Annotated in this window: 37 protein-coding genes and 2 pseudogenes (1 of these 39 running past the window's edge); 19 read left to right on the top strand and 20 right to left on the bottom strand. The window is 66.7% G+C overall.

Translation table 11 applies throughout. The features are described from left to right. Window positions 1-95 precede the first annotated feature (95 nt). The gene (locus HWX55_RS07305) at window positions 96-1,046 is read left to right on the top strand and encodes an IS481 family transposase (RefSeq protein WP_062911004.1); all 951 of its coding nucleotides are present in this window, start codon (window positions 96-98) and stop codon (window positions 1,044-1,046) included. Window positions 1,047-1,435: 389 nt separating this feature from the next. Further along, window positions 1,436-2,383 (top strand): annotated as a pseudogene (locus HWX55_RS07300) (branched-chain amino acid ABC transporter substrate-binding protein); the annotation flags it as partial. Window positions 2,384-2,479: 96 nt separating this feature from the next. On the opposite strand, the gene HWX55_RS07295 reads toward HWX55_RS07300, so the two are convergent. The 4 genes and pseudogenes from HWX55_RS07295 to HWX55_RS07280 all read right to left on the bottom strand — a co-directional run. Then, complete coding sequence (locus HWX55_RS07295; RefSeq protein WP_175975076.1) at window positions 2,480-3,409, bottom strand: asparaginase domain-containing protein; 930 nt, start codon at window positions 3,407-3,409, stop codon at window positions 2,480-2,482. Between the two features lie 12 nt (window positions 3,410-3,421). Continuing rightward, entirely contained in the window at window positions 3,422-4,567 is a 1,146-nt protein-coding gene (locus HWX55_RS07290; RefSeq protein ID WP_175975074.1) for a threonine synthase, read from the bottom strand. Continuing rightward, complete coding sequence (locus HWX55_RS36050; RefSeq protein ID WP_244140515.1) at window positions 4,548-4,763, bottom strand: hypothetical protein; 216 nt, start codon at window positions 4,761-4,763, stop codon at window positions 4,548-4,550. Before HWX55_RS36050 ends, HWX55_RS07290 begins: the two co-directional genes overlap by 20 nt. A 41-nt stretch (window positions 4,764-4,804) precedes the next feature. Then, window positions 4,805-4,999, bottom strand: a pseudogene (locus HWX55_RS07280) (PAS domain-containing protein); the annotation flags it as partial. Between the two features lie 456 nt (window positions 5,000-5,455). Here HWX55_RS07280 and HWX55_RS07275 point away from each other — a divergent pair. Continuing rightward, complete coding sequence (locus HWX55_RS07275; RefSeq protein ID WP_175975073.1) at window positions 5,456-6,280, top strand: multidrug ABC transporter ATPase; 825 nt, start codon at window positions 5,456-5,458, stop codon at window positions 6,278-6,280. Between the two features lie 29 nt (window positions 6,281-6,309). Here the strand turns inward: HWX55_RS07275 and HWX55_RS07270 are convergent, their stop codons facing one another. Beyond that, window positions 6,310-7,461: an acyltransferase gene (locus HWX55_RS07270; protein WP_175975071.1), complete on the bottom strand. Its 1,152-nt coding sequence runs from the start codon at window positions 7,459-7,461 to the stop codon at window positions 6,310-6,312. A 326-nt stretch (window positions 7,462-7,787) separates the two neighbouring features. Here HWX55_RS07270 and pip point away from each other — a divergent pair, with 326 nt between their 5' ends. Further along, the gene (gene pip, locus HWX55_RS07265) at window positions 7,788-8,720 is read left to right on the top strand and encodes a prolyl aminopeptidase (protein ID WP_175975069.1); all 933 of its coding nucleotides are present in this window, start codon (window positions 7,788-7,790) and stop codon (window positions 8,718-8,720) included. A gap of 61 nt (window positions 8,721-8,781) precedes the next feature. Here the strand turns inward: pip and HWX55_RS07260 are convergent, their stop codons facing one another. The 7 genes from HWX55_RS07260 to HWX55_RS07230 form a co-directional block, all read right to left on the bottom strand. Next, window positions 8,782-9,054, bottom strand: a complete 273-nt coding sequence (locus HWX55_RS07260; protein ID WP_050010750.1) for a hypothetical protein — start codon at window positions 9,052-9,054, stop codon at window positions 8,782-8,784. 175 nt (window positions 9,055-9,229) lie between these two features. Continuing rightward, window positions 9,230-10,279 (bottom strand): transglutaminase family protein, encoded by a 1,050-nt coding sequence (locus HWX55_RS07255; RefSeq protein WP_175975067.1) that lies wholly within the window; start codon window positions 10,277-10,279, stop codon window positions 9,230-9,232. Continuing rightward, complete coding sequence (locus tag HWX55_RS07250) at window positions 10,273-12,879, bottom strand: circularly permuted type 2 ATP-grasp protein (protein WP_175975104.1); 2,607 nt, start codon at window positions 12,877-12,879, stop codon at window positions 10,273-10,275. Before HWX55_RS07250 ends, HWX55_RS07255 begins: the two co-directional genes overlap by 7 nt. Before the next feature lie 214 nt (window positions 12,880-13,093). Then, on the bottom strand, window positions 13,094-16,507 hold the full coding sequence (locus tag HWX55_RS07245; RefSeq protein ID WP_175975065.1) for a transglutaminase family protein: 3,414 nt from the start codon (window positions 16,505-16,507) through the stop codon (window positions 13,094-13,096). A gap of 93 nt (window positions 16,508-16,600) precedes the next feature. Further along, a complete protein-coding gene (locus HWX55_RS07240; protein WP_175975063.1) occupies window positions 16,601-17,608 on the bottom strand; it encodes a transglutaminase family protein in 1,008 nt (335 codons plus the stop codon). 8 nt (window positions 17,609-17,616) lie between these two features. Further along, complete coding sequence (locus HWX55_RS07235; RefSeq protein ID WP_175975061.1) at window positions 17,617-18,558, bottom strand: alpha-E domain-containing protein; 942 nt, start codon at window positions 18,556-18,558, stop codon at window positions 17,617-17,619. A 64-nt stretch (window positions 18,559-18,622) separates the two neighbouring features. After that, on the bottom strand, window positions 18,623-20,038 hold the full coding sequence (locus tag HWX55_RS07230) for a circularly permuted type 2 ATP-grasp protein (protein WP_175975059.1): 1,416 nt from the start codon (window positions 20,036-20,038) through the stop codon (window positions 18,623-18,625). A gap of 582 nt (window positions 20,039-20,620) precedes the next feature. On the opposite strand from HWX55_RS07230, the gene HWX55_RS07225 reads away from it, so the two are divergent. The 10 genes from HWX55_RS07225 (at window position 20,621) to HWX55_RS07180 (ending at window position 34,308) form a co-directional block, all read left to right on the top strand. Further along, window positions 20,621-21,616 carry a LysR substrate-binding domain-containing protein gene (locus tag HWX55_RS07225; RefSeq protein WP_175975058.1) on the top strand — a complete coding sequence of 332 codons (996 nt, stop codon included), beginning with the start codon at window positions 20,621-20,623 and terminating at the stop codon, window positions 21,614-21,616. Between the two features lie 634 nt (window positions 21,617-22,250). Then, window positions 22,251-22,676 carry a hypothetical protein gene (locus HWX55_RS07220; RefSeq protein WP_175975056.1) on the top strand — a complete coding sequence of 142 codons (426 nt, stop codon included), beginning with the start codon at window positions 22,251-22,253 and terminating at the stop codon, window positions 22,674-22,676. A gap of 52 nt (window positions 22,677-22,728) precedes the next feature. Continuing rightward, on the top strand, window positions 22,729-23,508 hold the full coding sequence (locus HWX55_RS07215; protein WP_175975044.1) for a hypothetical protein: 780 nt from the start codon (window positions 22,729-22,731) through the stop codon (window positions 23,506-23,508). A 105-nt stretch (window positions 23,509-23,613) separates the two neighbouring features. Continuing rightward, the gene (gene pgaA / locus HWX55_RS07210; RefSeq protein ID WP_175975041.1) at window positions 23,614-26,142 is read left to right on the top strand and encodes a poly-beta-1,6 N-acetyl-D-glucosamine export porin PgaA; all 2,529 of its coding nucleotides are present in this window, start codon (window positions 23,614-23,616) and stop codon (window positions 26,140-26,142) included. Between the two features lie 18 nt (window positions 26,143-26,160). Continuing rightward, window positions 26,161-28,254, top strand: a complete 2,094-nt coding sequence (gene pgaB / locus HWX55_RS07205) for a poly-beta-1,6-N-acetyl-D-glucosamine N-deacetylase PgaB (protein ID WP_175975102.1) — start codon at window positions 26,161-26,163, stop codon at window positions 28,252-28,254. Beyond that, entirely contained in the window at window positions 28,251-29,522 is a 1,272-nt protein-coding gene (gene pgaC / locus HWX55_RS07200) for a poly-beta-1,6-N-acetyl-D-glucosamine synthase (protein ID WP_175975038.1), read from the top strand. The genes pgaB and pgaC overlap by 4 nt, the downstream gene beginning before the upstream one ends. Next, window positions 29,500-29,988 carry a Biofilm PGA synthesis auxiliary protein PgaD gene (locus HWX55_RS07195; protein WP_175975036.1) on the top strand — a complete coding sequence of 163 codons (489 nt, stop codon included), beginning with the start codon at window positions 29,500-29,502 and terminating at the stop codon, window positions 29,986-29,988. Before pgaC ends, HWX55_RS07195 begins: the two co-directional genes overlap by 23 nt. A 119-nt stretch (window positions 29,989-30,107) precedes the next feature. After that, window positions 30,108-31,931 (top strand): glutamine--fructose-6-phosphate transaminase (isomerizing), encoded by a 1,824-nt coding sequence (gene glmS, locus HWX55_RS07190; protein WP_175975034.1) that lies wholly within the window; start codon window positions 30,108-30,110, stop codon window positions 31,929-31,931. Further along, window positions 31,928-33,193: a hypothetical protein gene (locus tag HWX55_RS07185; protein WP_175975032.1), complete on the top strand. Its 1,266-nt coding sequence runs from the start codon at window positions 31,928-31,930 to the stop codon at window positions 33,191-33,193. Before glmS ends, HWX55_RS07185 begins: the two co-directional genes overlap by 4 nt. Window positions 33,194-33,471: 278 nt before the next feature. After that, complete coding sequence (locus HWX55_RS07180; RefSeq protein WP_175975030.1) at window positions 33,472-34,308, top strand: cytochrome c; 837 nt, start codon at window positions 33,472-33,474, stop codon at window positions 34,306-34,308. A gap of 36 nt (window positions 34,309-34,344) precedes the next feature. Here the strand turns inward: HWX55_RS07180 and HWX55_RS07175 are convergent, their stop codons facing one another. The 3 genes from HWX55_RS07175 to HWX55_RS07165 are packed head-to-tail and all read right to left on the bottom strand — an operon-like array spanning window position 34,345 to window position 37,315. Then, window positions 34,345-35,601, bottom strand: a complete 1,257-nt coding sequence (locus tag HWX55_RS07175; protein WP_175975028.1) for a Zn-dependent hydrolase — start codon at window positions 35,599-35,601, stop codon at window positions 34,345-34,347. Further along, the gene (locus HWX55_RS07170; protein ID WP_175975026.1) at window positions 35,594-36,118 is read right to left on the bottom strand and encodes an L-2-amino-thiazoline-4-carboxylic acid hydrolase; all 525 of its coding nucleotides are present in this window, start codon (window positions 36,116-36,118) and stop codon (window positions 35,594-35,596) included. The genes HWX55_RS07175 and HWX55_RS07170 overlap by 8 nt, the downstream gene beginning before the upstream one ends. 30 nt (window positions 36,119-36,148) lie before the next feature. Further along, a complete protein-coding gene (locus HWX55_RS07165) occupies window positions 36,149-37,315 on the bottom strand; it encodes a branched-chain amino acid ABC transporter substrate-binding protein (RefSeq protein WP_175975024.1) in 1,167 nt (388 codons plus the stop codon). 178 nt (window positions 37,316-37,493) lie between these two features. Here HWX55_RS07165 and HWX55_RS07160 point away from each other — a divergent pair, with 178 nt between their 5' ends. The 5 genes from HWX55_RS07160 (at window position 37,494) to ahpF (ending at window position 41,539) form a co-directional block, all read left to right on the top strand. Continuing rightward, window positions 37,494-38,390 (top strand): LysR substrate-binding domain-containing protein, encoded by an 897-nt coding sequence (locus HWX55_RS07160; RefSeq protein WP_050018014.1) that lies wholly within the window; start codon window positions 37,494-37,496, stop codon window positions 38,388-38,390. 90 nt (window positions 38,391-38,480) lie between these two features. Continuing rightward, window positions 38,481-38,699 (top strand): CopG family transcriptional regulator, encoded by a 219-nt coding sequence (locus HWX55_RS07155; RefSeq protein ID WP_069618321.1) that lies wholly within the window; start codon window positions 38,481-38,483, stop codon window positions 38,697-38,699. Then, a complete protein-coding gene (locus HWX55_RS07150) occupies window positions 38,693-39,058 on the top strand; it encodes a type II toxin-antitoxin system VapC family toxin (protein WP_059500773.1) in 366 nt (121 codons plus the stop codon). The genes HWX55_RS07155 and HWX55_RS07150 overlap by 7 nt, the downstream gene beginning before the upstream one ends. A gap of 204 nt (window positions 39,059-39,262) precedes the next feature. After that, window positions 39,263-39,826, top strand: coding sequence for an alkyl hydroperoxide reductase subunit C (gene ahpC / locus HWX55_RS07145; protein ID WP_034179823.1), 564 nt, complete (start codon window positions 39,263-39,265; stop codon window positions 39,824-39,826). Window positions 39,827-39,949: 123 nt separating this feature from the next. After that, a complete protein-coding gene (gene ahpF / locus HWX55_RS07140; protein ID WP_175975022.1) occupies window positions 39,950-41,539 on the top strand; it encodes an alkyl hydroperoxide reductase subunit F in 1,590 nt (529 codons plus the stop codon). A gap of 96 nt (window positions 41,540-41,635) precedes the next feature. On the opposite strand, the gene HWX55_RS07135 is transcribed toward ahpF, so the two are convergent. The 5 genes from HWX55_RS07135 to HWX55_RS07115 all read right to left on the bottom strand — a co-directional run. Continuing rightward, on the bottom strand, window positions 41,636-42,424 hold the full coding sequence (locus HWX55_RS07135; RefSeq protein WP_175975020.1) for an extensin: 789 nt from the start codon (window positions 42,422-42,424) through the stop codon (window positions 41,636-41,638). Window positions 42,425-42,592: 168 nt separating this feature from the next. Next, on the bottom strand, window positions 42,593-43,492 hold the full coding sequence (lpxO, locus tag HWX55_RS07130) for a lipid A hydroxylase LpxO (RefSeq protein WP_175975018.1): 900 nt from the start codon (window positions 43,490-43,492) through the stop codon (window positions 42,593-42,595). Between the two features lie 207 nt (window positions 43,493-43,699). Further along, the gene (locus tag HWX55_RS07125; protein WP_175975016.1) at window positions 43,700-44,254 is read right to left on the bottom strand and encodes a carboxymuconolactone decarboxylase family protein; all 555 of its coding nucleotides are present in this window, start codon (window positions 44,252-44,254) and stop codon (window positions 43,700-43,702) included. Between the two features lie 23 nt (window positions 44,255-44,277). Further along, window positions 44,278-45,612 (bottom strand): aspartate aminotransferase family protein, encoded by a 1,335-nt coding sequence (locus HWX55_RS07120; RefSeq protein WP_175975014.1) that lies wholly within the window; start codon window positions 45,610-45,612, stop codon window positions 44,278-44,280. A 15-nt stretch (window positions 45,613-45,627) separates the two neighbouring features. Continuing rightward, window positions 45,628-45,951 carry the 3' portion of a C45 family peptidase gene (locus tag HWX55_RS07115; RefSeq protein WP_175975012.1) on the bottom strand. The gene runs 726 nt beyond the window's last position, so the window shows 324 of its 1,050 coding nt (coding positions 727-1,050); the start codon falls outside the window, past its right edge; it ends in the stop codon at window positions 45,628-45,630.

Raw genomic sequence — 45,951 nt, 5'->3', positions numbered from 1 at the left:
TGTGAAGCTTCAATAGGTTGTATCGATGGTTCATCCGGACTGAGTCTGGGAGACTGGAAGTCGCCAAACACCCAACCTTCCAGGAACCCAGCCGGATGAACACCCATAAGAATGCCCGACTCACTTTCGCGCGTCGACTTGAGATGGTTCAGGAGATCACCGAATTCGGTTCGAGTGTGCAGCAGGCCGCAGCCGATCATGGCGTGACAGCGCCGACCGTGCGTAAATGGCTGGGCCGCTATTTGGTCGGTGGTGCACCAGCGCTGGCTGATGCCTCGTCGCGCCCGGCCCGCTCCCCGCGTTCAATCGCCCCGGCGACGGCCTTGCTGATCGTGGAATTGCGCCAGCAGCGCTTGCTGCAGCGTCAGATCGCCCGACAGGCAGGCGTGTCTGCTTCGACCGTCAGCCGCGTACTGGCGCGTGCTGGGCTATCCCGGTTGAGCGACCTGCAACCGCGCGAACCCGTTCAGCGCTACGAACACGAGGCGCCAGGCGATTTGCTGCACATCGACATCAAGAAGCTCGGTCGAATCGCGCGTCCTGGCCATCGTGTCACCGGTAATCGGCGCGATACGGTGGACGGTGTGGGTTGGGAGTACCTCTTTGTCGCCGTGGATGACCACGCCCGGGTTGCCTTCACGGCGATGCATCCCGACGAGACGAAACGTAGTGCTGTGCAGTTCCTGCGTGACGCCGTTGCGTGGTACGCCGGGTTCGGCGTGCGTGTGCGCCGGTTACTGACGGACAACGGTTCGGCGTTCCGTTCGCACGAATTTGCTCGGGCCTGCCAGGAACTGGGTATCCGACACAAATTTACGCGGGCGTATCGTCCGCAGACCAACGGTAAAGCTGAACGCTTCATCCAGTCGGCTTTACGTGAGTGGGCCTATGCATGGACGTACCAAAGCTCGGCTCATCGCATCGAAGCCTTGGCGAGTTGGCAGCATCACTACAACTGGCATCGAGCTCATAGCGCCATCGGCGGCATTGCGCCGATGGCGAGACTTCCTGCGTCGAGAAACAACCTCTTGACGCTTCACAGCTAGACGGTGCCACGCTGCCGCAGCTCGCGCGTAGACCGGAACGTCACGACGCCCTATGGAGCTTCCCAACCATTCTTTGCAAACGTGGCAAAGCGACTACCAACCCGATTAACCCGTCGCACACAAACAGTCAGATGCCATCGGCCGTCTCCTTCCGTGACATTTTATTTAAGTTGCAGGAATGGTCAGAAAACAATTACCCCGATCAGAAAAACATCAGATATATATCACGCATTCAATATTCGTTATTTTGATGGAGCGGACAAACTGTTTTGCGAGGCGGAAATTTTTCACACTCCGTCGGCTCGGCCAGGAAACATTGACTGATCGGAGGTTTTCAGCGGTTCAAATCACGAGTCGTCCGGCAAGACGCCGCTTGCGAACATGGCAATCTGGTCATCGCTGGCCAGAAGGTCATCCTGGAGATCGACTCGCTGGACGACCAGGCCGACTCCAGAATCGGTACGAATGTCGCGCAGAAGCTGGTCGACGACGGCGTCGTGGCCGTGATCGGCCACCTGAACTCCGGCGTGTCCATCCCCGCGTCCAAGATCTACCGCGACAACGGCGTCACCCAGATCACGCCGGGCTCCACCAATCCTCAGTACACGCTGCAAGGCTACAAGACCGCCTTCCGCGTGATCGGCACCGACGCCCAGCAGGGCCCCGCCCTCGCGAAGTACGCCAAGAGCCAGAAGGTCAAGACGGTCGCCATCGTCGACGACGCGACGGCCTACGGCCAGGGTCTTGCGGACCAGTTCGAGAAGACCGCCAAGGCCGAAGGCATCCAGGTGCTATCGCGCGATGCGACCAACGACAAGGCCACCGACTTCAAGGCCATCCTGACCAAGATCAAGGCCGAACGCCCCGACGCCATCATGTACGGCGGCGAGGACGCCACCGGCGGCCCCTTCGCCAAGCAGGCCATGCAGTTGGCGCTCCGCGCCAGGATCCTGGCGGGCGACGGCGTCTGCACGACCGACCTGGCCCGGCTGGCCGGCGACGCCGCCGACAATCTGGTCTGCTCGGTCGCCGGCGGCGATCTGTCCGCGATGACGGGCAGCGCCGCGTTCGCCAAGGAACTGAAGGCCGTGTACGGTCACGATCCGGTGGTCTACTCGCCGGTTGCGTACAGCGCCGTCTACGTGATCGTCGATGCGATGAAACGCGCCAACTCGGTCACGCGCGCCGGCATCCTGTCCGCCATGCCCACGACCAATCTGAACACGCTGATTGGCAATATCCGGTTCGACGAGCACGGCGACCTGAAGGACAGCACCATCTCTCTCTACAAATACGTGAAAGGCAAGCGGACGCTGCTGGAGGTCGAGAAGATGTGAACGAAGCGGGGCCGACGCGGGAGCCGCCAGGCCCCCGCGTCAGCCCCGCACCAGATGGACTTTTGCTGAACGCGCCGAATAGCTGCGGGGCGCCGATCAGCGCCCGGTCTTTCCGCTGCGATTGGCACGACCCAGCTCGGCTATGAGCCGAATGCGTGCCTTCGACGCGTTCAGACCGTCATAACCTGCCGTGGTCAGGCCGAGGCCGTGGGCGCGATCGTACGCATACTTGGTGACGGCTGGATTGACCCGGAAGCCATGCGCGCAGCGCGTCGACAGCACGACAGGGATATGCGTCGCGGCTTCGCTCAGTAGCCTCTCCGACTGCGCCGAGAAGCCCCCTGCACCCTTGCCTGCCACAACAATACCGTCGAGTTCGGAGATATCCGGGAAGCCCACGAGCGACCCGAAGGTCTCCATGACGATCGCAACGCGGGCGCCGAGGTCGGATACATCGAGTTCCGCGTAACTGTCGTCACCGGCGCCCGAACCTGTGAGCGTAACGATGTCGGCCTCGATGGAGCCGCGGATCGCCGTTTCAGGTCCGAAGGGCTGAATGGCCTGCGGCCATACCTTGACGATCGAGGCAGGATCGAAAATCCGTCCCGCGAAGGCCACGACGGCGCTCGCCCCCCTCGGCATCGCGCGCGCCAGATTGGCGGCATCCGTCAGATTGCGCGGACCATCGGCATTGGCATTGCCGCCGGGGATCGCCGCACCGGTCAGAACGACAGGCCGGTCGCGATCAAAAAGCAGCGCGGCGGCATAGGCGACATCTTCCATTGCGTCGGTGCCGCAACACATGACGAACGCTTCGCTGTCGCGATCCTGCCGCATCACATCACGCGCCCGGCAAATTGACGCGAAAGTCAGGTCGCAGCTATCGACAGGATCGACGTCATGTCCGATCCAGTCTGCCTGACCGCTCAAGACGATCAGATCGCGTGCCAGTAAACGCTCGATCGTCCCATCACTCCGGTAGCTTTCCGTGATGGTGCCGCCGCAATTCAGGAGTCCGATTTTCATGGAGGCTGGCCTTTAGACAGGAGTGCCGCTCATTTCCGAGTACATCTCCGCGATGGCTTCGGCGTTCTTGATACCCGTGCCCGTCAGCAGGACAACCGTTTCCTCTCGCGCCCGAATCGCCCCCAGCTGGATGAGCCGGTCAAATCCTGCCACCGCGGTTGCCGAAGTCAGTTCCGGCAGAAGGCCCAGTCGCGCAATCCGCCTGAGCGCATCGACGATCGCTTCTTCTTCCACGGCCACGGTCGTGCCACCCGTCTCCCTGACGGCATTGACCACTTGCGTCAGCCTCAAAGGATGGGCGATGGCCGTCCCCTCGGAGACCGTCTTTCGAACCTCGCGCGCAACGGGTGTCGTGACGCCCGCGTGGAAGCTGGCATCGATCGGAGAGCAGTTCAATGGCTGGCAAACGAAGAGCCGCGGCATTTTGTCAATCTGGCCCGCGCGCATCAGTTCCGAGAACGCCAGATAACAGCCGAGTACATTGCTGCCTGCGCCCGCGGGCATGACGATGTTGTCCGGCGCCTGGAAGTCGAGGTCTTCCCAGATCTCGTAACCGATCGACTTGGTCCCTTCGAGGAAAAACGGCTGCCAATTGTGGCTGGCGTAGAAGATGCTCGCGGACTGCCGGACGGCTTCGTCCTCACACGCCTGTCGAGGCCCGTCGACCAGTTGTACCTCTGCCCCATAGGCGCGCATCTGCGCGATCTTCGCGGGCGACGCGTAGGCGGGCGCCAGAATTTTCACGCGCATCGCGCCTGCAGCGCCATACGCCGCCACCGACGCGCCGCCGTTGCCCGAACTGTCCTCCAGAACGGCCGTGATCCCTTGCTGCCGCAACATCGAGAGCATCACCGTCGTGCCGCGATCCTTGAAGCTGCTTGTGGGGCTGAACCACTCCAGCTTGAAATGCGGCCGGTGGTCGCCCCACGTCTTCTGAACCAGCGGTGTGCACCCTTCCCCCATGGAGATGGGGGACACGATCTCGACCGGAAGCGACGCGCGATAGCGCCATTGGGAGCGAAGGTGCCGGTCGATGTCGTCCCGGGAAATGCCAGCGAGCGGCGAGATCAGGAGCGGCCTGCGGTCGTCCGAACACCACCGAGGCGTGTCCAACGGATAGGTAGTGCCGCTGAGCGGCTCAATATAGTGCGATTTCACGTTTTCCGACTCCGCTTTGGCACATACCCGATCGCCGCAGAAGCAACACGATCATGGCTATGACGTTGGGGTAAAACACGCGGCCCGCGCGCTGTCCGTGCAGTGCGAACGCCTCGCGCATCACCGCGATCACGTCGTCCGGTACCGAGCAATGGATCGACGACAGGCTCGTCGACGAGCAGTAGCGTGACTTCATTTGACATTGCCATACGCCGTTGCGCACGAGACGCCGAGGTAGACGCCCAGTTCGGTCGCAGGCTGCCCGACTTCCCGATCCGACAGATTGTTGTGGATCGCGAGCACCGCGTGCTCCGGGTCGAGGAGGTCATGGACCACGACCTCGGTAAATGGGGCGAAGGTCCGGGCCAGCCCTTCGGCGACCTGTTTGATCTGCCCTAGCAGGCGCTGCTGTTCGGGAGTCTTCTTCGGCATGCTGGGTCCAGTGGTGTTCCTTGGCATGCCGGGTAGTTTGGCTATTTCTAGACGTTTTGTCAAACTAACAACAATTCGTCTAGATTAAAATCCCGAGCATGGTTCGGCAAGAAGCCCAACGCCTGATGGCCTCAAAGTGCGCCGGCATTCAAGGTCTTTGGGGGCATCCCGTCTGCTGACCACACGGGCAGTTCATAGCCATCGGGATCAGTAAAGTGGAAGCGCAGGCCGCCAGGCCATAGAAGACCTTGCTTCGCGTAACGTTGCTAACATTCGATTCCATGTTGCCAATCTGGCGGCCTTTCCCTCGAATGCTCGTCCGTGCCACTTTCCTTGGTGTTTGTCGAGAAGCAACGATATGGGCCGTAACACCCATGACGACGTGGCGGTTCTTAAGATGTTCGTTTCCGGACCGTTAAGCGGCATCCACAGCAATCCGTAAAAAGCGCTCTCCTCATGCCCCCGAGAATCGTTCGTTTTGCCCCGCTGCTGGCGCTCGCCGCCGCCCCCATCGCTCACGCCGCCGACAGCCAGGCTTGCGGCGACGACACCGTAACGGCCATCGCCCGCTGGGCCAGCATCGCGAGCGCACGCATCGCCACGCGCGACGCGGACCGGCTCGTCGTCGCGTCGTCGTGCAAAGCCATGCCGAACGCGCCCGAAACGACGATCGCGGCCGTCGCGTTCGATTCGCTGCCGAAGAGCAAGAACCCGGACGAAAGCAAAAAGCTGCAGGTTGTCGCACTCGTCGAGGGCGGCAAGGTCGTGGCGGCCGATCGGTCGGTGATTGAAGAGGATGCAGCGACGGAGATCGGCGAGAACAGCTATCGGATCGACACGGCGCCGTACCGGTTGACGCCCGACGTGCGTGCGTTCGGCGTCGTGTTTACCAGCAGCGCACGCGGGCCGAGTTGCCCGGATGCCAACGCCACTGAAGAGTTGACGCTGTGGGTGCGCGAAGGCAGCCGTATCCGCCCGGTGTTCGGCACGAATCTGTACGGCTGGGTCAGCGTCGAAGGCGACGCCTGCGGCCCCGGTGCAGGCGATGCGCGCAGCGAGGAGGCACGCATGACGATCGCCGTCGAGAAAACGTCGAGCCACGGCTTCGCCGACCTCTCGATCACGGCGCACATCACGCAGACGCAGCGCAAGAACGGTGATTACTCGGATACGGGCAAGCGCACGGCGCGCACGATCGTCCACTACGACGGCAAGTCCTATGGAATCGACATGTTCCGGAACTTCTGGTATTCGCCGGCCGCGATGAAACGCTTCAAGTAATGGCGCGGGCGTGATGCCGCCCCGCCCGCCTACTCCACCACCTTCGCCCCGATCGCATCGGTCGGCGCCGGCATCCGCAACGCGTCGTCCCGCACGTGTCGCGCCTCACGCGCCGTATACCGATCCTTCAGCCGCAGGAACGGTTTTTCGACGAAGAAATAGCTGGCGGTCGCGGCCATCAACGCCCAAACGATGCCGAGCGGAAACTCGTGCGGCACAGGCAATCGCGGGTTCGCAAAAGGCTGCTGCCACAGATACAGGCTGAACGAAATCGTGCCGACGAACACGACCGGCCTGGCGCGCAACCAGCGCGCGCACCAGAACTCGCCGCGGAAATTCAGCACGACGATCACGATCGCGATCAGCGCGGCTTCGAGCGTCACGCCATACGTCGCATTCCAGAAGCCGCCGAGCCTGTGTTCGGCGAGCGGCATCCCGAGCAGCACGATGAAGACAAGCGCCGTCACGATGCGCGCCTCGCCGCGCCACGAGCCGATCCACGCTTCGAGCCGTTCGCGGTTGAGCGACGCATAGCAGCCGATCAGGATCGGATCGATACCCGTATGCAGCATCATCCCGAGTTGTCCGCGCAGCGCGGGCGCGAGGAAATACGTGGTCGCACGCACCAGCGGCACGACCAGGATCAGCGCGGCCAGCCAGCGCGTGCCGGCGCGGCGGATGCCGAACACGAACAGCAGCGGCCAGAACCAGTAGAACTGCTCCTCGAGCGCGAGCGACCAGAAATGGCCGAGGTACCACGCGCCGTCCGGATGCAGCGCGTTGTCGCCGGTCAGCCCGAACCACGCCGAGTAATTCCACAGGTGCAGCGCCGCATAGAGCCACTGCCGGCGGTCGACGTCGAACCCGCCGGCGAACGCGACGATCGCCACCACCGCGAGATACACGTAGCAGGCCGGCCAGATCCGCAGCGCACGGCGCACGTAGAACGACGTCAGCGCGATGCCGCCCGTGCGCGCGAATTCGGCGCGCAGCACGTTGGTGATCAGGAAACCGCTCAGCACGAAGAAGATCAGCACGCCGAGCCGGCCGTCGGCGATCAGCCGCAACGGCGCGTACCAGCCGGTATAGCCGCCGGGCAGCACATGCTCGGCATGACCGACGACGACCATCGCGACCGCGACGGCGCGCAACCCGGTCAACTGCGTGACGCGATGGTTCATCGGCTGGTTTCCGTTGGCACGGTGAAGGAGCGGGAATGGGCCGGCGTCCGATCAGCCCGCCGACCTGTCGCCGGATTTTGTATGAAAAATATCGGAATGAAATTGCTTCAAAAATCCGCGTGACTCACACCGCCGGCGACGCCGCTTCCCGGCGGGTCAACGTCCGGCGCGACGAATGGGCATAATGACAAACCTTGTCCGGCGGCGGCCGGTCCGATGCCCACGCAACGACTTTTGCGGCGCAACAATCTCCGCAGCACCGTACCCGCCCGCACACCGGTCCGCGCCTCGTCCGCCTCCTGTCGACCCTCACCCGGAGTCTGCCTGTGTATCCACCGATCGAACCTTACGCCCACGGCCACCTCGACACCGGCGACGGCCATCGCATCTATTGGGAGCGCTGCGGCAACCCGGCCGGCAAGCCCGCCGTGTTCCTGCACGGCGGCCCCGGCGCCGGCTGCGGTCCCGACCATCGCCGCCTGTTCGATCCCGAGCGCTACGACATCCTGCTGTTCGACCAGCGCGGCTGCGGGCGCTCGACGCCGCACGCGAGCCTCGAGAACAACACGACGTGGGATCTGGTCGCCGATATCGAACGCCTGCGCGAGATGGTCGGCGCCGAGCAATGGCTGGTGTTCGGCGGCTCGTGGGGCAGCGCGCTGGCGATCGCGTACGCGGAGACGCACCCGGAACGCGTGAGCGCGCTGATCGTGCGCGGCATCTTCACGATGCGTCGCGCGGAACTGCTGTGGTACTACCAGGATGGCGCGTCGTGGCTGTTCCCCGATCACTGGGAAGACTTCCTCGCGCCGATTCCGGAAGCCGAGCGCGGCGACCTGATGGCCGCCTACCATCGTCGGCTGACCGGCGACGACGAAGCCGCGAAGCTCGAAGCCGCGCGCGCGTGGAGCATCTGGGAGGGCCGCACGATCACGCTGCTGCCCGATCCCGCGCTCGCCGCACACTTCGCGGACGGCCACTATGCGCTCGCGTTCGCGCGGATCGAAAACCACTACTTCGTGAACAAGGGCTTCGTCGAGGAAGGCCAGTTGCTGCGCGACGCGCATCGTCTCGCCGGCATCCCTGGCGTGATCGTGCAGGGCCGCTACGACATCGCGACGCCGGCGCGCACCGCGTGGGAGTTGTCGAAGGCGTGGCCGGACGCCACGTTCGAAATCGTGTCCGGGGCCGGACACGCGTACAACGAGCCGGGGATTCTGGAAGCGCTGGTCGCGGCGACGGACCGGTTCGCCGCCTGAGCGACGTCACGCGACGCGACGCGTGTTGCCGTGCCTGCCGGCACGCGCACGCGCCGCCCCATCACAACGCGGCTTCGACGATCGTCCGGCCGCTGATCGCCCGCTCGACGAGCTGTTCGTCGCCGACCTTGCGGATCGCATCGTCGAGCAGCCCTTCCGGTTCTTCGGTCGCCACCTTCAGCAGGCCCGACAGTCCGCGCGCGTCGAGCACCACCAGCGTTTCCATCGAATCCGCCCGGCTCACGAGCACGCGGCGGAATGCCGGGCCCGCGCCGAAGCTCGCACAAAGCTCGATCTTCTCGTTGCCGAGCGTGTAGTCGAAGTTCTTGATCATGTCCGCCGCCGTTGCATGGAAATGGCGCCGCGCGACGGCGCGGCGCCGTGACGTCGACGCACCCGCGCGTGCCGCCGGCGCGCCGGATGGGTCCGGATCGTTCGCCGACATCACCATGCTAGGCGTGCAGTATTAACGAAGACTTAAAGCGCGTGAGCCCCGCCCGGCGGTACCCTCAAGCCGCATCGAGCGGCTCGACCGTCACGCCGACCTTCAGCTCCTGATCCGCGCCGCCGCCGCGGATCACGCCACGCAGCGGCGTCACGTCGGCATAATCGCGGCCGACCGACAGCATCACGTAGTCGTCGCCGGGCGCACGGTCGTTGGTGGGATCGAGTTGCAGCCATCCGTTGTCCTCGGGCCACGCGGGGTCGTAAACCTCGACCCACGCATGCGACGCGTCGGCGCCGATCAGCCGCGGCTGCCCGGGCGGCGGCTGCGTGAGCAGGTAGCCGCTGACGTAACGCGCGGCCAGCCCGAGCGAGCGCAGCGCGCCGATCATCACATGCGCGAAATCCTGGCACACGCCCTTGCGCAACCGCAGCGCGTCGAGCGCCGACGTCGTGATGTCGGTGCTGTTCGGCGTGTACGCGAAATCGGCATGCACGCGCCGCATCAGGTCCCACGCCGCCTGCACGAGCGGCCGTTGCGGCGTGAAGCTCGCGGCCGCATACGCAGCGAGTTCGGGATCGCACGCGACGTGCGGCGACGCGAACACGAACTCGCTCGCCGGGTCGTAAGGCTGCCCCGCGCGGAACCGCAGGCGGTCGCGCACGGCCTCCCATGCGGTGGCATGCGCGGCGTCCGGGTTCGCGATCGCAGGCGGCGGCGCGCCGCGCGCGCCGAGCGACCACACGGGCGGCGTCACGCGCACGGTGCTACGGCTGCGTACCAGCAGCGCGTCGTGCGGCAGGTTCAGCGCGAACGACGCCCGCGCATTGCCGAACGCATCGACTTCGGTGCACACCGATTCCGGCGCGGGCTCGATGTCGAGCGAGAACGACAGCACCTGCTGGCGCGGCGTCGCGAGCGGTTGCAAGCGTGCCTGGTGCTGCGCGGATTCGACGCGCGCCGCGTAACGGTATTCGGTGTCGTGGGTGACACGCAGCAACCGGCCCGGCGCGACGGCGGCCGGCGCACCCGTTGCGGCCGGAGCCGACGGCGGCGCCTGCCGTGCGTTGCCGGCGCCGGCCGGTGTTTTCGGTGCGCCTTTCGTCGTCACCATAGCGTCCTGCCCGCCTCGCGCACGTGGCTGAAATAGCGCTCGCCGATCCGGTTCGACAGCTCCCAGACGGCCTTCACCGTCGTGTCGAGCGCGGCGAGCAGCTTGTCGTGCCGGCCGTCTTCGGCGGTCTCGCACAGCTCGTGCAGCGACCACGCGGGGATGTCCGGAACCGTCTCGGCCAGCTCGGACAGCGCATAGCCTTCGCCGTGCTCGACCTTCGTCAGCCGGCCGCGCAGCGCCTGCACGACCCAGCCGAGCGAGCGCGGGTTGTCGGTATCGAGCACGACGAGCGACAGCAGCGGCGCGACGTCGAAGCCGCGCTGGAACCGCGAGCGGAACGTGATCGTGCTGTCGAACAGTTCGAGCACGAGTTCGAAGCCGTCCTGCCGATGCACGGCGCCTTCGTCGAACGCGAACTTCAGTACGCTGCACAGGAAGTCGAGCCGGTCGATCTGCCGGCCGATCGACAGCAGTCGCCAGCCGTCGTCGCGCGTCATGTTGTCGGTCTGCGCACCGGTGATCGCGCCGAGCAGCAGGCCGACGCGTTCCAGCAGTTGCAGCGCCTCGTTGCCGATCTGCTCCTCCGCTTCCGGCTGCCCCGCGCTGTCCGCGAACAGTTGGGTCGCGTCGTCGATCAGCCGCCACTGATCGCTCGACAGCCGCTCGCGGATCGCCGCGGCGGCACCGCGCATGCCGAACAGGCACGATGCGATCCCGGACGTGCGATCGGCGCCGCGCGTCAGCGACGTCGCCAGCTCATGCTGGAACGCGCGCGGCGCATCGACGGCGTGCGGCGCGTCGGCCGCGATCAGCCCGGTGTCCCGGCACAACGTGTCGATCAGTTCCAGATGCGCGGGACTGTCGACGTCGTCTTCGCCGCGCAGCCGTTCGAGCGCGGCGCGCGCGAGGCGCATCAGGTTGGTCGCGCGCTCGGTGTAGCGGCCGAGCCAGAACAGGTTCTCGGCCGCCCGGCTCGCGATCGCACGCGGCCGCTCGACGAGGTCGTCGGGGCCGAGATGCGTCTGCAGCAGCGTCGTCGAATCGACGATGCCCTCGGTCATCACCCACGTGTCGACGGTGCTGCCGCCGCGCGGCATCGGCGCGTTGAACAGCGTATCGCGCGTGCCGACCCGCGACAGTCCGCCCGGCAGAAGCCGCCAGCGCTGCGCGCCGTCGGCGAGCGCGAACACGCGCAGCAGCAGCGGCTTCGGCACGATGCGCGCGCTGTCGTTGCCGTCGGACGCGTCGGACCGCGGCCAGGTCGGCGCCTGCGACAGCGGCAGGTCGGCCTGCACCGTGTAGTGTTCGGGCTGCGCGACAATCCGCGCGCGCCATTCCGCCAGTTGCGCCTGCGTGAGCCGCGCGCCGATCACCGGTTCGAATGCACCGCCTTCCTGCACGTCGGGTGGATAGGATGCCTTCACGATGCCGCGCGCGAGCTGCGGCAGCGCGTCGTCGCACGCGGCCGCCTCGCCGCACCACCACGAATGCACGGCCGGCAGCGTCAGCGTTTCGCCGAGCAGCGCTTCCGCGAGACGCGGCATGAAGCCGAGCATCGCCGGCGACTCGAGGAAGCCCGAGCCCGGCGCGTTCGCGAGCAGCACGTTGCCCGCGCGCACGGCCTGCAACAGCCCCGGCACGCCGAGCATCGAATCGGGCCGCAGTTCGAGCGGATCCAGCCACGCATCGTCGACGCGCCGCAGGATGCCGTGCACCGGTTCGAGTCCGCTCAGCGTCTTCAGGAACACGCGGTTGTCGCGCGCGGTCAGGTCGCCGCCTTCAACGAGCGTAAGGCCGAGATAGCGCGCGAGATACGCATGCTCGAAATAGGTCGCGCTGTGCGGCCCCGGCGTCAGCAGCACGATCCGCGAATTCTTCGCAGCGGGGCTGAGCGACTGCATGCTCTGCAGCAGCGCGCGGTACGCGGACGCAAGCCGTTGCACGCGCAACCCGCGAAACCCGCGCGGAAAGAGCCGCGACACGATCAGCCGGTTCTCGAGCAGGTAGCCGAGGCCGGACGGGCCCTGCGTGTGCTGCGCGACGATCCGCCATTGGCCGTCCGGGCCGCGCGCGAGATCGAATGCAACGACGTGCAGCCACGTATCGCCCGGCACGTGCGCGCCGCGCATCGCACGCAGATAGCCGGGGTGGCCGGTGACGAGCGCGGGCGGCAGCAGCCCGCGCTCCAGGATCGTCTGCGGCCCGTACAGGTCGGCCAGCGTCGCGTTGAGCAGCCGCACGCGCTGCAGCACGCCGCGCTCGATCCCGACCCAGTCCTCGGGCGTGACGATCAGCGGCAGCAGGTCGAGCGACCACGGGCCGACCGCGCCGTCGCCGGCGCGCTGCTCGTGCAATTGGTAGAACAGGCCGTTCTCGCGCATGCGGCGGTGCAGCGCGTCGGCGCGGCGGTCGAGGTCGGCCACGCCGTCGCTGCCGATCGACGTGAAGAAGCTGCGCCACGCGGGCGCGAGCGCAGGCGCGTGCAGGCCGGCCGCGCTGCCGCGCAGTTCGTCGTAGCGGCCGGCGGCGGCCGGCGCCGCGAGCGCGGCGGCCAGTTCGGCGGCGTCCGGCTGCGCGCCGGTATCGAAAAGCGTGGGCATCGCGTCGAGGGCGGCGAGATGGTCGAGGTCAATGGGCGGCACGATGTCGTTCCGTCGTCAGGGTGCGGCCGCGCATACGCGCCGCCATTCAGGCGGCAAGCCGCAGTGCGGAACCGCATTCTGCCCGCATCCTAGCATTCCGGCGGGGCCGCGACCGGCCGATGCGCCGGGAGGTCGCGAATCGCGCATCGTCGTCCGCCCCGTCATCGATCGATCACGGCCGCCGCAAGTCGAGCGTGAACGGGAATTCGCGGCTCGGCGCGGCAGCCGCGACGTCCATCCGCCCCGGCGTATGCCCGATCTCGACGAAGCGTGCGAGCCGGCGGCTCTCCGCTTCGTACGCATTGATCGGGAACGTCGCGTAGTTGCGCCCGCCCGGATGCGCGACGTGATACCGGCAGCCGCCGAGCGAGCGTTGCAGCCACGTATCGACGATGTCGAACGTGAGCGGCGCGTGCACGCCGATGGTCGGATGCAGCGCCGACGGCGGCGACCACGCCTTGTAGCGCACGCCCGCGACGTATTCGCCGACGGTGCCGGTCGGCTGCAGCGGCAACGCGCGGCCGTTGACGGTCACGACGTGCCGGTTGTCGTTCAGCCCCGTGACGCGCACTTCGAGCCGTTCGACCGACGAATCGACGTAGCGCACCGTGCCGCCGGGCGCGCCCTCCTCGCCCATCACGTGCCACGGTTCCAGCGCGCCGCGCAGCGACAGTTCCATCCCGTTCACCGCGATCTGCCCGAACAGCGGGAAGCGGAATTCGAAGTGCGGGGCGAACCACGCCGGATCGAACGCGAAACCGGCGTCGCGCAGCTCGGCCAGCACGTCGTCGAAATCCATCTGAAGAAATTCCGGCAGCATGAAGCGATCGTGCAGTGCGGTGCCCCAGCGCGTGAGCGGCGTCGTGTACGGCGCGGCCCAGAAGCGCGCGACCAGCGCGCGCAGCAACAGTTGCTGCACGATGCTCATCCGCGCATGCGGCGGCATCTCGAACGCGCGCAGTTCGAGCAGGCCGAGCCGGCCGGTGGACGAATCGGGCGAATACAGCTTGTCGATGCAGAACTCGCTGCGGTGCGTGTTGCCCGTCACGTCGATCAGCAGGTTGCGCAGCACGCGGTCGACGAGCCACGGCGGCATGTCCTGCCCGAACAGCAGCTTGTTGCGCTGGATCTCCGCGAACGCGATGTCGAGCTCGTAGAGCTGGTCGTTGCGCGCCTCGTCGACACGCGGCGCCTGGCTCGTCGGCCCGATGAACAGCCCCGAGAACAGGTACGACAGCGACGGATGGTTGTGCCAGTACGCGATCAGGCTCGCGAGCAGATCGGGGCGGCGCAGGAACGGGCTGTCGGCCGGCGTCGCGCCGCCGAGCACGAAGTGGTTGCCGCCGCCCGTGCCGACGTGCCGCCCGTCGACCATGAACTTCTCGCTGCACAACCGCGATTGCCACGCGGCGTCGTACAGGAATTCGGTGTGGTCGACGAGCTCGTCGAAGCTCGCGGCCGGATGGATGTTCACCTCGATCACGCCGGGATCGGGCGTCACCTGCAGCAGCTTCAGCCGTGCGTCGCGCGGCGGCGGATAGCCTTCGAGCACGAGCTTCACGCCGAGTGCGTGCGCCGTGAGCTCGATCGCGCCGAGCAGGTCGAGATAATCCTCGAGCGCGGCGAGGGGCGGCATGAACAGGTACAGGATGCCGTTGCGCACTTCGACGCACAGCGCGGTGCGCGTGATCCATGCGGCCGATTCGAAGCGCTCGGGCCGGCGATGCGGGTCCGCGGCGCCCGGTCGGCCGTGCGCGGCCGTACCGTCGTCGCGCCACTGCATCACGGTCTGCGCGGACGCTTCGCGATGCACGCCGGCCAGATAGCGCGGCGCGTCGGCCGGGCCCGCGTAACGGGCGCGAATGGCGGCGGCGTCCGGCAATACGTCGCGCGGCGCGAACGGATCGCGCTCGACCAGGTACGGATGGTCGGCGCGGGCCGCCCACGGCAGCGAATCGAGCGGCAGCCGATAGCCCATCGGCGAATCGCCGGGCACGAGATACATCCGCTCGTCGCGGAAGAACCACGGGCCCGTCTGCCAGCGCGGGCCGTCGAGGCTCGGCTCGCCGTCCGTACGCTTGACCGGCAGCACGTAGCCGACCACGCTGTCGAGCTGCTGCTCGAACACCTTGCGCAGCCGCGCGCGCTCGAGCTCGTCGTCGAGGCGCGCATCGAACGGATCGACGTTGACGGGCAGCCGGCGCTCGCGCCACAGGTAATACCAGACGTCCTCGTAGCCGGGCTGGATGAATTCGCCGCTCAGGTTCAGCCGCGCGGCGAGCGCATCGATGAAGCGCTTCGCGTCGTCGGTGGTGTACGACGACGGCTCGCGCTCGTCGGCGAACAACGACGGATCGTGCCACACGGGCTGGCCGTCCGCGCGCCAGAAGATCGACAACGCCCAGCGCGGCAACTGCTCGCCCGGGTACCACTTGCCCTGCCCGAAATGCAGGAAGCCGCCGTCGCCGTATTCGGCGCGCAGCCGCTGCACGAGTTCGGTCGCGTAGCCGCGCTTGGTCGGGCCGAGCGCATCGGTGTTCCACTCGGCGCCGTCTCGATCGTCGATCGACACGAAGGTCGGCTCGCCGCCCTGCGTGAGCCGCACGTCGCCGGCAGCCAGCGCGCCGTCGACCTGCGTGCCGAGCGCGAGCACGGCCTCCCACTGCGATTCGGAATACGGCTTCGTCACGCGCGGCGATTCGTACACGCGCGTCACGCTCATCTCGTGCTCGAACGACACCTCGCACTCGTCGATCAGCCCTTCGACCGGCGCGGCGCTCGTCGGCTGCGGCGTGCACGCGAGCGGAATGTGCCCTTCCCCGGCGAGCAGCCCCGACGTCGGATCGAAGCCGATCCAGCCGGCGCCCGGCAGGTAGACCTCGCACCATGCATGCAGGTCGGTGAAATCGACCGACGTGCCGCTCGGGCCGTCGAGCGATTTCACGTCGGGGGTCAGCTGGATCAGGTAGCCCGACACGAAGCGCGCGGCGATGCCGAGATGGCGGCACAGCTGCACGAGCAGCCACGCGCTGTCGCGGCACGAGCCGGACGCGAGTTCGAGCGTCTGCGCGGGCGTCTGCACGCCCGGCTCCATCCGCACCAGATAACCGATGTCGCGCTGAAGCTGCTGGTTCAGCGCGACGAGGAAGTTCGTGGTGCCGGCCGGCGTGCGGTCGACGCCGTCGAGATACGCGCGAAACAGCGGCGCGGCGCTCGTCTGCGGGTCGCATGCGAGATACGGCGCGAGTTCGGTCTTCAGCGCGTCGTCATAGCTGAACGGGTATTGCTCCGCGCTGGCTTCGAGAAAGAAGTCGAACGGGTTGTACACCGACATCTCGGCGACGAGATCGATCGTGATCTCGAAGTGCTCGGTGCGCTCCGGAAACACGAGCCGCGCGAGATAGTTCGAGAACGGATCCTGCTGCCAGTTGATGAAGTGCTGCGCGGGCTCGACCGTCATCGAATACGCGAGGATCGGCGTCCGGCAATGCGGCGCGGGCCGCAGTCGCACGACCTGCGGGCCGAGGTTGACGAGCCGGTCATAGCGATAGCGGGTGGTGTGATGCAGCGCGACGTGGATGGACATGGGAGCTCGAGTCGGGTTGGGCCGGCCGCGCACGCCGCGTCGTTTGCGACGCGGCGGCCCGGCATGGCGGATGCGGCGAAGGCGCGCCGCGGGTCAGACGAGTTCCGGCGTCTGCACGACGCTGATCTCGACGCCGACGGCCGTCGCGCCGAGCCCCGTCACCGGCTGCGCGTCGCGATGGTCGAGGCCGACCGCGATGCGCACGTAGCGTTCGTCCGGGCAACGGTTCATGAACGGGTCGAAACCGACCCAGCCGAGCCCTTCGACATAGGCCTCGGCCCATGCATGGCCGGCCGGCTGCTGCATCAGCGCCGTGGCTTGCGGCTGCGCGCCGAGCGCCGCGTGCGGCTGCCCCTGGGATTGCGACTGCGATTGCCCTTGCGACTGCGATTGCGCGGCATGCGATGCACCGAGCACCTGCTGCATCCCGTCGCCGCTCTGCAGCGCGAGCACTTCCTCGTCCTCGACGTCGACCCCATTCTGCTTCGCATCGGCGATACGCTGCATCGCGCTGTCGGCCAGCACGTAGCCCGAGATGTAGCGCGCGGGGATCTTCAGCACGCGGGCGGCCGCGATGAACGCGTGCGCATGGTCACGGCTCGTGCCCTCGCCGCTTTGCAGCGCGGTTTCCGCATCGACGGGCGCGTCGGCGGCCAGGTTCGGCGCGTACGCGATGCGGCCGTGCACTTCCGTCATCAGCCAGTGCAAAGCGTCGAGGCCGTGCGGCTCGATCGGCAGCGCGTCGGTCAGCGCGCGCACGGTGTCGCCGGCCTTCGTGAGCGCTGTTTCGCGCTCGAAGATCCACGGCGGCGCATAGCCTTCAGGATTCCCGATAATGCCCGAGCGGTCCTGCGTCTCGACGACGCCGGCCGCCACGACGACGATCTCGGCCTTCGCGCCGCGATCGTGGCGCACGAGGTCGATCCGGTTGCCGAGCCCGTCGGCGTAAGACAGCGTCGGCTCGACGCCGTCGATCGTGACCTGCCACGCGCGCACCGTCTGCCCGGGGCCCGACTGCGGGCGCAGCCGCAACCGTTGCAGCGCGTGGGTGGCCTGATCGTCGAACTGATAACGCGAAATGTGTCGGATGGCGAGTCGCATGGCAAGTCTCAGTCGAAGTTGTAAGCCTGGGCGATTTCGAGCCCGAGGCTGTTGTTGCGGCCGATGAAGTCGGTCAGGAACTCGTGCAGGCCGCTCTTGAAGATCCGCTCGACCGACGTATCGGACAGCATTTGCAGGATCTTCGTGGCCGTGTCGTGACATGGGTGTGTCACGCCGTAATCCTTCGCGAGCAGATTCAGGCTCGACACGACGCGTCCGTAGCAATAACGCAGCGAACGCGGCATGCGGCCGTTCAGGATCAGATAGTCGGCAATGTTCAGCGGCTTGTACTGCACGTCGTACACCCAGCGGTACGAGCGATGCGCGGCCACGCAGCGCAGGATCGTCTCCCATTGGTAGTTGTCGAGGATCGTGCCGACGTGCGATACCGACGGCAGCAGCAGGTGGTATTTCACGTCGATGATCCGCGCGGTGTTGTCCGCGCGTTCGATGAATGCGCCGATCTGCGCGAAATCGAAGATCTCGTTGCGCAGCATCGTGCTGTAGAAGCTGCCGAGGATCAGCGCGGTTTCGCGCTTGACTTCGTCGAGCACGGCCGGCAGTTCGCTTTCCGGCACCGGCTGCGCCAACGCGCGGCGCAGCGCGAGCCACGCACCGTTCACGCTTTCCCATGCCTCTCGCGTCAATGCCGTGCGCACCATCCGCGCGTTCGAGCGCGCGGCCTCGATGCACGACAGCACGCTCGACGGGTTGTCGCGGTCGCGCAGCAGGTAATCGGTCACCGTATCGGCCGCATACGCGTCGTATTTCTCCCGATAGCCGTCGTCCGCGCCCGAGCTGACGAGCACCGACGACCATTCGGCCGGCGCGTCGGCCGTGCGCGTGAGCGCCATCCGCAGCCCGGCATCGACGATGCGCGCGATATTCTCCGCGCGCTCGATATAGCGGTACATCCAGTAGAGACCGCTTGCAGTACGTCCCAGAAGCATCTCGTGTCCACTCCGTCTTCGTTCGGTTCGCGCGCCGGCTCCGGCGCGCGCGGTCGTGCGCGGCTCAGTCGGCCAGCACCCAGGTGTCCTTGGTGCCGCCGCCCTGGCTCGAGTTGACGACGAGCGATCCTTCCTTCAGCGCGACGCGCGTGAGCCCGCCCGGCGTGATGCGGATCCGGTCCGACACCAGCACGAACGGCCGCAGGTCGACGTGGCGCGGCGCGAGGCCGGCGTCGGTCAGGATCGGCGTCGTGGACAGCGCGAGCGTCGGTTGCGCGATGTAGTTCGCGGGACGGGCGCGCAGCTTCGCGGAAAACGCGTCGAGTTCGGCCTTCGACGCGCACGGCCCGACCAGCATTCCGTAGCCGCCCGAGCCGTGCACTTCCTTCACGACCAGTTCGTCGAGATGCGCGAGCACGTACTTCAGGCTGTCGGCCTCGCCGCAGCGCCAGGTCGGCACGTTCTCCAGCAGCGCCTTGCGGCCCGTGTAGAACTCGACGATCTCCGGCATGTACGAGTAGATCGCCTTGTCGTCGGCGATGCCGGTGCCGGGCGCGTTCGCGATCGTGATGTTGCCCGCGCGGTACACGTCCATGATGCCGGCCACGCCGAGCACCGAATCCGGGCGGAACGTGAGCGGATCGAGGAATGCGTCGTCGACGCGGCGGTACAGCACGTCGATCGGCTGGAAGCCTTCGGTCGTGCGCATCGCGACGCGCCCGTCGATCACCTGCAGGTCGCTGCCCTCGACGAGGTGCACGCCCATTTGATCGGCGAGGAACGAATGCTCGTAGTACGCGGAATTGTGGATGCCGGGCGTGAGCACCGCGATGGTCGGGTTGTCGGCGTTGCCGCCCGGCGGGCACACGGCCGCGAGCGACTGGCGCAGCATCTGCGGATAGGTTTCGACCGGACGCACCTTCACCTGCTGGAACAGCTCGGGGAAGAGCTGCATCATCGTCTCGCGGTTTTCCAGCATGTACGACACGCCGGACGGCGTGCGCGCGTTGTCCTCCAGCACGTAGAACGCGTTCTCGCCGGTGCGCACGATGTCGACGCCGATGATGTGCGTGTAAACGTTGCCGGGCGGCCGGAAATCGATCATCTCCGGGATGAACGCCTCGTTGTGCGCGATCAGGTGCTTCGGCACGATGCCCGCGCGCACGATTTCCTGGCGGTGGTAGATGTCGTCGAGGAACGCGTTCAGCGCCATCACGCGCTGCTCGATGCCGAGCGACAGCCGGCTCCATTCCGAACCCGAGATGATGCGCGGGACGATATCGAACGGAATCAGCCGCTCGGCGGCTTCCGCGTCGCCGTAGACGGCGAACGTGATGCCTGTCTTGCGGAACACGCCTTCCGCGTCGTGGGCCTTCTGGGCGAGGCTCGCAGGATCCTGCGTGTCGAGCCATTGTTTCAGGCGCGCGTAAGGCGCCCTCACCATGTCGCCGGATTGCAGCATTTCATCGAATGGCTTCATCGATCTTCTCTCCATCGATCGTTTTCCCCGGCATTGCGCATGCCGGACCGGCGTACTGATTGCTTTGCAAGGAACGTGCCTTGCTCGATCCCTTCGATATCCCCTGTTTTGCGCCCCGCAGGCACGCCTGCGCGACATTGCGCACCATAACGGTGCAACGCCGGGCGCGACGGGCGCTCGCGGTGCGCCACGAGCGCGCACGGCCGATGCTGCACCGCGTCCGACGAACATAGTTCCCCCGCGTGTCACGAATGTGCAATCTGCACTGCACCAAAAACGGCGAGCCGGGCCCCCGGAACGACCGTGAACGGGGCGGGCCGGCACGCACACGGCGCAGCCGGCCCTGGGGAAGCGCCGTCCGGGCGGCCGGGACAGTCCGACGCGGTGAACTGTCCGGTTAACCGGTCCGGCCCCTCAACGCTATGCAGCCGTAATCCCGCCGACAACGCCCATGCATATTTCGACTGACACCGATCGAAAAAAAACATCGGCCCGACCGGCGCGATGCGCGGTACGCTAGAACGTTGGTGCAGCAGACGGCGCCGCCTTTCAGGCGCCCGACTATAAAAAGCGAAGATCGAAATGGAAGCAAAGTGGCTGGAAGATTTCCTGAGCCTGGCGGATACCAAGAGCTTTTCCCGGGCCGCGCGTCACCGGCACCTGACGCAGTCGGCGTTCAGCAGACGAATCGCCGCCCTCGAAACCTGGATGGACGCGAAGCTGGTGGACCGGAGCATCAACCCGGTCGCGCTGACGCCCGCCGGCCAGATGTTCCGCGGGCTCGCCGCGGACATCCTGCGCAGCATGTATGCGGCGCGCAATCTCGTGAACGGCTACGACCAGTTCGCGGCGAGCGATCAGGTCGTGCGCTTCGCCGTCGCGCACACGCTCGTGTTCACGCTGTTTCCCGAATGGCTCAAGCAGCTCAATAGCGAGGTCGGCCACGTCACTGCCCGCGTCAATGCGGTGAACGTGCCGGAGGGCGTGCAGCAACTGGTCGAAGGCGAATGCGACCTGCTGCTCGGCTATCACCACCCGCAGTTGCCGATCGTGCTCGATCCGAACCACTTCCCGTTCGTCAGCCTCGGCGTCGAGCGGATCCTGCCCGTGTCGTCGCCCGACGCGCGCGGCAAGCCGGTGTTCCAGCTGCCCGGCACGCCCGACGCGCCGCTGCCGCTGCTCGCGTATTCGTCGGGCGCGTTTCTCGGCAACATCGTCGAGATGCTGCTGCTGAATGCGACCGAGCCGTACGTGCTGCACCGCTGTTTCGAGACGCACATGTCCGAGGCGCTGAAAGGCATGGTCGTGGCCGGGCACGGCATCGGCTGGCTGCCGGAAAGCTGTGTCGCGAAGGAACTCGCGGACGGCACGCTCGTATGCGCGGGCACCGGCGACTGGATCACCGAGCTCGAAATCCGCCTGTATCGGTCGGCGCGCAAGCGCGGGCTCGCGGCCGAACAGCTGTGGGCCTACATCATGAACCGGCCGCGCACGGCGCTCGACGGCGCGATCGGCACTGAAGAGGCGGCCGCGCCGGCGATGCGCAGCGCGCGGCGAAGCGCGGGCGGCAGCCGCTGACCACGCATTCGCGCCGTGACCATCCACGGCGCGAATGCGCGTTGTTTCGATAGCAATCAATAATCCCGTCCGACTCCATGAAATCCCGCGCCGACTTGTAATCGGTCTGGAGAAAAGCGCAAACGTTTGCGAATTCACATCGTATTTTTTACTGTTTTCTGTATTAAGTAAGAATATTCGGACTGATTTTCAAGACAGAAATACCTTGTTACACAAGTTTCGATTTACCTGTAACTGCCGGAATGATCAAAAACGTCGCACCCTCATTTCGCAATCCGCGGCCTGTATGCCGACCCTCATCGATTCGCCTCGAATACAGGCGCAATAGTTTCTTTTATCAGTCGTTATTTTTCGGCACGAAAGTCGATACCTCCGACGTGATTCAAAGCGTGCTCGATCATCGCTACCGATGAGCAATTTTCATGTTCGGAAGTCTCGACTTTATTCATAATTAAGAAATCCTCACCAATTCGTCATTATCCTATTTAGATAGGATCTTTTCCTTCGTCCCATTCGGGCCACACGCGGTTGTTGGTTCAAAAACCATCGTGTATCAATACCATGTCGCAAAAAGAACGTTGGCAAATTCGACTCGGCGTCGATGCGCGTCATCGCGTCCGGACGGGAGATTGCAATGTCACCCTCGCTTCGACAGCAGGCTCGCCCTTTCCTCGGCGTCGTGCTTTCCACGCTCTGCATGAACGCCATGGCCCAGACACCGCCGGCCCCGTCGCCGGGGTCCGGGCCGGGGGCGAACCGGTACGTGATTTCGTATATCTGCGGTGACGCGCGGATCGACGGTACCGCACCGCTTCCGCCTGACGGACGCCCGTACAACCTGGGCGTGTCTTTCCTGTCGGAGAGCACCGGGCAGCCGCTCTCCAACGTACAGGTGCGCCTGCGCCGGCATGGGCGCGTGCTCGTCGAATTCAATGCATCGGGATCGCGCTGCCTGTTCAGCGTGCCGGACGCGAGCTACCGGGTCGAAGGGACCTATCAGGGAGCAACCCAGTTCGCGATCGTCGAGACGGGCACGCTCACGACACAGTTGCGATGGTGAGCGTCGCGCCGATCGCGTCATTCGTCGAACGTATCGAATCAAGGAGCCTTGAATGCCCCGTGCAGAACGACCGGACGACTCGCCCGCCCGCGAGCCGAAACCCTCGTGGGGTCCGGGAAAGAATGCGGCGCTCAGCGTCGCCGCATTTGCCGCGATCTTCGGCGCCTTCGCGTATGTCGAGCGAGACGCGAGGATCGGCCACGCGAGCGTGGCGCACGATATCGCCGGCGTGATCGAAAACGCGGCCGGCAAGTACCGCCAGTTCATCGTGGCGGCGACGGGCGGCGCGTCCGGCACCGCAGTGCCCGCGAGCTCGACGGCGCCTGCCGGCCCGACGGCGACGCTCGCGCAGGCCGGGCCGGTTCCGCCGTCCGCATCGACGACGCCGGCCGTGTCGGCCGCAGCCGAACCGCCCGTACCGCCGCAAACGACGACGGCCCGCTCCGACGTGAAACCCATGCGCCCCGCGCATGCGCCGGCGACGAAGCTCGCGGCCGAGCCGCACGCCGCGTCGACCGCCAAGCGCACGGCGCGCGCCGCCGACGCGCACCGGACGTCCCGTTCGCAGGCGCTGGCGCGCACGAGAAAACACCCCGACCCCGTGCCGAAACAGCAACCGCAATCGTATCTCGCCGGCACGTCTCGCATGGAAGCGACCAGCGTCACGCACGATGAGCTGGAAGGCGCCCGCGCGCTGGCCAAGGCGCGCTGGTGCGCACAGATCGACGAATGGAGCTGTGTGGAGCAAAACGCGAGCCGTGCACTCGCCATCGACCCGAAGAACAGCGAATCGCGCGCGCTGCTTGGACAAGCGATCCGCAACCGCTTGTGAGCCGGCCGGATGCCGCCGGGCCTTGCCGCCCGGCGGCATGACGGCCGGCGACGCGCGCCGTCGGGCGTGCAACCGATGTGATCGTTTAAAAAGTGAGGAGACACCGTGGCTAACAATCGTCAACAACAATGCACCACCGTCGTTCCGCCGACCCGGCGGATCCTCCTGCATGCGCCGCTGCTGTGCCTGCTCGTCGCGTCCGGCCCGGGTCTTGCCGCCGAAGGCGATGCGCAGCCGCAGGTCGCCCAGGGTTCCGGTACGCAGCCCCCTCAAGCGCCGACGCCGATCGCGCTGGCGTCGGATACGTCGATGCAGATCGCGCAGGGATCGAACCCGGCGATGCCGACCACGGTCGTGGTGGACCCCGATGCGGCGCAGCCGAACGGGCCATCGTCGAATGCGCCAATGCTGCTTGCGCAGGCATTCATCGACGCCGCGCCGCCGGATACGTCGGCACCACACGCGCAAACGTCGGATGCACCGCAGCCGCTCGCCCAAACCGCGACCACCGCACCGCCCACGCCGCCCACGCCGCCCGCTACGCCGACGCTCACCGCGCAGGCATCCGGCACACCGATGCCGAATTCGCCCACGCCCATGACCCAGCCCGCCGGCGCCGAGCCGCCGTCGTCCCCGCAACCGAATTCACAGTCACCCGGCGCGCAGCTTCCCGGCGAGCCGATCCAGCGATCGCAAGGGCCCGACGTCCAGGCGCCCAATGCGCAGGCGCCGAATCTGCGCACCGCCGACGTCGCGACGGTCCGCAACGACGTGTTCGGCCTCGCGGCGAGCGGCGGCGCGGTCAAGGCGCTCGACGAAGCGAAGGCCCGGCCCGATGCGTTCTCCGCGGTCGACATCGCGCAACTCGAAGAACTGTCGATTCGCCAGCAGGTGCGCGGCGGACGCGACAAGTCTCGCTCGATGACGAGTTCGGACCGCTTCGACGGGCTCGACAACGCGCTGCGCGCGGCCGACGACCTCGACAAGCGGATGCCGGCCACACCCGAGTACACGCCGGTCCGCACGGCGCTCGCGGGCGATCGGGTCGTCGCCCTTGCGGCACGCGGCGACATGAAGCCGGCCGTCGCGACGTTCGAGACGATTCCGTCGAACGCGGAGATCTCGATCGACGCGCTGGCGGCCGTCGGCGACGCCTACCTGTACCTGAGCGAGCCGGGCAAGGCGAACGCCGTCTACGCGCGTGCGCTGCAGCAGGCGACCGCGTCGCCGACGGATCGCGCGACCCGCGGCTTCCAGTACGGCGCCCGCACGCAGCCGATCGAGCTGCGCGAAGGGCTGTTCTGGTCGTACGTCGACCAGGCGCGTGCGCCCGAAGCGAAGCAGGTGCTCGACGACATGGAGAAGTCGCTGCCGCCGGTCAAGCAGGTGACCAACGTCGGTCCCGGAGAAAGCGACTATCTGCGCTACTACCGGCTGCGCGCGCAGTACCTCATCTTCACCGGACACGTCGACCAGGGGATCGCGGCGCTCGAAGAGCTCGAGAAGCAGGTGCCGTTCAACGCGGAGATCCGCGCCGCGCACGCCGACGCCGTATCGGGCCAGTCGCATCCGCGCCAGGCGATCTCGATGTATCGCGCGTCGCTGACCGATCACCCGGACAGCGTCGAGATGCTCGCGGGCCTCGGCCGCGCGTCGCTCGTGGCGGACGACTACGCGACCGCGAAGACCGTCGACCAGACCCTCGGCAACACGTTCCCGGACAGCGGCGCCGTGCGCGGCTTCAAGCGCGACTACAAAGCGTACCGCAGCCCGGTGTTCACGACCGACCTGAGCTTCGAGCACGGCAACAGCGCACTGGCCAACAACAGCTTCACGTCGGACAGCTATGTGTATTCGCAACCATTCGGCGACAACTGGCGCGTGTTTTCGCACACGTTCTACGGTTTCGCGCAGACCGACGACGGCAACCTCAGCCGCACGCGCACGGGCATCGGCGGCGACTACCGGCACGGGCCGCTCACGGTGCTGGGCGAAGTCACGCGCTCGATGGGCGGGGACGGCCGAACCGGCGGCCGCGGGACGATCGCGTACGCGCTGAACGACTACTGGACGGTCAGCGCCGGGCTCGACACCAACGACAACTCGCTGCCGTGGAAGGCGTATGCCGCGCACATCTGGGGCCGCTCCGCGAACGTCGAGGTCGTGTATCGCCAGAACGACCGACGCCAGATCAGGCTGAGCTACGGCGTCAGCCGCTACAGCGATTCGAACTTCCACCAGGAGATCGCGGCGACCGCCACGCAGCGCGTGTACACGGCCGCGAACCAGCTCGTCAACGTCTCGCTGAACCTCGGTACCGACAGCAACACGCGCCGGGACGCGCCCTACTTCAGCCCCGGTCGCGACTACGCGGCCGCCGCGACCGTGATGCATCAGCTGACGCTGTTCAAGAAGGGGGACGTGGGGCTGCAACAGCGCGTGTCGGTGTCGGGCGGCGTGTACAACGAGCGCGGCTTCGGCACCAGCCCGCTGTGGAGCGCGCGCCTCGAGCACGCGTGGACGTTCAAGCACGACATCACGCTGAGCTACGGCGTCGAGGTCAGCAGTCACGCATACGACGGCCAGCGCGAGCGCTCCGAAACCGGCTTCCTGTCGCTCAACCTTCCGTTCTAGCAAGGAGATCGGGCAATGCTGCAATCCAGACGGACCTTCATGTGCGGATGCCTCGGCACGTTTACCGCCTGTTCGCTGTTTCCGGGCGTGACCGGCGCCAAGATGATCGACCTGCTGCCGCCGTCCGATCCGGCCGACGGCAAGACGTTCCGCGTGATCTGCATGCACGACGTGCGCGACAACCTGATGGCGTCGTTTTCGTCGCCGACGGCCATCATCGATCCGTTCGCGGTCGACACCGGCACGCTGACCGCGATCTTCTCGTGGCTGCAGACCAACAACTACCACACGATCACGGTCAAGCAGATCGAGGCGTCGCGGCACGGCGGCAAGCCGCTGCCGCCGCGCTCGGTGCTGCTCACGTTCGACGACGGCTTCCGCAGCCACTATACGAAAGTGCTGCCGCTGCTCGAGCGCTTCAAGTATCCGGCCGTGATGGGCCTCGTCACCGCGTGGATCGACACCCCGCCGGATACGCCGATCCGCATCAGCGACAAGGTTCAGGTGCCGCGCGACTACTTCCTGTCGTGGGACGAGGTGAAGAAGCTCGGGCAGTCGGAATTCGTCGAGCTCGGCTGCCACACGCACAATCTCCATCACGGCGCGATCGCGAATCCGCAAGGCAACGAGTTGCCGGCGACCACGTCGCATCTCTATCTGCGAGACCAGAAGCGCTATGAGACCGACGCCGAGTTCCACGCACGCGTGCACGACGACCTGCAGACGTGCGTGCGGCAGATCCGCGAACGCACCGGCATCGTCGCACGCTCGATGGTGTGGCCGTACGGCGCGGAAAACCAGCCCGTGCGCCAGATCTCGACGTCGCTCGGCATGGACATCCAGTTCAGCCTCGACGCCGGGCCGAATACGCCGGACGTGCCGCTCGACCGGCTGAGACGGATCCTGATGATGTACGACGTCGACATCGGCGGGTTCGAGCGCTCGATGCGCGAACCGGCGTCCAACCGCGGCGACGTCGACGTGCCCGAGCGCACCGTGCAGGTCGATCTCGACCAGGTCTACGATCCCGATCCCGCGCGGCAGGAAGCGAATCTCGGCAAGCTGATCGAGCGCATCTACCGGATGCAGCCGAAATCGGTGTACCTGCAGGCGTATGCGGACCCGAAGGGCACGGGTGTGGCCGAAGCGGTGTATTTCCCGAACCGGCACTTGCCGATGCGTTCCGACCTGTTCTCGCGCGCCGCATGGCAACTCAATACGCGCGCCAACGTGCAGGTGTACGCATGGATGCCGGTGCTCGCGTTCCGGCCGCCGGCCGACAAGCAGCGCGGGCTCGAGGCCGTCACGGCATTCGGCGGCGCGCCGGCCCGCGAGAACGGCACGCGCGTGTTCCGGCTGAGCCCGTTCGATCCCGATGCGCGGCTGATGATCCAGCAGATCTACGAGGATCTCAGCAAGCACGCGTCGTTCAGCGGCATCCTGTTCGGCGACGACGCGGCGCTCGACGATTACGAGGACGCGGGCCGGCATGCGCTGCGCACCTATTCGCAATGGGGGCTGCCGGCCGACGTCGGCAAGATCCGCGAGAACCCCGACCTGATGAAGCGCTGGACGCGCCAGAAGACGCGCCACCTGATCGACATGACCCGGCAGCTCGAGCAGATCGTGCTGGCCCACCAGAACGTCGGCGACGTGCTGACCGCGCGCAACATCTTCGCGATGCCGGTGCTCAAGCCCGAATCGGAAGCGTGGTATGCGCAAAACTACGACGATTTCCTCGCCGCCTACGACTACGTCGCGCTGATGGCGATGCCGTACATGGAGCAGACGAAAGACCCGGAAGGCTGGCTGGACCAGCTCGTCAAGGTGGTGCGCACGAAGCAGCTCGGGCTGCGACGCACCGTGTTCGAACTGCAGGCGTATGACTGGCGCGCGCAGAAGGCGGTGCCCGCGAGCACGCTGCTTGCTCAGATGCGGAGACTGCGCAGCGAAGGTGCTGTGAATTTCGGCTACTACCCCGACAACTTCCTGAACGGCCAGCCGGAGCTCGACGCGATGCGCGACGTGATGTCGCTGAAGTCGCGCCTCGACCCGACCTCGATCAACGCGCTGATGCAGATGCAGCACGCGCAGGGAACCAAGACGCCATGACCTCCCACAGCCTCATCCAGCGCCTGCAGGATTTCGTCTTCTACTATCCGTTCTTCATGTCGTATCTGTGGATGATCGGCGGCGTCGTGCACTACTTCCTGCTCGAGGAAGGCCGCCAGCTGTCGACGCGCACGATCGCGTCGAGCGGCATCCCGAAGGTCTCGATCGTCGTGCCCTGCTTCAACGAAGCCGCGAACGCGCGCAGCGTGATCGCGCATCTGAACGGGATGCAGTATCCGAACTACGACATCATCGCGGTCAACGACGGCAGCAAGGATCGCACCGGCGAGATCCTCAACGAGCTGGCCGTCGAGATTCCGCGGCTGCTCGTGATCCATCACGCGCGCAACGAAGGCAAGGCGGTCGGGCTCACGACCGCGGCGGCCGTGTCGAACGCGGAGTACCTACTGTGCATCGACGGCGACGCGCTGCTCGCGCACGACGCGATCGGCTGGATGCTCGAGCACTTCCTGACCGACCCGGGCGTCGGCGCGGTGACCGGCAACCCGCGCATCCGCACGCGCACGTCGCTGCTCGGCCGCATGCAGGTCGGCGAATTCTCGTCGATCGTCGGGCTGATCAAGCGCACGCAGCAGGTGTACGGCCGCATCTTCACGGTGTCGGGCGTGATCACGATGTTCCGCAAGACCGCGCTCGCCGACGTCGGCTACTGGAGCTCGGACATGCTGACCGAGGACATCGACATCAGCTGGAAGCTGCAGTGCCGAGACTGGCGCGTCGTGTATGAGCCGCACGCGCTCAGCTGGATCCTGATGCCCGAGACGATCAAGGGGCTCTACCGGCAGCGGCTGCGCTGGTCGAAGGGCGGCATCCAGGTGCTGCTCAAGTACGCGGGCACGCTGATGCGGCCGACGCAGATGATGATGTGGCCGCTGTTCGTCGAGTACCTGATCGGCATCGCATGGGCGTACTCGATGTCGTTCATCCTGCTGCTCGCGCTGATCGACGTCGTCTACCCGCTTCCGCCGAACTGGCATGTGTCCGTGGTGCCGCACTGGCACGGGATGCTGCTGGTCGCGACCTGCATCCTGCAGCTGATCATCGGCAGCATGATCGATCGTCGTTACGACGAAAAACTCCTGATGTACTTCCTTGACACCATCTGGTACCCCGTCGCGTTCTGGCTGATCAGCATGATCACCACCGTCGTCGCCCTGCCCGCCGTCGTACTGCGGGGCCGCGGCAAGCGCGCCGTTTGGGTCAGTCCCGACCGAGGCATTCAACATGAAGAACGCGCCGATTATTGACCTTTCCCTGCGCGCACCGCGCGACATGATCGCCGAACGCGGCAGCATCGTCGGGCCCGTGCTCGTCGCGTGGTTCCGCCTCGTGCGGCCCGCGCTGGTCGGGGGCGTATGGGCATCGATCTGCATCTACACGTATCGCTACCTGTTGCCGTTCAACGAGGCCGAGATGCCGATCGAACAGATCGTGTTCTACGTGACGAGCATCGCGCTGATCGCCGGCACGATCGTCATGTGGCTAATCGCGGGACGCGTCGTGCATCCATTCGCCTATCGGTTGCGCGTATCGAAGATGATGCGGCGCTCGGCCAGCGTGAAGGTGCGCTCCGTGCCACCGACCGCGTTCGCGAGCGAGCGCCGGCGCGGCGCGCGGCGCACGACACGCATTCTCGTCGCGTCGCACGATGCGAACGGGTCGATTTCGGGCATCGAGTGGATCGCGCACGCGGAACCGCAGCCCCGCGAATAGATCGCCGAAGACGTGTCGCGCCGGACGCGACGCCTGCCGCACGACGCGGCACCGCTTCTGACATCGTGCTGGCGTGCGTCGCGCGCCAGCCGGAAAACTTCCTGGAGACGAGGTGAATCATGTGCGGAATCGTCGGAGCAAGCGGCCTGAACAATCAGGTGCCGCAACTGGTCAATGCGCTGAGCCGGCTCGAGTATCGCGGCTACGATTCGTGCGGCATCGCCGTACAGGGCGACGGGCGCCTGCGCAGCGAGCGCACGCTGCGACGGGTGACGGACCTGCAGGATCGCGTGCTGACGCTCGGTCTCGAAGCGCAGACCTGCATCGCGCATACGCGCTGGGCGACGCATGGCGCGCCGTCTGAAATGAACGCGCACCCGATCATGTCGGGCGACACGATCGCCGTCGTACACAACGGGATCATCGAGAACCACGACACGCTGCGCGCCGAACTGAAGCAACGCGGCTATACGTTTCGCGGGCAGACCGACACCGAAGTCATCGCGCACCTGATCCACAGCCTCTATCGCGACGACCTGTTCGACGCGGTGGTGCGCGCCGTCAAACGGCTGCACGGCGCATACGCAATCGCAGTGCTCGGCGCGCGCGAGCCGCAGCGCCTCGTCGCCGCGCGCGCCGGCTCGCCGCTCGTGATCGGCATCGGCGCCGAGCAGAATTACCTCGCGTCCGATTGCGCGGCGCTCGGCGACCTGACCGACCGCTTCGTGTACCTGGAGGACGGCGACGTCGCGCTGATCACACCGGATCGCATCGCCGTGGTCGACGCGGGCGGGCAGGAAGCGCGGCGCCCGCTGTGCGAAGTGAAGGCGCGCGCGGACGACGCCGCGCTCGGCCCGTACCAGCACTTCATGCAGAAGGAAATCTTCGAGCAGCCGAAGGCGATCGACAGCACGCTCGACGGCATCGACACGATCTCGCCGGCGCTGTTCGACGCGACGGAAGGCACGCGCGCGCTGCTGTCGCGGGTCAGAAGCGTGCTGTTGCTCGGCTGCGGCACCAGCTACTACGCGGGCCTGACCGCGAAATACTGGCTCGAAAGCATCGCGGGCGTGCCCGCCCAGGTCGAGATCGCCAGCGAATTCCGCTACCGCGATACGGTGGCCGATCCGCGCACGCTCGTCGTCGGCATCTCGCAGTCGGGCGAAACGGCCGACACCATCGGCGCGATCGAGCAGGCGCGCGCGATGGGCCAGGCACTGTCGATGGCGATCTGCAACGTCGCGACCAGCACGATCGCGCGCAACGCGCCGCTGCGGTTCCTGACGCGGGCCGGCATCGAACTCGGCGTCGCATCGACCAAGGCATTCACCACGCAGCTCGTCGCGCTGTTCGTGCTGACGCTGACGCTCGCGCAACTGCGCGGCCGGCTCGATGCCGCGCAAGTCGCGACGCACCTGAAGCAGTTGCGCGCGCTACCGGACCGCATCGGCCACGCGCTCGCGCTGGAAACGCAGATCATGGGCTGGGCCGCGAAATTCGCGCGCACCGAGAATGCGCTGTTCCTCGGCCGCGGCATCCATTTCCCGATCGCGCTGGAAGGCGCGCTGAAGCTCAAGGAAGTGTCGTACATCCACGCGGAAGGCTATGCGGCCGGCGAGCTGAAGCATGGGCCGCTTGCGCTCGTCACGAGCGCGATGCCGGTCGTCACGATCGCGCCGGACGACCGCCTGTTCCAGAAGCTGAAGTCCAACATGGCCGAGGTGCGAGCGCGCGGCGGCCGGCTCTACGTGCTGGCCGGCAATCAGCTCGAGATCGACGCCGACCGCGACACGCACCTGATCCGCGTGCGCGAATCGGGCGACCTGCTGTCGCCGATCGTCAACGTGATCCCGCTGCAACTGCTCGCGTATCACGTCGGTTGCGCGCGCGGCGCCGACGTCGACAAGCCGCGCAACCTCGCGAAATCGGTGACCGTCGAATGACGCGGCGAACACGCGCGGGACAGGCGGTCATACGGCTGGCCGCGACCGTGCTCTGCGGCGCGGGCGGCGTCGGCGCGGCGTCGCCGGCCCTCGCCGGCGCGCCGGCCGTGCATACGGTCACCGTGTCGAGCGCCCCGTCGCCGCAGGACACCGGCGACCCGCGGCGCTTCATGCACGGCATCGGCGTGGCCGACGCCGGCGACGGCAAACGCTGGGTATTCTTCAGCAGTTCGGGCATCGTGCCGCGCGGTGCGCTGCGCAGCGGCAACTGGCCGCATGACGTGTACGTCGGCGAATGGCTGCCCGACAAGCGGCGTGCGCTGCGCGTGCGCACGTTCATCAGCCGCCCCGAGGCGCAGGAACCCGTGTCGATCGCGCAGAACGCGCGCGGCGACATCTTCGTCACGTTCGAGGACGGCTGGAACACGTCGCAGGAAGTCAGCCAGCGCTACGGCGTCTACCGCCGCGACCTGAAGCCGATCAAACCCTATCCGAACGACGTCGAGTCGGGCGGCCATTCGGGGCACGTCGCGACGGTCGGCGACCGCTTCGTCGTGTTCTATTCCGCCGACTGGGTCAACGGCGGCGGGGTCGACAACCTCGGCAGCGGCAACGGCGTCTACCTGAAAACCTACGACGCGGCCGGGCGCGTGCTGAACCATGTCGCGGTCGCGCCGCACCGCCGCGAGTGGTGGCCCGTGATCGCGGGCTCGCCGCGCAACGCGCTGCTGGTGTGGCAGAAGTTCATCGAAGGCAGCACGGACGCGACGCTCGAATACGCGACGTTCGACCCGGTCACCGCGAAGCTGGAAACGTTCGGATCGCTGAACGGCGCGATCCAGTACTACGTGTATTCGGCCGCCTATGTGCCGGACATCGACCGTTTCATCGTCGTCACGACGACGGCGGACGATCGCGGCGTCGCGATGCTGATCGCACCGGACGGCCGCCGCACGGCGACGCTCGATTGCCTGCCCGCGTCGGTGCGCGAATCGGACATCGGCGTTTCCGGCACGCACGCGTACGTGCCGACCCGCGACGGGCGGCTGCTGACGCTCGCGCTCGCGCCGGCGGACATCGCGGTGAGCGGCGTGCAGCGCTCACCGATTCCGTGGGGCTCGACCGGCGTCGCCGGCTTCCCGGCGCGCGGCACGGCGATGCATTTCGTGTCGCTGACGCCGTCGGGAATGCGCGAAGCCGATTTCGAACCGAAGCAAGACACGCCGATGCCTAAAAACGAAGCGACGTGTTCGAATCATTGATGGCGGTCCGGTAACGCAATGTCGTCGTGAACGCGGGCAGGCCGCGTGTCGCCAGCGAACCCTTCGTCTTCCCTCCGTCCGGACCGCGCGATGACACCACCCCGCCAACCCGGTAGTCGGGCGCGCTGTCGCGGGCCTGTCCGACCGCGACCGCCGCGCCTTTCCTCTGCCGAATTCGCCAGCGCCGCGCGTACCGGATAGACTGTCGCCCGATTCCTTCCATCGGCGGCGGCGGCTCGCCTCCCGCCGCCGCCGGAACGCCCCTTCCCGGAGAACGAATGCTGAAGCGCCAGTGGTTTTCGCTCGTGCTGCTGACGGTTTGCCTGCTCGGACAACCCGCGTCGGCCCAGTCCACGCTCGAACTCGACACCGACGGCACGGCCCGCGCCGTCACCCGCCAGACGCTGCTCGCACGCGCCGACGCGGCCGACATCCACGTGCCGCGCGACATCGCATACGGCCGGCCGATGACGTTCCGCGCGGTGCCGTTCGCCGCGCTGCTCGGCGACACGCCGCTGCCGGACGACGGTGTGCTCGAAACGCGCGCGGCCGACGGCTTCGCCGCGCAACTGCCGCTCGATCTCGTGCGCCGCCGCGCGCCGGCCGGCGCGACCCCGTGGCTCGCGATCGAGGATCCGGCCCGTCCGTGGCCGAAACTACCCGGCAAGCAGGTCAGCGCGGGGCCCTTCTATCTCGTCTGGCTCGGCCCGGACGCGTCGTCGGTGCGCGGCGAGCAGTGGCCGTACCAGATCGTGCGCATCACGATCGAATCGTCGCCGCTCGCGCGCTGGCCGTCGCTCGCGGTCGACGCCGCATTGCCCGCGAACGATCCGGCCCGCGCGGGCCAGCGGCTGTTCGTCACGCAATGTCTCGCGTGCCACCGCATCGACGGCGCGGGCAGCAGCCACGCCGGCCCCGACCTGAACACGCCGATGAACCCGGTCGACTACTTTCAGCCCGCCGCGCTGCGCCGCTACATCCGCAACCCGGCGTCGGTGCGCGACTGGCCGGGCCGCAGCATGCCGGCGTTTCCGCCCGATCAGCTGAGCGACCGCGAACTCGACCAGATCGTCGCGTATCTCGCGTATAGGGCGCGGCGCAAGGCAGCGAAGTAACGCGGGCGCGCCGCTGCCCGCCCGCGCGCGTCGCGCTTATGCTTCCTGCGCGCTCTGCAACACCGCGCGCAACAGCACGTCGGCGCCGGCCGTCGCCCATTCCGGCGTAATCGCTTCGGCCTCGTTGTGGCTCAGCCCGTCGACGCACGGCACGAAGATCATCCCCGTCGGCGCGACACGCGCGACATAGCACGCGTCGTGGCCCGCGCCGGACACGATGTCCATGTGCGACAGCCCGAGCGAGCGCGCCGCGTCACGCACCGCATCGATGCAGCGCGGCGCGAACGGCACCGGCGCATACGTGAAGATCTGCTCGACCTGCGCGCCGAGACCGGTTTCGTCGGCCACACGCGCGAGTTCCGCGCGCAGCGCCGCGTCCAGTTCGTCGAGTACCGCATCGTCGGGGTGACGAAATTCCACCGTGAAGAAGCAGCCGCCCGGCACCGTATTGCGCGAATTCGGCCGGGCCTCGATCATCCCGACCGTTGCGCGCGCATCCGGTGCGTAGCGGCGGCCGAGCACGTCGACGAACGAGATCATCCGCGCCGCGCCGACCAGCGCGTCGCGACGGAACGCCATCGGCGTCGTACCGGCGTGCGCGTCGACCCCGGTGAGCGTCACCTCGTACCAGCGCTGTCCCTGCCCGGCCGTCACGACGCCGATCGTCTTGCCGGCCCGCTCGAGAATCGCGCCCTGCTCGATGTGCAGTTCGTACGCCGCGTGCACCGGATAGCCGCCGACCGGCTCCGCGCCCGCGTAGCCGATCCGTTCGAGCTCCTCGCCGATCGTCCGGCCCGCGCCGTCGGTGCGCGACAGCCCGTAGTCGAGCGTATAGACGCCCGAGAACACGCCGGCCGACACCATCGCCGGCGCGAAGCGCGAGCCTTCCTCGTTGGTCCAGATCACGACGTCGATCGGGCGTTCGGTCTCGATACCCGCGTCGTTCAGCGCGCGCACGACTTCGAGCCCGCCGAGCACGCCGTAGATGCCGTCGTAGCGGCCGCCGGTCGGCTGCGAATCGGCGTGCGAACCCGTCATCACCGGCGCGGCGTCGGGATGACGGCCCGCGCGGCGCGCGAACACGTTGCCCATCCGATCGACGCGCACCGTGCAGCCGGCGTCGCGCGCCCACTGCACGAACAGGTCGCGCGACTCGCGGTCGAGATCGGTCAGCGCGAGACGGCACACGCCGCCCTTCGGCGTCGCGCCGATCTGCGCCATCCGTTCGAGCGACGCCCACAGGCGTTCGCCGTCGACGCGCGGCATGCTCGCCATATCGGTATCGTCACGCATCGCCGTTCTCCGGCGCGCGTTGCAGCGCATAGCGGAAATCGCAGCGCTTGCCGCCCTGCATGATCGTGCTCGTGCGCGTGAGCGCGATGTCGGGCGCATAGCCCTGGATGAAATAGCTGTCGCGCGCGCAGCTCAGCAGGTGCCCGATCTCGCCGAGCCCCATCGCGTGATACATCTCCGCGTAGCTGCAGCGATGCACGTCGTAGTCGTAGTGCGCGTCGTCCGCCCGCCGCACCTCGACGTCGAGCGCATCGTCCTTCTCCCACAGCACCTGCAGTGCAATGAACGACTTGACGCTCGTGCCGTCCGGCTCCTGCGCGGCGAACGTACGGCCCGCGTCGACGGCAGCGCCGCGCACGGCTTCCGCGATCACGGCCTGTGCGCGCTCGGTGCCGAATTCGCGCTTCATGATCTCGTAGATCGGCTTGATGATTTCCGCTTCGATGCGGCGCCGCGCGAGGATCCCGAGGCGCGTGTCCTCGGGTGCGGCGGCGGATGTCGGGTTCGCTTCTGTCATGGGAATCGTCTTGGTTTTGTGCTTGTGTCGTTACTTGCCCGCGGTGCGCGAGCCGCCGAGCACGTCGACGACGGCCCACTTGCCGCCGCGCACCTGGTAGATCGTGAAAGCCGGGTCCTTCAGGTTGCCTTCGGCGTCGAACGCGATGCGCCCGGTCACGCCCGGTCGATCGACCGCACGAACGGCCGCGACCAGCTTCGCCGGCTGCGTCGTGCCGGCCTTCTGCGCGGCCGCGATCAGCGTGGCGGCCGCGTCGTACGCGAACGGCGCATGCAGCTCGATCGGCGCATGAAAGCGTGCCTGGTACTGCGCGTCGAACGCGTTGCCGCCCGGCATCCGGTCGAGCGGCAGGCCCGGTTCGAGCGCCGTCACGCCGTCGCCGTCCTTGCCCGCGAGCGACAGGAAGGTCTGACTCACGAAACCGCCCGCGCCGAGCAGCGGCGCGTTCACGCCGAGCTGGCGCATCCGGCGCGCGATCGGCGCGGCCTGCGCGTCGAGGCCGCCGAAGAACACGAGATCCGCACGCTTGCCCTTGATCGCGGTCAGCACGCCGCTGAAGTCGGTCGTCTTGTCGTTCACGTACTGGCGATCGACGATCGTGCCGCCGTTCGCCTGCACGCCCTTGATGAACTGATCGGCCAGCCCCGCGCCGAACGACGTGCGATCGTCGATCACCGCGATGCGCTTCGCCTTCAGCGTCTTCACCGCGTACGCACCGGTGAAGTGGCCGCCGGCATCGTCGTGCCCCATGATGCGGAACGCCGTCGCGTAGCCCTGCTGCGTGTATTGATGGCCGGTGGACGCCGGCGCGATCTGCGGGATGCCCGCATCGCGGTACACGCGCGACGCCGGCACGCTGCAGCCCGTGTTCCAGTGACCGACGACACCGATCACGTGCTGGTCGACGAGTTGCTGCGCGACCGCGACGGCCGTGCGCGGGTCGGACTGGTCGTCGGCCGCGACGAGCTTGTAGACGACCGGCTTGCCGCCGATGGTCGGATGCTTCGCGTTCGCGTCGTCGATCGCGAGTTGCGCGCCGTTCTGCAGATCCTTGCCGATCCGCGCGGACGGGCCGGTGAGCGGCGCGGCGAGACCGATCAGGACCGTCTGCGGCGCGGACTGCGCGGACGCGGGAACGGTAGCGACCAGGGCGGCCGCCGAGAAGGCGAGGCTGACGGAGAGGAAAGCGATTTTCATGTGCGGGGATCGGTCGGTTGGATCTGAAACATGAAAAATATTAAATATTCGACATCCAAACCCCAAATACCCAATTATTGGATGCTTATGCCGTTCCCGACACATTAACGTATCACCCTGTAAATACGGGATATTTTTGTGTTGTCGATTACCCTGACTTTTCGATAAAATTCGATACATGAAAAATATCGAACAATTGCCGCACGATCCACCGCTGCGTGCGGTGCGTGCGTTCGAAGCGTTTGCGCGTCTCGGGTCGGTCACCGCGGCGGCCAGCGAGCTCGACATCACGCCGTCGGCGGTCAGCCATCAGCTGCAACTGCTCGACGCGTTCATCCAGACGCCGCTGACGGTACGCGAAGGCCGGCTGCTCGCGCTCACCGACGAGGGACGCGACTACTACCGGTCGATCAGCGCGGCGTTCTCGGTGCTGCGCAGCGCGACGCGCTTCGTGCGCGACCGTTCGTCGCTGCGCCAGATCACCGTCAGCCTGATTCCGCTGCTCGGCATCGGCTGGTTCATCCCGCGGCTGCACGCGTTCCTCGCCGACAACACCGATGTCGACGTCACGGTGCTGTACGCGCATCACCGCAATTACCGAAGCGATGCGTCGGATCTGTCGATCCGCTTCGGCACCGGCGACTGGCCCGGCTATCGCTGCGAGCGGCTGCTGCCGGGCGCGATGGTGCCGATGTGCAGCCCGTCGTTCCTGAAGCGTCACGGGCCGTTCCGCACGCCGGCCGATCTCGCGCGCGCGCCGCTCGTGCACGACGAGGATCGCAGCACGTGGGTCAACTGGCTGCAGGGCGCCGGCGTGCGGCACGTGTCGCACGCGGTGGGGCCGATGTTCGAGGATGGGCAGCTCACGCTGAGCGCCGCCCGCGCGGATCTCGGCGCGGCGTTGCTGCGCGCGCCGCTGGTCCAGCGCGAATTGGCCAACGGCGAGCTCGTGCAGCTGTTCGATCACGCGCTCGACGACGGGCGCGACTACTACCTGTGCACGCGCGAGGACGCGGACATGCCGGACGGGGCGCGGCGGCTGGCGGCGTGGTTGCGGAAGATGGCGGGGATTTGAGCGGGCCCCATAGACGCGTCGTCCTGCCGGGAGCCTTGCGTGCTTTCAACTTGGCATATATGATATGCATATCATATATCGGAGGTTGCCATGAGCCGGATTCTGGTCGATCTGTCGGATGGCCAACTCGACGAGTTGGCCGTCATCGTCGAGACTCAACACCGTCCCCGCGCCGCCATCATTCGCGACGCGATCGACGCCTACATTGCCCTGAACAAGCACCGGCTTGCCGACGACGTCTTCGGTCTCTGGAAAGATCGCACGATCGACGGGCTCGCCTATCAAGAGGAATTGCGCTCGGAATGGTAAAAGCCCTTTTCGACACCAACATCCTGATCGATTATCTGGGCGGCGTGGAATCCGCCCGTGCGGAGCTGGGCCGCTACGACTATCGCGCAATCAGCATGATCTCGTGGATGGAAGTCCTCGTCGGGGCGTCCGCAAGTGACGAGGCACCCATTCGCGCCTGGCTCTCGTCGTTCGATGTCATCGCGCTCGACAGCACGGTTGCGAATCGCGCCGTGACGATTCGCAAGGACCGCCGCATACGCCTGCCCGACGCGATCGTGTGGGCATCGGCGCAAGTGAACGGTCTGCTGCTCGTATCGCGCAACACGAAGGACTTTCCCGCCTCCGAACCCGGCGTTCGCGTGCCGTATCAGATCTAAGCCGGCGTACGCGAGCGTAGCCGCGCTCATGCCAAGCGGGCGCCCCCCCACGTCAACGTCCTCCTCCCCACCCCCGCCAATCAAGGGCCGGAAGCAGATAGAAAATCCCGATGCCCCGGATTGAAACAAGCAATTTCACAAGTTCAGGGTGAACCCGGATACTGGCAACACTCCACTCACCCCTTCCGAAAAGGAATTGTCCAGATGCCGATCATCAACACCCAAATCAAGCCGTTCAAGGCAACCGCTTACCACAACGGCGAATTCGTGCCCGTCTCGGAAGAGAACTTCAAGGGCAAGTGGTCCGTCGTCGTGTTCTACCCGGCCGACTTCACGTTCGTCTGCCCGACCGAACTGGGCGACCTCGCCGACCGTTACGCGGAATTCCAGAAGCTGGGTGTCGAAATCTACGGCGTGTCGACCGACACGCACTTCACGCACAAGGCCTGGCACGACACGTCGGACACGATCGGCAAGATCAAGTACCCGATGATCGGCGACCCGACGCTCACGCTGTCGCGCAACTTCGACGTACTGATTGAGGAAGAAGGGATGGCGCTGCGCGGCACGTTCGTGATCAACCCGGAAGGCGAGATCAAGCTGTGCGAAATCCACGACAACGGCATCGGCCGCGACGCAGGTGAACTGCTGCGCAAGGTCCAGGCCGCGCAATACATCGCCGCTCATCCGGGTGAAGTGTGCCCGGCCAAGTGGACGCCGGGTGCGGAAACGCTGACCCCGTCGCTCGACCTGATCGGCAAGATCTAACGGTCACCGCGCGCCTCGCACGGGGCGCGCGACACGCATCACCACGGGCCGCCTCGCGCGGCCCGCGCCCTCCTCCGGCACGACGTGCCCGACCAGCATCATCAATACGGAATCCGAAACGCCATGCTCGACGCCAATCTCAAGAACCAACTCAAAGCGTACCTCGAAAAGATCACGCGCCCGATCGAACTCGTCGCCTCGCTCGACGACAGCGCGAAATCGCAGGAACTGCTGGCGCTGCTGAACGAGATTGCGTCGCTGACGGATCGCGTGACCGTGGCCGAACGCCGCGACGACGCCGAGCGCAAGCCGTCGTTCTCGATCGGCGAACCCGGCATCCGTTTCGCCGGCATCCCGATGGGCCATGAATTCACGTCGCTCGTGCTCGCGCTGCTGCAGACGGGCGGCCATCCGATCAAGCTCGACGACGACGTGATCGAACAGATTCGCGCGCTCGACGGCGACTACGCATTCGAAACGTATTTCTCGCTGTCGTGCCAGAACTGCCCCGAAGTCGTGCAGGCGCTGAACGTGATGTCGCTGATCAACCCGCGCATCCGCCACGTCGCGATCGACGGCGCGCTGTTCCAGGATGAAGTCGAATCGCGCCAGATCATGGCCGTGCCGACGATGTTCCTGAACGGTGCATCGTTCGGTCAGGGCCGCAGCAGCGTGAAGGAAATCCTCGCGAAGCTCGACACGGGCGCCAGCGAACGCGCGGCGAAGTCGCTCGAAAACAAGCCGGTGTTCGACACGCTGATCGTCGGCGGCGGCCCGGCAGGCGCGGCCGCGGCGATCTACTCGGCACGCAAGGGCATCGCAACGGGTGTCGTGGCCGAGCGTTTCGGCGGCCAGGTGCTGGACACGATGGCGATCGAGAATTTCGTGTCGGTGCAGGAAACCGAAGGGCCGAAGTTCGCGACCGCACTCGAACAGCACGTGAAGCAATACGACGTCGACATCATGGACGTGCAGCGCGCCGACGCGCTGATTCCGGGCGACGTGCACCAGATCCGCCTCGCGAACGGCGCGGTGCTGAAAGCAAAGACGATCGTCCTCGCGACCGGCGCACGCTGGCGCGAAATCAACGTGCCGGGCGAGCGCGAATACCGCAACCGCGGGGTCGCGTACTGTCCGCACTGCGACGGCCCGCTGTTCAAGGGCAAGCGCGTCGCGGTGGTCGGCGGCGGCAACTCGGGCGTCGAGGCCGCGATCGACCTCGCCGGCATCGTGAAGGCCGTCACGCTGATCGAATTCGGCACGCAACTGCGCGCGGACGAAGTGCTGCAGCGCAAGCTGCGCAGCCTGCCGAACGTGACGATCGTCACGCAGGCGCAGACGACCGAGCTGACCGGCGACGGCAGCAAGCTGAACGGGCTCGTGTACAAGGATCTGCGCTCGGGCGACACGCAGCGCATCGAGCTCGAAGGCGTGTTCGTGCAGATCGGCCTCGTGCCGAACACCGAATGGCTGAAAGGCACGGTCGAACTGTCGAAGCACGGCGAGATCGTCGTCGATGCGCGCGGCGCGACGTCGGTGCCCGGCGTGTTCGCGGCCGGCGACGTGACCACGGTGCCGTTCAAGCAGATCGTGATCGCGGTCGGCGAAGGCGCGAAGGCGTCGCTCGGCGCATTCGATCACCTGATCCGGCAGGACGTGGCCGCGCCCGTGACGACCGCTCAGCCGCAAGCCGAGGAAGCGGTCGCCGCCTGACGGACGTCAGCCCCGACGACATCAAAGTTTGTCTCTCTTGGCCCCGCATGCTTTGGTCGGCGTGCGGGGCGCTTTTTATGCCGAAGGCGTTCGCGGTTACTTGGTCGCGCTCGGGCCGCCATCCGCCGGCGCAGGCGCCGTCGACTTGAAACTGCTCGACTGCCTGACCAGTTGCTCGGTCATCGCGGCCGCTACCGGATTCGCGCCGGACGACGAACCGCCCTGCCGATATGAACCGGTGCTCGCCGGCATTGAAGATACCGATGACATCGACGGCGGCGGCAACGACGGATCGAGCTTCGCCGACTCCCTGACGAGCGCGGCGGTCTCCGGCGTTTCGGATTTCGTCGCGGCCGGCGGCGCGGCGGTGGCGTGGCGTTCGAGGCCGTCGCGCTTGCGCGGCGCGCGTTGCGCGACTTGCGCGGGTGGCATGGACTGAGCGGATTTCGCGGCCGGGGCCGGTGCCGATGGGGTCGAATCCTGCGCATCCACCGTCACGACATTGACCTTCGGCGGCGGCGCAGCCGGCTTCGTCACGAGTTGCGGCTTGTCGCTGACGACCGGGACCGCGGGGGCCGGCGCAGGCGCGGCGGCGACGCGCGCGGTTGCGGCCGGCGCGGGTGTTGGTGCGGCTGGTGCGGCGGGAGACGGCGCGGCAGCCGCCTGTTTCGGTGCTGTCGCAGCAGCCGGTGGCGGCGGCGCGATCGCGCCCTGCACCGCGTGATCGTTGCTCGCGGGCGCCGCGGCCACCGGTGCGGCCGAATCGGCGATGCCGGCGTCTTCGATCGCACGGTGGTCCGCGCGCAGGAGCATCACGTACGCGGTGCCGGCCGCTGCGACCAGGAGCCCGCCGGCGATCATCATGGTTTTACGGGTACTCGTCATGCTTGCTCACCGACCTATCGATGTGAACAAGCCATCATACGCGGCCAATGCGCGTTGATCTCGCACGAATACATTTGGTTGCATTGACGGCGGCGCAAGGCCGTCGGCCCGTGGGAGGCCGCGCGCGCTATCGTCAGACGGAAAGCAACCGTCCACTCTCGCCCGTCGTCAGATCCAGAAAATCGCGACCGCGATCCCGCCGAACAGCAGCCACTTGACGATGTAGTACACGGTGCGATTCCACGCCTTCAGCCGCTTGCCGGCGCGGCGAATCGCATACAGGTACCGGAACGCGCGATTGAGCCCGCCCGTGCGATCGCCCGTTTCGTTCGGCGATGCGGCCGCGCGCATCAGCAGTTGCCCGACCGCATCGTTGATGCGCTGCGCCCACCGATATTTCATCGGGCGCGCGACGTCGCAGAACAGGATCACGCGATCGTGCGCGGTGCGGTTTTCGGCCCAGTGCAGGTACGTCTCGTCGAACATCACGGCGTCGCCGTCGCGCCACGCATACGCTTCGCCGTCGACGACGATCCGGCACGCATCGTCGTTCGGCGTATCGCGCCCGAGGTGATAGCGCAGCGAGCCCGCATACGGATCGCGGTGCAGGCCGAGCTTCCCGCCCGGCGGCAACTGCGCGAACATCGCCGCCTTGATCGACGGCATCCGCGACAGGATCTCGACCGAGCGCGGACACAATGCCTGCGCGGACGGATGCGGCGCGTCGTACCACTTCAGGTAGAACCGCTTCCAGCCGTGGCGAAAGAACGAATTGAAGCCGATGTCGTTGTACTCGCCCGACGCCTTGATCCGGCTCGCGTCGTGCAACGCGAGCGCTTCGCGGCGAAACGTGCGCCATTCGCGCTGCAGCACCACGAGCTCCGGAAAATGATCGGTATCGAGAAACGGCGTGGTCGGCACCGACGAGAACGCGTACGAAAAGCAGTTCAGCGGTGCGGTAAAGGTCGAGTGGTCGGATAGTTGCCTGAACAACCGGTGCCGAACCTTGCCGCGCCGATGCGTGTACGCGACACACGCAATGAACACGATCAACAGGACCCAGCGCATCGATATTTCCCCCGTAGCTCTTTCGAAGAAATTCTAGAGACGGGGAAAATTTCCTGCTCTGACGGTGCAGTCGTGCGGTGTACGTTTTACAACGCGGGGAGATAGCCGAGCGATCCGTTCCGAAACGCCGAAAAGCCCGCGTATACGGGCTTTTCGGGCAATCTGCATGCATGCGCGGCAGGCTACCGACGCACGCGCCAGCAGCGATTATTCCGGAAACGGCAAATCAGTTTGTCCGTCTGCGCGCATACCGAACGTGTTGAGCGTCATCGCGACGAGCGCGTAATAGCCGAGCAGCGCGACGAGGTTCACCACGGTCTCGTGGCCGAAGCGCGCCTGCGCACGCGCGAACGTCGCATCGCTCACGCGCTTCGTGTCGTACAGCTCGGTGGCGAACGCATGGATCAGCGCGTCGTCGTCCGATTCGAATGCGGGCGCGACGCCCAGCCGGATCGCGTCGGCCGTCGTGGCCGGCACGCCGGCCTCGAGCGCGATCGGATGATGGATGTGCCACTCGGCCTGCGAGCGCCAGCGCGCGGCCGTCACGAGAATCGCAAGCTCCGACAGCCGCAGCGGCAGCCCGGTGCGATAGCGGCAGAACGCGCCGAGCTTCTGCGCGTGCTGGGCCAGTTCGGGGCTCGTGATCCAGCCGAGAAACGGCCCGTTCAGATTGCCGCGCGGGCCGCTGAGAATATCGGCGAGCACGGCCTTCTGTTCGTCGGTGGCCGACGCGGGATCGAAAGGAGGCAGTCTGTCTGTCATGGTGAGGAATCGGTGAGGTCGATTTACGCGCCGGCCGACGCGAGCGCCGCGCCGATCGCGCCGGACAGCCGCTCGACGATCGTGTCGATCTGCTGCGCGGTGCAGACGAACGGCGGCGCGATCAGGATGTGATCGCCGTTCACGCCGTCGATCGTGCCACCCATCGGATACACCATCAACCCGCGCTGCATCGCTTCGCGCTTGACCGCCGCATGCAGCTTCAGCGCGGGGTCGAACGTCTCCTTGGTGTCGCGATCGCGCACGAGTTCGACGCCGACGAACAACCCGCGGCCGCGCACGTCGCCGACATGCGGATGCGCGCCGTAGTGCTCGCGCAACGACGCACGCAACTGCTCGCCGCGCGCCTTCACGTTGTCGAGCAGCTTGTCTTCCGCAATCACGCGCTGCACTTCGAGCGCGGCCGCGCAGGCGGTCGCGTGGCCGAGGTACGTGTGACCGTGCTGGAAGAAGCCGGAGCCGTCGACGATCGTGCGATAGATGCGGTCGCTGACGAGCGTCGCCCCGATCGGCTGGTAGCCCGCGCCGAGCCCTTTCGCGATCGTCAGCAGATCGGGCGCGACGCCGTCTTCGTCGCATGCATACAGGTAGCCCGTGCGCCCCATCCCCGACATGATCTCGTCGAGAATCAGCAGCACGCCGTACTTGTCGCACACCGCGCGAATCTTCTTCAGGTACGTGCGCACCGGCGGCACCGCGCCGGCCGTCGCGCCGACCACCGTTTCCGCGACGAACGCCGCGACGTTTTCCGCGCCGAGTTCGACGATCTTCCGTTCGAGCTCGTCGGCGAGACGCTGCGCGTACGCTTCGTCGGTTTCACCGGCCTGCTGGTCGCGGTACGCATAGCACGGGCTCACGTGGTGCGCTTCGATCAGCAGCGGCAGGAACGGCTCGCGCCGCCATGCGTTGCCGCCGATCGCGAGCGCGCCGAGCGTATTGCCGTGATAGCTCTGGCGTCGCGCGATGAAATGACGGCGCTGCGGCTCGCCCTTCTCGACGAAATACTGGCGCGCGAGCTTCAGCGCGGCCTCGATCGCCTCGGAGCCGCCCGACACGAAATACACGTGGTCGAGCCCGGCCGGCGCGGCGTCGACGAGCCGGTCGGCCAGTTCCTCGGCCACTTCCGTCGTGAAGAACGACGTATGCGCGTAGGGCAATTGCTGTGCCTGCCGCTTGATCGCGTCGATCACGCGCTGGTTGCTGTGACCGAGACACGATACGGCCGCGCCGCCGCACGCGTCGATATAGCGTTTACCGGTCGAATCGATGATCTCGATGCCGTCGCCTGCGACGGCAACGGGCAAGGTGGCGCGCGGGGCGCGATGGAAAACGGTCGTCATGCGTGGCCTCATGGATCAGGACGCGCTGGATGCGTGTCCGGACGGCACGATGCGCGTCGCGAAGCGCTGCGTGCCGTGTTGATGAACGGTGAAGTCGATCGCGGTGTGATGAATCGCGAACACCGCGGTCGCGAGCGTGTTCTCGTCGTCGGGATCGGCCGGATCGTCGCGATAGATCGGCAGCCCTTCCGGCGCCCGATCGCCGAGCACGCGCAACAGTGCGGCTTCGTCGATCGTGTCGATGCCGGGCGTCAACGCGTCGACGCGGCGCTGGCGGTCGGCCGACGACTGCGTGACGATCTGCGCTTCCGTGTCGCACCCCGGATGCACGAGATGATT

The sequence above is a fragment of the Burkholderia sp. BCC1047 genome (assembly GCF_902833155.1).
In the GTDB taxonomy this organism is placed as follows: Bacteria; Pseudomonadota; Gammaproteobacteria; order Burkholderiales; family Burkholderiaceae; genus Burkholderia; species Burkholderia sola.
The sequence above is the reverse complement of the archived record's forward strand: the minus strand, read 5'-3'. Positions and strand labels throughout refer to the sequence as shown.

What these genes read in the sequence shown, in the direction of transcription:
- HWX55_RS07160 (WP_050018014.1), top strand. Translation starts at nt 37,494, where the DNA reads ATGAAAAATATCGAACAATTGCCGCACGATCCACCGCTGCGTGCGGTG.
- HWX55_RS07120 (WP_175975014.1), bottom strand. Translation starts at nt 45,612, where the DNA reads ATGACGACCGTTTTCCATCGCGCCCCGCGCGCCACCTTGCCCGTTGCC.
- HWX55_RS07275 (WP_175975073.1), top strand. Translation starts at nt 5,456, where the DNA reads ATGCCCCCGAGAATCGTTCGTTTTGCCCCGCTGCTGGCGCTCGCCGCC.
- HWX55_RS07255 (WP_175975067.1), bottom strand. Translation starts at nt 10,279, where the DNA reads ATGGTGACGACGAAAGGCGCACCGAAAACACCGGCCGGCGCCGGCAAC.
- HWX55_RS07155 (WP_069618321.1), top strand. Translation starts at nt 38,481, where the DNA reads ATGAGCCGGATTCTGGTCGATCTGTCGGATGGCCAACTCGACGAGTTG.
- pgaC (WP_175975038.1), top strand. Translation starts at nt 28,251, where the DNA reads ATGACCTCCCACAGCCTCATCCAGCGCCTGCAGGATTTCGTCTTCTAC.
- ahpC (WP_034179823.1), top strand. Translation starts at nt 39,263, where the DNA reads ATGCCGATCATCAACACCCAAATCAAGCCGTTCAAGGCAACCGCTTAC.
- HWX55_RS07175 (WP_175975028.1), bottom strand. Translation starts at nt 35,601, where the DNA reads ATGCGTGACGATACCGATATGGCGAGCATGCCGCGCGTCGACGGCGAA.
- HWX55_RS07195 (WP_175975036.1), top strand. Translation starts at nt 29,500, where the DNA reads ATGAAGAACGCGCCGATTATTGACCTTTCCCTGCGCGCACCGCGCGAC.
- ahpF (WP_175975022.1), top strand. Translation starts at nt 39,950, where the DNA reads ATGCTCGACGCCAATCTCAAGAACCAACTCAAAGCGTACCTCGAAAAG.
- HWX55_RS07220 (WP_175975056.1), top strand. Translation starts at nt 22,251, where the DNA reads ATGTCACCCTCGCTTCGACAGCAGGCTCGCCCTTTCCTCGGCGTCGTG.
- HWX55_RS07295 (WP_175975076.1), bottom strand. Translation starts at nt 3,409, where the DNA reads ATGAAAATCGGACTCCTGAATTGCGGCGGCACCATCACGGAAAGCTAC.
- HWX55_RS07235 (WP_175975061.1), bottom strand. Translation starts at nt 18,558, where the DNA reads ATGCTTCTGGGACGTACTGCAAGCGGTCTCTACTGGATGTACCGCTAT.
- HWX55_RS07150 (WP_059500773.1), top strand. Translation starts at nt 38,693, where the DNA reads ATGGTAAAAGCCCTTTTCGACACCAACATCCTGATCGATTATCTGGGC.
- HWX55_RS07260 (WP_050010750.1), bottom strand. Translation starts at nt 9,054, where the DNA reads ATGATCAAGAACTTCGACTACACGCTCGGCAACGAGAAGATCGAGCTT.
- HWX55_RS07185 (WP_175975032.1), top strand. Translation starts at nt 31,928, where the DNA reads ATGACGCGGCGAACACGCGCGGGACAGGCGGTCATACGGCTGGCCGCG.
- HWX55_RS07165 (WP_175975024.1), bottom strand. Translation starts at nt 37,315, where the DNA reads ATGAAAATCGCTTTCCTCTCCGTCAGCCTCGCCTTCTCGGCGGCCGCC.
- HWX55_RS36050 (WP_244140515.1), bottom strand. Translation starts at nt 4,763, where the DNA reads ATGAAGTCACGCTACTGCTCGTCGACGAGCCTGTCGTCGATCCATTGC.
- HWX55_RS07250 (WP_175975104.1), bottom strand. Translation starts at nt 12,879, where the DNA reads ATGCCCACGCTTTTCGATACCGGCGCGCAGCCGGACGCCGCCGAACTG.
- HWX55_RS07305 (WP_062911004.1), top strand. Translation starts at nt 96, where the DNA reads ATGAACACCCATAAGAATGCCCGACTCACTTTCGCGCGTCGACTTGAG.
- HWX55_RS07270 (WP_175975071.1), bottom strand. Translation starts at nt 7,461, where the DNA reads ATGAACCATCGCGTCACGCAGTTGACCGGGTTGCGCGCCGTCGCGGTC.
- lpxO (WP_175975018.1), bottom strand. Translation starts at nt 43,492, where the DNA reads ATGCGCTGGGTCCTGTTGATCGTGTTCATTGCGTGTGTCGCGTACACG.
- HWX55_RS07245 (WP_175975065.1), bottom strand. Translation starts at nt 16,507, where the DNA reads ATGTCCATCCACGTCGCGCTGCATCACACCACCCGCTATCGCTATGAC.
- HWX55_RS07135 (WP_175975020.1), bottom strand. Translation starts at nt 42,424, where the DNA reads ATGACGAGTACCCGTAAAACCATGATGATCGCCGGCGGGCTCCTGGTC.
- HWX55_RS07125 (WP_175975016.1), bottom strand. Translation starts at nt 44,254, where the DNA reads ATGACAGACAGACTGCCTCCTTTCGATCCCGCGTCGGCCACCGACGAA.
- HWX55_RS07180 (WP_175975030.1), top strand. Translation starts at nt 33,472, where the DNA reads ATGCTGAAGCGCCAGTGGTTTTCGCTCGTGCTGCTGACGGTTTGCCTG.
- HWX55_RS07215 (WP_175975044.1), top strand. Translation starts at nt 22,729, where the DNA reads ATGCCCCGTGCAGAACGACCGGACGACTCGCCCGCCCGCGAGCCGAAA.
- glmS (WP_175975034.1), top strand. Translation starts at nt 30,108, where the DNA reads ATGTGCGGAATCGTCGGAGCAAGCGGCCTGAACAATCAGGTGCCGCAA.
- HWX55_RS07225 (WP_175975058.1), top strand. Translation starts at nt 20,621, where the DNA reads ATGGAAGCAAAGTGGCTGGAAGATTTCCTGAGCCTGGCGGATACCAAG.
- HWX55_RS07240 (WP_175975063.1), bottom strand. Translation starts at nt 17,608, where the DNA reads ATGCGACTCGCCATCCGACACATTTCGCGTTATCAGTTCGACGATCAG.
- HWX55_RS07230 (WP_175975059.1), bottom strand. Translation starts at nt 20,038, where the DNA reads ATGAAGCCATTCGATGAAATGCTGCAATCCGGCGACATGGTGAGGGCG.
- HWX55_RS07170 (WP_175975026.1), bottom strand. Translation starts at nt 36,118, where the DNA reads ATGACAGAAGCGAACCCGACATCCGCCGCCGCACCCGAGGACACGCGC.